This is a genomic window from Nocardia caishijiensis NBRC 108228 (assembly GCF_001612825.1).
Classification (GTDB): Bacteria; Actinomycetota; Actinomycetes; order Mycobacteriales; family Mycobacteriaceae; genus Nocardia; species Nocardia caishijiensis.
Window position 1 is genome coordinate 57,672 of record NZ_BDBE01000050.1, and the last position, 51,103, is coordinate 108,774.

45 protein-coding genes and 1 pseudogene (1 of these 46 running past the window's edge) are annotated in these 51,103 nt (G+C 68.0%); 26 read left to right on the top strand and 20 right to left on the bottom strand.

Annotated elements, in window-relative coordinates:
- Positions 1-2,931, top strand: the 3' portion of a protein-coding gene (locus tag NC7_RS30455) for a protein kinase domain-containing protein (RefSeq protein WP_373861278.1). Its footprint begins 609 nt before the window's first position; the window shows 2,931 of its 3,540 coding nt (coding positions 610-3,540); its start codon lies off the left edge, out of view; it ends in the stop codon at positions 2,929-2,931.
- Between the two features lie 2 nt (positions 2,932-2,933).
- Here NC7_RS30455 and NC7_RS26260 read toward each other — a convergent pair whose 3' ends face one another.
- The 3 genes from NC7_RS26260 to NC7_RS26270 are packed head-to-tail and all read right to left on the bottom strand — an operon-like array spanning position 2,934 to position 6,502.
- Positions 2,934-5,423, bottom strand: a complete 2,490-nt coding sequence (locus NC7_RS26260) for an FtsX-like permease family protein (protein ID WP_067987991.1) — start codon at positions 5,421-5,423, stop codon at positions 2,934-2,936.
- Complete coding sequence (locus NC7_RS26265; protein WP_236573732.1) at positions 5,420-6,142, bottom strand: ABC transporter ATP-binding protein; 723 nt, start codon at positions 6,140-6,142, stop codon at positions 5,420-5,422. The genes NC7_RS26260 and NC7_RS26265 overlap by 4 nt, the downstream gene beginning before the upstream one ends.
- 36 nt (positions 6,143-6,178) lie before the next feature.
- A complete protein-coding gene (locus NC7_RS26270) occupies positions 6,179-6,502 on the bottom strand; it encodes a hypothetical protein (RefSeq protein ID WP_067988112.1) in 324 nt (107 codons plus the stop codon).
- Positions 6,503-6,658: 156 nt separating this feature from the next.
- Between NC7_RS26270 and NC7_RS26275 the strand changes: the two genes are divergently transcribed.
- The 9 genes and pseudogenes from NC7_RS26275 to gatB all read left to right on the top strand — a co-directional run bounded on the left by NC7_RS26275 (position 6,659) and on the right by gatB (position 18,159).
- On the top strand, positions 6,659-7,957 hold the full coding sequence (locus NC7_RS26275; protein ID WP_084458798.1) for a sensor histidine kinase: 1,299 nt from the start codon (positions 6,659-6,661) through the stop codon (positions 7,955-7,957).
- Positions 7,954-8,643: a response regulator gene (locus NC7_RS26280; RefSeq protein WP_067987994.1), complete on the top strand. Its 690-nt coding sequence runs from the start codon at positions 7,954-7,956 to the stop codon at positions 8,641-8,643. The genes NC7_RS26275 and NC7_RS26280 overlap by 4 nt, the downstream gene beginning before the upstream one ends.
- Positions 8,644-8,743: 100 nt before the next feature.
- A pseudogene (locus tag NC7_RS30655) lies at positions 8,744-9,580 on the top strand (serine/threonine-protein kinase); the annotation flags it as partial.
- Between the two features lie 2,467 nt (positions 9,581-12,047).
- Positions 12,048-12,218 (top strand): hypothetical protein, encoded by a 171-nt coding sequence (locus NC7_RS29665; protein ID WP_166655716.1) that lies wholly within the window; start codon positions 12,048-12,050, stop codon positions 12,216-12,218.
- 66 nt (positions 12,219-12,284) lie between these two features.
- The gene (gene fdhD, locus NC7_RS26290; protein ID WP_067988001.1) at positions 12,285-13,094 is read left to right on the top strand and encodes a formate dehydrogenase accessory sulfurtransferase FdhD; all 810 of its coding nucleotides are present in this window, start codon (positions 12,285-12,287) and stop codon (positions 13,092-13,094) included.
- A gap of 109 nt (positions 13,095-13,203) precedes the next feature.
- The gene (locus NC7_RS26295; RefSeq protein ID WP_067988005.1) at positions 13,204-14,091 is read left to right on the top strand and encodes a serine hydrolase; all 888 of its coding nucleotides are present in this window, start codon (positions 13,204-13,206) and stop codon (positions 14,089-14,091) included.
- Positions 14,092-14,119: 28 nt separating this feature from the next.
- Entirely contained in the window at positions 14,120-15,154 is a 1,035-nt protein-coding gene (locus tag NC7_RS26300) for an ATP-dependent 6-phosphofructokinase (RefSeq protein WP_067988118.1), read from the top strand.
- Positions 15,155-15,211: 57 nt separating this feature from the next.
- Entirely contained in the window at positions 15,212-16,591 is a 1,380-nt protein-coding gene (locus NC7_RS26305) for an alpha/beta hydrolase family protein (RefSeq protein ID WP_067988008.1), read from the top strand.
- 44 nt (positions 16,592-16,635) lie between these two features.
- Entirely contained in the window at positions 16,636-18,159 is a 1,524-nt protein-coding gene (gatB, locus tag NC7_RS26310; protein WP_067988011.1) for an Asp-tRNA(Asn)/Glu-tRNA(Gln) amidotransferase subunit GatB, read from the top strand.
- A 77-nt stretch (positions 18,160-18,236) separates the two neighbouring features.
- Here the strand turns inward: gatB and NC7_RS26315 are convergent, their stop codons facing one another.
- Positions 18,237-19,358 (bottom strand): PQQ-dependent sugar dehydrogenase, encoded by a 1,122-nt coding sequence (locus NC7_RS26315; protein ID WP_067988013.1) that lies wholly within the window; start codon positions 19,356-19,358, stop codon positions 18,237-18,239.
- 90 nt (positions 19,359-19,448) lie between these two features.
- On the opposite strand from NC7_RS26315, the gene NC7_RS26320 reads away from it, so the two are divergent.
- Entirely contained in the window at positions 19,449-20,291 is an 843-nt protein-coding gene (locus NC7_RS26320) for a DoxX family protein (RefSeq protein ID WP_067988016.1), read from the top strand.
- A 77-nt stretch (positions 20,292-20,368) separates the two neighbouring features.
- On the opposite strand, the gene NC7_RS26325 is transcribed toward NC7_RS26320, so the two are convergent.
- Positions 20,369-20,902: a MarR family winged helix-turn-helix transcriptional regulator gene (locus NC7_RS26325; RefSeq protein ID WP_236573733.1), complete on the bottom strand. Its 534-nt coding sequence runs from the start codon at positions 20,900-20,902 to the stop codon at positions 20,369-20,371.
- Between the two features lie 71 nt (positions 20,903-20,973).
- On the opposite strand from NC7_RS26325, the gene NC7_RS26330 reads away from it, so the two are divergent.
- The gene (locus NC7_RS26330; protein ID WP_067988022.1) at positions 20,974-22,590 is read left to right on the top strand and encodes a DHA2 family efflux MFS transporter permease subunit; all 1,617 of its coding nucleotides are present in this window, start codon (positions 20,974-20,976) and stop codon (positions 22,588-22,590) included.
- Positions 22,591-22,765: 175 nt separating this feature from the next.
- Here NC7_RS26330 and ilvD read toward each other — a convergent pair whose 3' ends face one another.
- Together ilvD and NC7_RS26340 are read right to left on the bottom strand one after the other, a co-directional pair.
- Positions 22,766-24,607: a dihydroxy-acid dehydratase gene (ilvD, locus tag NC7_RS26335; protein WP_067988025.1), complete on the bottom strand. Its 1,842-nt coding sequence runs from the start codon at positions 24,605-24,607 to the stop codon at positions 22,766-22,768.
- Positions 24,608-25,037: 430 nt separating this feature from the next.
- Positions 25,038-25,838 carry a PH domain-containing protein gene (locus NC7_RS26340; RefSeq protein ID WP_236573734.1) on the bottom strand — a complete coding sequence of 267 codons (801 nt, stop codon included), beginning with the start codon at positions 25,836-25,838 and terminating at the stop codon, positions 25,038-25,040.
- Positions 25,839-26,142: 304 nt separating this feature from the next.
- Here NC7_RS26340 and NC7_RS26345 point away from each other — a divergent pair, with 304 nt between their 5' ends.
- From NC7_RS26345 to NC7_RS26360, 5 genes are all read left to right on the top strand, one after another.
- Positions 26,143-28,071: an acetolactate synthase large subunit gene (locus tag NC7_RS26345; RefSeq protein ID WP_067988028.1), complete on the top strand. Its 1,929-nt coding sequence runs from the start codon at positions 26,143-26,145 to the stop codon at positions 28,069-28,071.
- On the top strand, positions 28,068-28,571 hold the full coding sequence (ilvN, locus tag NC7_RS26350) for an acetolactate synthase small subunit (protein ID WP_067493262.1): 504 nt from the start codon (positions 28,068-28,070) through the stop codon (positions 28,569-28,571). The genes NC7_RS26345 and ilvN overlap by 4 nt, the downstream gene beginning before the upstream one ends.
- Positions 28,572-28,694: 123 nt before the next feature.
- Positions 28,695-29,708, top strand: a complete 1,014-nt coding sequence (ilvC, locus tag NC7_RS26355; RefSeq protein WP_067636871.1) for a ketol-acid reductoisomerase — start codon at positions 28,695-28,697, stop codon at positions 29,706-29,708.
- A gap of 71 nt (positions 29,709-29,779) precedes the next feature.
- Positions 29,780-29,980, top strand: a complete 201-nt coding sequence (locus tag NC7_RS30600; protein WP_373861280.1) for a hypothetical protein — start codon at positions 29,780-29,782, stop codon at positions 29,978-29,980.
- 236 nt (positions 29,981-30,216) lie between these two features.
- Entirely contained in the window at positions 30,217-31,575 is a 1,359-nt protein-coding gene (locus NC7_RS26360) for a DUF2252 domain-containing protein (protein ID WP_067988033.1), read from the top strand.
- On the opposite strand, the gene NC7_RS26365 is transcribed toward NC7_RS26360, so the two are convergent.
- On the bottom strand, positions 31,522-32,214 hold the full coding sequence (locus NC7_RS26365; RefSeq protein ID WP_174550271.1) for a hypothetical protein: 693 nt from the start codon (positions 32,212-32,214) through the stop codon (positions 31,522-31,524). The two genes, NC7_RS26360 and NC7_RS26365, sit on opposite strands and share 54 nt — an antisense overlap.
- Positions 32,215-32,325: 111 nt before the next feature.
- Between NC7_RS26365 and NC7_RS26370 the strand changes: the two genes are divergently transcribed.
- From NC7_RS26370 to NC7_RS26380, 3 genes are read left to right on the top strand one after another with little or no spacing between them, the layout of a single operon-like run.
- Positions 32,326-33,042, top strand: coding sequence for a TetR/AcrR family transcriptional regulator C-terminal domain-containing protein (locus tag NC7_RS26370; protein ID WP_067988035.1), 717 nt, complete (start codon positions 32,326-32,328; stop codon positions 33,040-33,042).
- A gap of 38 nt (positions 33,043-33,080) precedes the next feature.
- Positions 33,081-33,959, top strand: a complete 879-nt coding sequence (locus tag NC7_RS26375) for an AAA family ATPase (RefSeq protein WP_067988038.1) — start codon at positions 33,081-33,083, stop codon at positions 33,957-33,959.
- Positions 33,956-35,314 carry a vWA domain-containing protein gene (locus tag NC7_RS26380; protein ID WP_067988041.1) on the top strand — a complete coding sequence of 453 codons (1,359 nt, stop codon included), beginning with the start codon at positions 33,956-33,958 and terminating at the stop codon, positions 35,312-35,314. Before NC7_RS26375 ends, NC7_RS26380 begins: the two co-directional genes overlap by 4 nt.
- A 1-nt stretch (position 35,315) precedes the next feature.
- On the opposite strand, the gene NC7_RS26385 is transcribed toward NC7_RS26380, so the two are convergent.
- Together NC7_RS26385 and NC7_RS26390 are read right to left on the bottom strand one after the other, a co-directional pair.
- Positions 35,316-35,756: a nitroreductase family deazaflavin-dependent oxidoreductase gene (locus tag NC7_RS26385; RefSeq protein ID WP_067988043.1), complete on the bottom strand. Its 441-nt coding sequence runs from the start codon at positions 35,754-35,756 to the stop codon at positions 35,316-35,318.
- 33 nt (positions 35,757-35,789) lie between these two features.
- Positions 35,790-36,245 (bottom strand): carboxymuconolactone decarboxylase family protein, encoded by a 456-nt coding sequence (locus NC7_RS26390; protein ID WP_067988046.1) that lies wholly within the window; start codon positions 36,243-36,245, stop codon positions 35,790-35,792.
- 181 nt (positions 36,246-36,426) lie between these two features.
- Here NC7_RS26390 and NC7_RS26395 point away from each other — a divergent pair, with 181 nt between their 5' ends.
- Positions 36,427-38,916, top strand: a complete 2,490-nt coding sequence (locus tag NC7_RS26395; protein WP_236573735.1) for a helix-turn-helix domain-containing protein — start codon at positions 36,427-36,429, stop codon at positions 38,914-38,916.
- Here NC7_RS26395 and NC7_RS26400 read toward each other — a convergent pair.
- A complete protein-coding gene (locus NC7_RS26400) occupies positions 38,876-39,400 on the bottom strand; it encodes a DinB family protein (RefSeq protein WP_067988049.1) in 525 nt (174 codons plus the stop codon). The genes NC7_RS26395 and NC7_RS26400 overlap by 41 nt on opposite strands.
- A gap of 60 nt (positions 39,401-39,460) precedes the next feature.
- On the opposite strand from NC7_RS26400, the gene NC7_RS26405 reads away from it, so the two are divergent.
- The gene (locus NC7_RS26405; protein WP_067988051.1) at positions 39,461-40,438 is read left to right on the top strand and encodes a helix-turn-helix transcriptional regulator; all 978 of its coding nucleotides are present in this window, start codon (positions 39,461-39,463) and stop codon (positions 40,436-40,438) included.
- Positions 40,439-40,490: 52 nt separating this feature from the next.
- Here the strand turns inward: NC7_RS26405 and NC7_RS26410 are convergent, their stop codons facing one another.
- From NC7_RS26410 to NC7_RS26425, 4 genes are all read right to left on the bottom strand, one after another.
- Positions 40,491-40,727: a hypothetical protein gene (locus tag NC7_RS26410; RefSeq protein ID WP_067988053.1), complete on the bottom strand. Its 237-nt coding sequence runs from the start codon at positions 40,725-40,727 to the stop codon at positions 40,491-40,493.
- A gap of 70 nt (positions 40,728-40,797) precedes the next feature.
- The gene (locus tag NC7_RS26415; RefSeq protein WP_157102184.1) at positions 40,798-41,475 is read right to left on the bottom strand and encodes a hypothetical protein; all 678 of its coding nucleotides are present in this window, start codon (positions 41,473-41,475) and stop codon (positions 40,798-40,800) included.
- A gap of 71 nt (positions 41,476-41,546) precedes the next feature.
- Positions 41,547-42,818, bottom strand: coding sequence for a hypothetical protein (locus NC7_RS26420; RefSeq protein ID WP_067988059.1), 1,272 nt, complete (start codon positions 42,816-42,818; stop codon positions 41,547-41,549).
- The gene (locus NC7_RS26425) at positions 42,815-43,030 is read right to left on the bottom strand and encodes a hypothetical protein (protein WP_067988062.1); all 216 of its coding nucleotides are present in this window, start codon (positions 43,028-43,030) and stop codon (positions 42,815-42,817) included. Before NC7_RS26425 ends, NC7_RS26420 begins: the two co-directional genes overlap by 4 nt.
- Before the next feature lie 417 nt (positions 43,031-43,447).
- Here NC7_RS26425 and NC7_RS26430 point away from each other — a divergent pair, with 417 nt between their 5' ends.
- Entirely contained in the window at positions 43,448-44,254 is an 807-nt protein-coding gene (locus tag NC7_RS26430) for a hypothetical protein (protein ID WP_067988065.1), read from the top strand.
- A 38-nt stretch (positions 44,255-44,292) separates the two neighbouring features.
- Here NC7_RS26430 and NC7_RS26435 read toward each other — a convergent pair whose 3' ends face one another.
- A complete protein-coding gene (locus NC7_RS26435) occupies positions 44,293-44,502 on the bottom strand; it encodes a hypothetical protein (protein ID WP_067988068.1) in 210 nt (69 codons plus the stop codon).
- Between the two features lie 183 nt (positions 44,503-44,685).
- On the opposite strand from NC7_RS26435, the gene NC7_RS26440 reads away from it, so the two are divergent.
- Complete coding sequence (locus tag NC7_RS26440; protein ID WP_067988070.1) at positions 44,686-45,840, top strand: DNA cytosine methyltransferase; 1,155 nt, start codon at positions 44,686-44,688, stop codon at positions 45,838-45,840.
- Here the strand turns inward: NC7_RS26440 and NC7_RS28740 are convergent.
- Entirely contained in the window at positions 45,834-46,781 is a 948-nt protein-coding gene (locus tag NC7_RS28740) for a NaeI family type II restriction endonuclease (RefSeq protein ID WP_159372907.1), read from the bottom strand. The two genes, NC7_RS26440 and NC7_RS28740, sit on opposite strands and share 7 nt — an antisense overlap.
- 306 nt (positions 46,782-47,087) lie before the next feature.
- Here NC7_RS28740 and NC7_RS28745 point away from each other — a divergent pair, with 306 nt between their 5' ends.
- Positions 47,088-47,849 (top strand): NgoMIV family type II restriction endonuclease, encoded by a 762-nt coding sequence (locus NC7_RS28745; protein WP_236573736.1) that lies wholly within the window; start codon positions 47,088-47,090, stop codon positions 47,847-47,849.
- Between the two features lie 193 nt (positions 47,850-48,042).
- Here NC7_RS28745 and NC7_RS26445 read toward each other — a convergent pair whose 3' ends face one another.
- Genes NC7_RS26445 through NC7_RS26455 form a run of 3 tightly spaced genes read right to left on the bottom strand, consistent with a single transcriptional unit; the run spans position 48,043 to position 50,711 of the window.
- Positions 48,043-48,702, bottom strand: a complete 660-nt coding sequence (locus NC7_RS26445) for a GNAT family N-acetyltransferase (protein WP_067988072.1) — start codon at positions 48,700-48,702, stop codon at positions 48,043-48,045.
- A 22-nt stretch (positions 48,703-48,724) separates the two neighbouring features.
- Positions 48,725-49,363 carry a hypothetical protein gene (locus NC7_RS26450; RefSeq protein ID WP_067988076.1) on the bottom strand — a complete coding sequence of 213 codons (639 nt, stop codon included), beginning with the start codon at positions 49,361-49,363 and terminating at the stop codon, positions 48,725-48,727.
- Positions 49,364-49,403: 40 nt separating this feature from the next.
- Positions 49,404-50,711, bottom strand: a complete 1,308-nt coding sequence (locus NC7_RS26455; RefSeq protein ID WP_067988079.1) for a hypothetical protein — start codon at positions 50,709-50,711, stop codon at positions 49,404-49,406.
- A 189-nt stretch (positions 50,712-50,900) separates the two neighbouring features.
- Between NC7_RS26455 and NC7_RS26460 the strand changes: the two genes are divergently transcribed.
- Positions 50,901-51,103, top strand: a 203-nt coding sequence (locus NC7_RS26460) for a cold-shock protein (protein ID WP_067988083.1), incomplete at its 3' end; no start/stop codon positions are given.

The window sequence follows — 51,103 nt, forward strand, 5'->3', positions numbered from 1 at the left end:
GCCTCGCCCGAGCAGATGACCGGCGCCGAGCTCGACCACCGTTCCGACCAGTACTCGCTGGCGTGCACGCTGTACTGGCTGTTCACCGGTGTGGCGCCCTTCGACTCGCCCGATCCCAACGAGATCATCCGCGGCACCCTGTACGCACCCCCGCCCCCACTCGCCCTGCGCCGCACCGGTCTGCCACCCGCCATGGACGCGGTCCTCGCCGCCGCCATGGCCAAGCACCCCTCGGCCCGCTACGAGTCCTGCACGGCGTTCGCCAAGGCGGCCCGCCGAGCCCTCACCTCGTCCGAACCGCCGATCCTGCCCGCGTCCTACGCCGCGCCGGGGCAGCCCCCTGTGTTGCCCACCCCCGGTTATGCCCCACCGGTACCTGGTGCTCCGCAACTCAATTGGCCGCCAGCGGCACCGATCAGACCGCCGGTCGGTCAGCCCTACGCCGCCCACCCGCCTGCCGCCCAGCAGCCCGCGCCTCAGCAGCCAGCGGCTCAGCCCCCTTCGGCTCAACCGCTGGGACCGCCACCGGCGCCTCAGCAGCTGCCTGGTCAACCTCTCGGGCAGCAGCCTGTGGCCCAGCAGTCGCCGAAGGTGGTACAGCAACCTCCGGGGCAGTCGTCAGCGCAGCCGGGGGCCCAGGAGTCCCGGGCGCAGGGGGCTCAGGCACAGCGGGCTGGGGCTCAGCCGCTCGCGGAGCCACCGCAGTCCCAGCGGAAGGCCGTCACTTCGCCGACTGATTTCGGCGGTGGTACGAAAGCTGTATCCGGAGAAGGGCTTCTGGTAGGGCTCGAGACGGGAGAGGTGTCGAGTACTGCTGCGACCGATGTTCTCGGCGTGCCGGACACCGGTCGCCTGGATCTCGAAAACGCTTCGGCACGAACACAAGTCACCGCTGTTCCCCCCGCGGTGGCCAGCGGGCAGGCCGGGGCAGCAGGCGGTGCGGGTGCGGCAGACGTGATGCCCGACGGCGCAGTGTCGTCGGTCCCTCGTGCTGCCAGGGGAGGTGCTGCGAGTGCTGCTACGGGAGGGGGGAAGTCGTCGGCTCTTGGTGCTGGTGGTGCTGGTGGTGCTGGTGGTGCTGGTGGTGCTGGTGGTGCTGGTGGTGCTGCGGATGTGGAGGCCAGTGGTGTGCGCCCGTCGCTTGCCGATGCTGCCTATGCTGCCGGTGCGGCTGCGGGGGAGGGCGAGTCGTCGGTCGTACGTGGCGGTGGTGCGGAGCTGACGGCCGACGGTGTCGGATCGCCAGCCCCTGACGCTGCCAGCGCAGGTGCTGTCAGTGCTGCTGCGGGAGAGGGGAAGTCGTCGGGTCTTCGTACTGGTGGCGCGGCGGATACGGAGGCCAGTAGCGTGGGCTCATCGATCCACGGTGCTGCCAGCGGCGGGGGTACTGATGCTGTTCGGGGTGAGGCCGCCTCGTCGGCCGTTCGTGCTGGTGGTGCCGCGGATGTGGAGGCCAGTGGGGTGGGTTCGTCGATCCACGGTGCCAGTGGCGGGGGTGCTGGTGCTGTTCGGGGTGAGGGCGCCTCGTCGGCCGTTCGTGCTGGTGGTGCGGTGGAGGTGGAGGCCGGTGGGGCGGGCTCGTCGTATGTTGGTGGCGGCGAGGGTGCCAGTAGTGCTGCGGGGGAGGGGGAGTCGGCTCTTCGTGCCGGTGGTGTGGATGCGGTTGGGGTGAGCGGGGCACCGAATTCGCCCGGAAGGGAATCCGCGGGTGCCTACGCGGCGGAGGCTGGGCCTGAGCGTGCGTACGTGGGCCCTCGGCGTGAGGTGTCGGCAGAGGGCGGGGACGCGGGGGGAGCGGGGACAGTGCACCCCGGTCTTTCCGGGGGGACAGCCGCCTCGGGTATTGCGGGAGGTCACTCCGGCGGCACGGGAGCAGCGGGAGGTCACCCCGGTGACACTGGAGCAGCGGGCGATGTGGCCGATCGAGGTGTCGCACTGACATCGAACAATGCGGCGGGTCAGGGTGATTCGCAGACGGGCCGTCTCGTGGCGGGTGGCGAGGGGGACGACAAGCCGTTCGCACTCGATGACGTGGGGCGCTCGCCGAACGCCGAGCAGCACCCGGCGTCCCCTGCCGCCGTGGTGGACGGTCGCGAAGCCTCGGTGCGTGCAGCCGCGCCCGTTGCGGCTCCGGTCGGGGCGCCGGGGTCGCCCGCGCAGGGACCGGTGGGCAACCGGGGCGTCGGCCCTGGGCGGTCTCCGCAGGGGCGGCATCCGTGGCCGGTGCCGCACCGTCCGCCGTGGTCGGTGCCCCGGCGGGTGTCGGGGTTGCAGCGGTTGGGGTGGGTGGTGCTCGCCGCGTTGGTCGTGGTGCTGCTGACGGTGGTCGGGGCGCTGTTGGTGGTCTTGCTGCCCGATGGTGACGACGACGGGGCCATCGGCGGGGTGGAAGCCGGTCCGTCGAGCGCGGTGGCGGAGGCGACCGATCCGTTCCTGGCGAGCCGACGGGTGTTCCCCACCCTGGTTCCGGCGGGCGGGGGTGCCGAAGGCGAGGGATATCGCGGGGCGCGGTGTACCGGTGTGCGTCAGGTCAGCGAGTTGGCGTGGAAAGAACCCGGGCTGCAATGGAATCCGATCAGCACGGGATGGCAGTGCGACCGGGTGGACAACAGTCTCGGCGCGGTGAGTTACCTCGTGCTCGAGTACGCCGACCGCGCGCAGGCCCGATCCGCGCTCGACGCCTTCCCCGCCGCGGTCCGTTTCGAGGCGGACAAGGACGGTGTGCCGGTGACGGTCCGGCGCTGGGTGGTTCCCGATCCGGCGACCAGCCGGGTGCAGACCGCCCACCAGGTGATCGGTTTCCCCGGCGACGCGGACCGCGCGAACTATCTCGTCGTGGTGAGCCGACGCGGCAGCAGCGGCACCGGCGGCGCACCGCGGCCCTCCGCCCAGGACGAGGTGATCGCCTGGTGGGCGGAGGTTCCGCTGTGACCTCAGTCGACGGCCAGCGCCGCGACGATCGGCATGCGCGAGGCACGCACGGCGGGCGGGATGGAACCGAGTAGCGCCAGCCCCAACGCGACGACGCCGTAGACGACGAGCAGCGGGCTTGGCGCGTAGACGATGTCGATGGTCATGGCATGGCCGATCGCCACGGTGCCGAGGTACTGCACCGCCGCCCCGGTCACCAGGCCGATCGCCGCACCGACGATCCCGATTCCGGCCGCCTCCGCGAGGACCGAGCGGAGCAGGAACTTGCGGTTGGTGCCCATGGCGCGCAACACCCCGAGCTCGCGGCGTCGCTCGAGCACCGACAGCATCAGCGTGTTCAGCAACGCCACCGTGGCCACCAGTACCACGATCCACAGGATCATGGTGCTCATCGCCGCACCCTGTTCCACACTGGACGAGACCGCCGCGACCTGGGCGGCACCGGTGTCGACATGGATCTGCTCGGGCACCACCGCTCGAACCGCCGCCCGCACCGCCGCCGGGTCCGCACCCGGTTCGAAGCGCACCGCCAGCACCGTCTCGCCGGGCCGCTGATACCACTCCCGCATCTGATCCAGACTCATCATCACCACACCCGAGACGGCCGTGAAGTACGGAATCACCTGCAGCACAGTGGCTGTGTGTTCCCCCGACGGAGTGGGCATGGTGATCCGATCGCCGACCTCGAGGTCGAGCGAACGGGCCACGTCACGGGTGACCACCACGCCTTCCCCTCGGGCCATCCGGTCGATCACTGCCGGGTCGACAGCGCCGAGCCTGCTGTCCTCGACCCTGGGCGGGTAGCCCTGCAACATCACCCGCCCACTGCCGATGGTCGCGAACGCCATCTGCCCCGGGCTCACGTACTCGACCCCCGGCACGGCGCTGACCTTGTCCGACAGGTCCGAGGGGAGGACGGGTCCGGTGGGGAACTCCTCGACCGGACTCGGACTCACGTACAGGTCGGCCTCACCGAGACTCTGGAACGAGGCGGTCGCCGAATCGACCATGTTGCGTGACGCGCCACCCAGCGCGACCACCGCCGCCACGCCGATCGTCACCGTCATCGCCGTGGCCCAGACGCGGCGCGGCGCGCGTTCCAACGTGGTCGCCCCGAGCGCGCCGGGCGCCCCGAACCAGCGGGCGATCGACCCGGCCGCGCGTACGATCGGCCCGGTCGCGGCGAAGCACAACACCACCGTCGCGGTGAACGACACGGTGATGGCCGCCAGCGAGAGTCGGCCGAGATCGATGTAGGCCAGCGCGATGGCCGCACCGACGAGGGCGAGACCGCCGATCAGCGAGACCAACCGCAGCCCGCGCCCCGCGGCGGCGACATCGCCAGCCTCGACGGGGGCGAGCGCCTCGACCGGTGCGACCCGGTACACCTGCCGCGCCGCGATGGCCGCCGCCAGCACAGTGGCCACCACGCAGGCGGTGATCGCGACGGGCACCGCGTAATTCGGGACCATGAACTCGGTCCGCGCCTCCACCGATTGCACCATCGCGGCGGGAAGTTGCCCGATCGAGAACCGCCCCATCACCGCGCCGATCGCGGACCCGATCGCGCCACCGATGAGCCCGAGCAGCGCCGCCTCCACCAGCAGGTCGCGCACCATCGGCCCACGCTGACCACCGATCGCGCGCAGCAGCGACAGCATCGGCCTGCGTTGTGCCACAGCCATACTCATCGCGTTGTAGATCAGGAACGCCGCCACGATCAGCGCCGCCGCCGAGGACATCAACGTCGAGTACCGCATGATCTGGATGGCACCACCGGCCTGCGCGGTCCGCAGGCTGGGTTCGGCGACCACCGCCCGCCCGTCGACCGCCGCGGTGAGCGCCGCGCGCAGGTCGTCGACATCGGTACCCGGCCTGGCCATGATCTGCACCGAGTCGAGCCTGCCGACCCGATCGGTGAGGAATTGGGCCAGTGGCAGTGGCGCGGCGACGATGTGGCCCCCGTTGAGGCGGTCGGTGGCCGCTTCGTCCAGCACGGCCGCGACCGTCGCCGTGCCGCCACCGATCGGGATCGAGTCACCTTCGCGGTAGCCCGTCGCGGCGCCGACCAACACCCCACGCGGCGTGCTGACCAGCTTGGCCGTGTACTGCGACATGGGTCCGGTCAGATCGCTGCCGAGCGCACCGATGGTTTGATCGGCACCGATCAGCAGGGTCCGGTCGGGTCCCGCGCCGAGCGTGCCGCGCAGCATCGGCGCCGCGGTCGCCACCCCTGGTGTGGCCGAAATGACCGGCAGCAGAGACTGTTCGAAGCCCGCGTCGGTGATGCCGGTGATCTCGAGCACCGCGTCGCCCGCGAGCCCCTTGGTGAGCCGATCGACCGACCCCGTCACCGAACCGGAGATGCTCAGCACCGCGACCAGCAGCGCCGCCGACACCGCCATCACGGCGGTCGACATGACGGTGCGACCGGGGTGCCGGACGAGGTCACCGAGGTTGAACAGCCGCAACCGATCCAGCACCGCGATCATGCGCGCACCCGCGTCGGCACCTGGTCGTCGGCACCGATCTGCCCGTCGCGCAACGTGATCACGCGATCGCAGTACGCCACCGCGCCCATGTCGTGGGTCACCATCACGACCGAATTGCCCTGTGCGGTGATGTCGCCGAGCAGGCCGAGGATCGACTCACCGGTCTTGGAATCCAGATTGCCGGTCGGTTCGTCGGCCAGGATCAGCGGCGGGTCCATGATGAGGGCGCGCGCCACCGCCACCCGCTGCATCTGGCCGCCGGAGAGCTCGGCGGGCCGGTGCTTGGCCCGGTCACCGAGACCGACGAGGTCGAGCAGTTCCAGTGCTCGCGGCTTGGCCTTGCGTAATCCGGTGCCGTCGAGCAGTTTCGGCACCGCGACGTTCTCCCAGGCCGACAGCGTCGGCAGCAGATTGAAGAACTGGAAGACGAAACCGACCTGCTCGAGCCGAAACGCGGCCTGCCGGTCTTCGTCCAGATCGCCGATCTCGGTGCCGCGGAAGCGAATCGAACCCTCGTCGGGACGGTCGAGCGCCCCGAGCAGATGCAGGAGGGTGGACTTACCCGAACCCGACGGCCCGATGATCGAGGTGAACTGCCCGGTCTCGATGCGCATGCTCACGTCGTCGAGCGCGCGTACCTGCTGGTCACCCACGCGGTACCGCTTGACGACGCCGGTCAATTCCAGCATCGGTGGTTGCGGTGTGGCGTTGTCGGTCATGTGTGTTGTCCCCCAAGAGTATTCGGGTGGCTGGTCTCAGTGCGCCAGGGCGCGGTCGCGGGTAGTCTGCCCGATCGCGGTGTGCGCGTCGAGAAGGGCACGCAGTGCGGGTTGCTCGGCCGCGAGTACCAGGTAGGCCTCGACCGGGGTGGTGCCGTCGATCTCGCCCAGCTCCACTTTGACGCGCAGATGGTTGTCCCAGCGGTTCGCCAGCGCCTGGAGCAGGCCCTCGACGCCACCGAAGAGGCGATCCAGTCCCGGCAGATCGGCGAAGAGGTGCGGATCGTTCGGGTCGATCTGCGCCCTGGCGAGAACGGTGTGCACGATGTCGGTGCGTTGATGCAGCTCGGTCCAGGTCATGAACTTCACCTTCCGTGAGCGGGTGTGGCCAACGCTACGGAGCGCGACGCGGGGATTCGTCGTGCCGGGGACGCGACTTCTTCTCCTACCCAGGTAGGACGTGCGGACCGCTCGCGGGACGATGTCGCGCGCCGCCACGGCGGCTAGCCTGACAGGATGGAGGTGATCGACACCGCCGCGGCACGGCGGCCGAGGCTGACGGCCCGGCTGCGCGCGGTGGCGCACCGGTTCACCGAATCCGTGCGAACGCGGCTCGCGTCGTTGCCCTACGACTACCCGCCCGCCCTCATCGTGACGGCGGACGTGGCGCTGTTCGTGGCTACCGCCGCCGCGTTCGTTCAGCGTCACGAGTACTTCCCGACTGTGCTGCCGCTGCTCGCCCTGTTCGCGGCCTTCCTGCCGATTCCGCTGTACGCGCTGTTCGATCTGGACCCCTATCCGGTGCTGCTCAAGTCCAGCGGACTGCTGGCCTGCGCGCTGTTCCTGTTGCAACCCGTCCCCAACGACTTCGCCCCGTTCGTGCTGGTCGTGGTCGCGGGCAAGGTGGCCGCGGTGACCACCCGAGGTATGACGCTCGGCTTCACCCTGCTCGCGATCGCGGAACTGATCGCCTTCGATCTGGCCGGACACCTGGAGTGGGGTGGGGAACGGCTCGAGGGCCTGCCGATGTACGTGCTCGGCATCGTGCTCGGCACCTTCGTCGGGATGATGCTGCAGTACCAGCGGCGGTTTCTGTACCAGGAACGGGAGAACCAGGCCATCCGCGCCGGACAGGCCGCCGACGAGGAACGGCGCCGGATCGCGCGCGAAGTCCACGACGTGATCGCGCATTCGCTCTCGATCACCCTGCTGCACCTCACCGCGGCCCGGCGCGCGCTGCAGACCGACGAGGACGTCACCGAGGCGGTGGAGGCCCTCGTCGACGCGGAACGGCTCGGTCGCCAGGCCATGGCCGACATCCGCCGCACCGTCGGCATGCTCGATGCCGACCCCTCCCGGCCGAAGCCGGAACCCGGTGCCGCCGATCTCGATGAACTCGTCGGCGATTTCCGGCGCGCGGGCCTCACCGTCGACTTCCGGCGCACGGGCGAGTTGTCGGTGGTCACCGGCGCCGTCGGACACGCGCTGTACCGCATCGGGCAGGAATCGCTGGCCAACGTGGCCAAGCACGCTCCCGGTGCCGAGGCGACCGTCCGCCTGGACGTTACGGCGGAACTGGCCGCCCTCGAGGTGCGCAACGCCCTGCCCGTCGGCCCACCACCGCACCTCGGCGCCGGGATGGGCCTGCGCGGCATGCGCAAGCGCACCGAACTGCTCGGCGGAACCATCCGGGCCGGGCTCGACGACGACAACTGGACCGTGCACGCCCAGTTTCCGCTGAAATCAGGTGCCTGCGGACCGCTCACCGCCATGCTGCCCGGGTTGCTCCGGCCGAGAAACCAGGAGGACCAGTGACGGCCGCCGCGCCGATCGAGAATCCCGTCTCCGTCCTCGTCGTCGACGACCAGGAACTGGTGCGCGGTGGACTGCGCCGCATCCTGCGCCGCCGCGACGGGTTCGTCGTCAGCGAATGCGGCGACGGCGACGAGGTCGCCGCCGCCGTCGCCGCCGATCGGCCCGACGTGGTGCTGATGGATCTGCGGATGAAGCGGGTCGGCGGCATCGATGCGACCCGTTTGCTGCGCGCGCGATCCGACGCGCCGCCGGTCCTCGTCCTCACTACCTTCGACGACGACCAGCTGCTCTCCGGTGCCCTGCGCGCGGGCGCGGCGGGCTTCCTGCTCAAGGACTCACCCGCCGAAGACCTCATCCGGGCGGTCCGTACCGTCGCGGCAGGCGGCGCGTGGCTCGACCCGTCGGTCACCGGCCGGGTGCTCACCGCCTACCGAACCGTGAAACCCGTCGGCACCCGCGCCGATCGCCGCCTCGGCGACCTCACCGCCCGCGAGTACGAGGTGCTCGAACTGATCGGACGCGGCCGGGTCAACAGCGAGATCGCCACCGAACTCGGCATCTCCGAAGTCACTGTGAAAAGCCATGTCGGACACATATTCGGCAAACTCGACCTGCGCGATCGCGCCGCCGCCATCGTGTTCGCGTTTGACCACGGCGTAGTGACACCGGGAGAATCGGCGTTCTGAGACGCGGGTCCCACGGCCCGCAAGACGTGGGAGGCGGACGCCGGTGCAGGCACCTGGGTCACGGACGGGGAGCAGATTCGGCCCGTACGAGTTGCGGTCGATGCTGGGCAAAGGCGGCATGGGCGAGGTCTACGAGGCCTACGACACCGGCAAGGACCGCGTGGTCGCCCTGAAGTTGCTGGCCGCCGAACTCGCCCAGGACCCCGCCTACCAGGTCCGTTTCCGGCGTGAATCCCAGGCCGCGGCGAAACTGGCCGAACCGCACGTCATCCCGATCCACGACTGGGGTGTCATCGACGGGGTGCTGTTCATCGACATGCGGCTGGTGCCCGGCACCGATCTGCGGACCGTGCTGCGCGCCGGGGGGCCGCTGCACCCGGAACGCGCCGTCGCCGTCGTCGAGCAGATCGCCGCCGCACTCGACGCCGCGCACGCGGGCGGACTCGTGCACCGCGACGTGAAGCCCGCCAATATCCTCGTCACCCCGGCCGACTTCGCCTACCTCGCCGACTTCGGCATCGCCCACACCGAGGGCGACAGCGCGCTCACCCAGGCCGGGATGGCCATGGGTTCCTACATCTACATGGCGCCCGAACGGTTCGACGCCGCCGCCGTCTCGCACCGCGCCGACATCTACTCACTGGCCTGCGTGCTGCACGAATGCCTCACCGGCGCATCCCCTTTCCCGGCGGCGAGCATGAGCGTGCTCATCCGCTCCCACCTGACCGAGGAACCGCCGCGACCGAGCACGACGATCGCCGGGTTGCCCACGGCGTTCGACGAGGTCATCGCCGTCGGCATGGCCAAGGACCCGGCCGAGCGCTACCCGAGTGCCGGTGCGTTGGCACTGGCCGCCAGGCAGGCGCTGGCGAGCGCACCTGGCGCCGCTCCGGTCGTCGGCCGAGGACCGGTGGATGCGCCCGGTCACGGCGTGCCCGCCGCGGCGGGCTTCGGCAATGCCGCGGGGGGAATCATCGGTGGCGCCGCCTCGGCTGGTGTGGTCGGCGCACGACCGGGCCCTGGCCGCGGTCCGAGCGGACGCGAGAACGAGGCCGAGGAACCGTCCAAGCCCACTCCAACCGGCGAGTTCCGGGTGATCGGTGCGGTGACCGCCACCGGCGGCATCGAGACCTCGCGCAGCCAGACCTCCGCGACCGGCGCCCAGCCGACACTCATCATCCGCCCGCCCGAGGCGCGCGCCGAAACCGCGGGCTTCCACCGGGTGCCTGTCGAAGGCAGCGGCGAGGTGTCGATTCCCGCCGTCATCCAACCCACCGGCCCCACCGAGATCCACCCCGCCGACACCTATTTCGCCCCGCTGCCCGCCGACGACGCGACCCCCGATCCGGTCGCGCCCGCGCCGCCCCCGGCCTACACTCCGGACCAGGGCCTCCCACGCACGCGCCCGTTCCCCGACGCCCACCTCTACGGCGACAACCAGCCGGGCGAAACCTCCTCGCCCGTACCGCAACCCGGTCCCGGAATGGGCTCGCATCCCAGTCGACCGGGCGAGACGTCGTCGCCTGTTCCGCAGCCTGGTGCCGCGATAGGTTCGCGTCCCGGTGGTCCCGCGTACGGCGGTCGGCCCGGCGAGACCTCCTCGCCTGTCCCGCGACCCGGTGCCGCGACGGGTTCGCATCCTGGCGGGCCCGCGTTCGATGCGAGACGTCCCGGCGAAACGTCCTCGCCTGTCCCGCGATTCGGCACCGGCAACGGCAGCTCCGAGCGTGGCCCGCTGGTTCCGCCGCGCAGTGCGCCGACTCAGCGCTACTCGGGTGAGTTCCCGATGCCGGGTGGTCAGCCGCCCGCCGATCCCACCGTGCGCCGGAACCCGGATGACCGCCCGGCTCCGCCCGCACGATTGGTTTCCCCGCCGGTCCCGGGCGGTACCGGCCCGAACCCGCTCCCGGGCAGCGACCTTCCCCGACGCGATCCCGGTTTCGGCCCTCCCCCAGGGGCTTTCGGTGCCGACGACGGCCAGGAGTCTCGGACGGGACAGCCTTTCGGGCCCGGTGAGGCCGGAGGCGACAACAGTCCCGCAGCTGCTACCCGGAAGTTCGACGCGGATCGATTCGGCCCTGCCACCGGGCAATTCGACGACGACCCGCGATTCCCGGCCGGACCCCGCACCCCGCCGCAGCCGGGGGCGAGCAACCCCTTCGGTCCGTATGCGGCGGAGGCGAGTTCGGCGCACGGTGCCGACCAGTTCTCGGCCGACGACTCGGCTTCCGGTTCGTCGCGTCCGGATGCCTTCGGTCCGCCGACCGAGCAGTACGACCAACGATCCGCCGCCGCTTTCGCCGACGATCAGCGCGACGATCGATCCGCCGACCGCCGAAACCCGGTCGGCGGCAACCCGTATGCCCCGCCCACCGAAGTGTTCGGCCCGGAGCAGCGACGTTCGGCGCCCACCGAGCACTACGCGCGCAACGATCAGTTCAGCCCGCCCACCGAACAATTCGATCCGGCCGACATCGGTGATCAGCGGTCCGCGCCGACCCGCCACTACCCGGACCCCCAGCGCTCCGCACCCACCGAGCACCACTCCGGCGGCCCGGATCCGCAGCGTGCGCGACCGACCGAGCACTACGGCTTCGACGACCCGGATCCGCAGCGTGCGCGACCGACCGAGCACTATGGCTTCGACGACCCGGACCCGCAGCGTTCCCAGCCGACTCACCACTACCGTGGTGGCGCGGCGCCCTTCGGTGCCCACAACGCTGTCGACCAGCCGTACCCCGAGCAGGCCGCCTACTCCCAGTACGACGACCAGCACGCCTACGGCGACCACGCCTACCGCGACGACGAGGGCCCCTACGGTCCCGAACCGGCCTACGCCCCGGAACCGGCCTGGTCCCACCAGGACTCGAACCGCCGATCCATGTTGCTGCCGATCCTCGTGGGCGTGCTCGCCGTGATCGTCGTCGCCATCGGCGGCGCGATCGGCTGGCGGCTGATGTCGGCCACCGACTCCAGCGACACCGCCGGTGCGCCCTCGACGTCGCTGGTGCCCGCCGGGGCGACCGGTACCACCGCGCCACGGGCGACCACCGCCGCACCGACCACCTCGGCCGGTCCGGTCACCCTGCCCGCAGGCGCCGAGCCGTGTGAATCCGGTTCGGGCAGCGGCAATTTCAGTAAGGCGGCAATCGGCAACAGCGTGACCAGCTGCCCGTTCGCGCAGGCCGTGCGGCAGGCTTACGCGGGAGGTGGCAGCGCGAGTGGACCGCGCGAGGTGGTGGCGACGAGTCCGGTGACCGGGCGCACCTACACGATGACGTGCACGCCCGCGGGCAAACTCGTCACCTGCACCGGCGGCGACAACGCGGTCGTCTACGTCTACTGACGCACCGCACCATCGTTACCTGCACACGCAGGTATGCGAATCGTTGCATACTGTCGGTATGGCTGATGACGACCAGTGGTACTACTGCCTCAAGCATCACAAGGCCGAGCAGGGCAAGTCCTGCTGGTACGGCGACCGGATGGGTCCGTACCCGGACCAGGCGACGGCCGAGCGGGCGCTCGAGATCGCGCGTGCGCGCAACAAGGCCGCCGACGACGAAGACGACTAGACCAGGCCGGTTCACCACCCGTTCCGGCGACGACGAGCGCACTCGTCACCGACTGATCGGCACCTGATGAGCAGAGTCACCGCACGACGCAAGACCGTCCGGCTGTCACCGGCGGGACGGGTCGAGCGCCCCGACACCCTCGTGGTCGAGGAGCCGCTCGAGATCAGGGTCGACGGCCAGTCGCTGTCGGTCACGATGCGGACGCCGGGCAACGACATCGACCTGGTGCACGGCTTCCTGCTCGGCGAGAACATCATCGGCGCCGCCGACGACATCGTCAGCGCCCGCTACTGCGCGGGCACCGACAGTGAGGGGCGCAACACCTACAACGTGCTCGACGTGCGCCTGCGCGCCCCCGTCCCGCTGCATCCGCGCAATCTCGTCACGACCGGCGGCTGCGGTCTGTGCGGCAAGAGCGCCCTCGACGACGTGCGCACCCACACCCGCTTCCCACTGACACCCGGTGTGCCCACCGTCGCCACCGAGGCGCTCACGCGCATGCCCGCGCGCCTACGCGAGGGGCAGAAGCTGTTCGACGCCACCGGTGGCCTGCACGCGGCGGGCCTGTTCACCGCCGACGGTGCCCTGCTAGCCCTGCGCGAGGACATCGGCAGGCACAACGCCGTCGACAAGGTGGTCGGCTGGGCGGTGCGCGAGAACCGGATCCCCGCGCACGACCTGGTGCTGGTGGTGAGCAGCAGGGCCTCGTTCGAGCTGGTTCAGAAGGCTGTGATGGCGGGCATCCCGGTGCTGGCCGCGGTGTCGGCCCCCAGCGCGCTCGCCGTCGACCTGGCCACGGAGTCCGCGGCGACCTTGCTCGGCTTCGTCCGTGGCGAATCGATGAACGTCTACTCCGGTGAAAACCGTGTGACCTGACGGTTTACCGACGAAGTGGGCGTTGAGCCATACTGCCCAGTACGGTGTCGGGCACGGCTACCCAGCACCGAAAGCCCGGGGGAGTTCACAAACGAAGATGCTTCACATTATGACGAACAACCGACGCCGTCCGGTTCGGGCGGCGCTGTCCGCACTGCTGGGCGTTGCCGTTCTGGTCACCGCGGGGTGTGGTTCCGACAGCAGTCCCGCCGCACCACAGGTCACCACCCGCGGCCCGGCCACCTTGCCGGGCGGTCCGGTGACAGCCGAGGTCTCGGTCGCGGTACCAGGCAGCCTCGCCGCCGACTTCGCCGACCTGCAACGCGGTCTGCGTGGCAGCGTGGGGATGGCGATCATGCCGGTGGCCGGGACGAAGATGGTCACCTTCGGTGACTGGACGACCGGTCCGGCCTGGTCGACGATCAAAGTGCCGCTCGCCATCGCTGTCTCGCGCCGCAGCAGCGCCTACAACTCGTCGGTGAACGCCGCGATCACCGCCTCCGACAACGCCGCCGCCGACGCACTGTGGTCGACCTTCGGCGACAACGCCGACGCCGCCGCGGCCGTGGAGGGAGTCCTGCGCGAGGGCGGCGACGCCACGACGACCGTGCCGACCGTGCGAACCCGCTCGGACGCCTCCATCTACGGACAGGCCGAGTGGGCGCTGGCCGACCAGGTGCGATTCGCCGCCCAACTGCCGTGCCTGCCGCAGAGCGAGCGGGTGGTCGGGTTGATGCAGCAGATCGTCGTCAGTCACCGCTGGGGGCTCGGGGCGTTCACCAGTGCCGAGTTCAAGGGTGGGTGGGGGCCCGACACCGCCGGGAAATACCTGGTCCGCCAGTTCGGGATGATCGATTCGCCCTCGGGCCGGATCGCGGTGGCCTTTGCCGCCAAACCGGATTCGGGCGCCTTCGCCGACGGTATGACCATGCTCGACAAGATGGCGACCCTGCTTTCGGGACACCTCGACGAGCTCGCCGGAGGTCACTGCCCCTGATCCGTTCCGGTGCGGCAAGATGAACGCCATGCGCATCGGAGTCTTGACCGGAGGCGGAGACTGTCCAGGGCTGAACGCGGTGATCCGGGCGGTGGTCCGGACCGCGAACGGCCGCTACGGCGACGCGATCGTCGGGTTCCAGGACGGTTGGCGCGGCCTACTCGAGGACCGCAGGATCCGCATCCACAACGACGACCGCACCGACCGGCTGCTCACCAAGGGCGGCACCATGCTCGGTACCGCCCGCACCAATCCCGACGTGCTGCGCGCCGGGTTGCCCCGCATCAAGCAGACCCTCGACGACAACGGCATCGAGGCCCTGATCCCGATCGGCGGCGAAGGCACCCTCACCGCGGCCAGCTGGCTGGCCGAGGAGGGTGTACCGGTCGTCGGCGTGCCCAAGACCATCGACAACGACATCGACTGCACCGACGTCACCTTCGGTCACGACACGGCGCTGTCGATCGCCACCGAGGCGATCGACCGCCTGCACACCACGGCCGAATCGCATCAGCGGGTGATGCTCGTCGAGGTGATGGGGCGGCACGCGGGCTGGATCGCGTTGAACTCCGGCATCGCCGCGGGCGCGCACCTGACCCTGGTGCCCGAGGAGCCCTTCGACGTGGCGCAGGTGTGCGCGATGATCAAATCCCGCTTCCAGCGCGGGGAGAAGAGTTTCATCTGTGTCGTCGCCGAAGGTGCCCACCCCGCACCGGATTCGGGATTCACGCTGCGCGAAGGCGGGATCGACGAATTCGGGCACGAACGGTTCACCGGCGTGGCCCAGCAGTTGGGGTCCGAGATCGAGCGCCGCATCGGCAAAGAGGTCCGCACGACGGTGCTCGGCCACGTCCAGCGCGGCGGCAGTCCGACACCCTACGACCGGATCCTGGCGACCCGGTTCGGTGTGCACGCGGCCGAGGCGGTACACGCCGGACATTTCGGGATGATGGTCGCCCTGCACGGGACAACCATCGGTCTCGTCCCGCTGTCGGAGGCGACCAAGCAGCTCAAACGGGTTCCGGCCGAACGGCTCAGCGAGGCGCAGGCCTTCTTCGGCTGAGCCGGGCCCGGCGAGGCGTTGCGTCGGCTTGTCGGTGGGCGTCGGTACCGTGGTGCCATGCGCACCGGTCGAGTCGTCGTTTCGGTTCTTGCGGTCCTCGCCTTCCTGCTCGGGGGATGTTCCGCGTCCACCGAGGATTCGGGCGAGTCCACCGTGCGGGGCAGCTGGAACGGTGCCATCGAGATTCCCGGTCAACCGATCCCGATCGGGGTGAGCTTCGCCGACAACGGCTCGGCCACCCTCGACATTCCCATCCAGGGAGTACGCGAGGCGCCGCTGAAAGACGTTGTGACCGAGCCGGATCGGATCGAGTTCGCGCTGCCGGACGCACCGGGTGATCCCCGGTTCCACGGCAAGCTCGACGGGGACCGGATCACCGGCGAATGGTCGCAGTCGGGACAGTCGGCGCCACTCACGCTGCGGCGCGGCAAGATCGAGAACGTCGCCCGTCCGCAGGACCCGAAACCACCGTTCCCGTACCGAAGCGAGGACGTCACCTATCGCAGCGGCGACATCACGATCGCGGGCACGCTGACCGAACCCGAAGGGACCGGGCCGTTCCCGGCGGTGCTGATGATCACCGGCAGCGGCCCACAGGATCGCAACGAGGAACTGCTCGGACACCGCCCCTTCCTGCTGCTGGCCGACACCCTCACCCGCGCGGGCTACGCCGTGCTGCGCACCGACGACCGAGGTGTCGGCGGTACCGGCGGCAAGCTCGACGACGCCACCTACGACACCCTCGCCGCCGATGCCGCCACGGGTATCGCCTTCCTGCGCGAACGGCCCGAGATCGACGACGCGAAGGTCGGCCTGTTCGGCCACAGCGAGGGCGGTTACCTCGCGCCGCTGGTCGCGGCCCGGCCCGGCAGCGATATCGCGTTCGCGATCCTGATGGCCGGTCCGTCGGTGCCAGGGGCCGACGTGCTCATCGAACAGAACAAGATCATCATGGCCGCCTCCGGCGCACCACAGGACAAGATCGACCAGCAGGTCGACTACCTCACGAAATGGACCGCGATGCTGCGCGCCGGTGACATCGAGGGCGCCAAGATGTACTCCCAGCAGCACAACGAGTCCCTACCCCAGGGCGAGCGCGCGCCGAAGGAAGCGGTCGACTCGTTCAACACCCCGTACATGACCTCGTTCATGACCTTCGACCCGCAACCGTCGCTGCGCGCCTTGCGTGTGCCGGTGCTCGCCTTCTTCGGTGGTAAGGACCTGCAGGTTCCACCGGCCCAGAGCGGGGGGCCCATGCGCGACGCGCTCGCAGGCGCGCCGGACCCGACCGTGCACACCTTCCCCGGCCTCAACCACCTGATGCAGCCCACCGAAACCGGCAACCCCAGCGAATACTCGAGCATCGAGACCACCATCGATCCGCCCGTTCTCACCTACGTCACCGACTGGCTCACCCGTCGAGTCCCGCCGCGCTAGGACCACCGGCCGCCGCCGTGAGCGGCTTACCTAGACTGCTAGGCATGAGCGCACCCACGGTCGAGTTGATGGATTACGCCGATGTCATCTCCCGGTACGAGCCGGTGCTCGGCATGGAGGTCCACGTCGAGTTGTCCACGGCGACCAAGATGTTCTGCGGTTGCCCCACCGAGTTCGGCGCCGAACCCAACACCCAGGTGTGCCCGGTGTGCCTCGGGCTCCCCGGCTCGCTGCCGGTCGTGAACGAGAAGGCCGTCGAGTCGGCCATCCGCATCGGCCTGGCGCTGAACTGTTCGATCACCCCGTGGGGCCGGTTCGCGCGCAAGAACTACTTCTACCCGGATCAGCCGAAGAACTACCAGATCAGCCAGTACGACGAGCCGATCGCCACCGATGGCTTCCTCGACGTGGTGCTCGACGACGGCAGCACCTTCCGCGTCGACATCGAGCGCGCCCACATGGAGGAGGACACCGGCAAATCGCTGCACGTGGGCGGCGCCACCGGCCGCATCCACGGCGCCAGCCACTCGCTGCTCGACTTCAACCGGGCCGGTGTCCCGCTGATCGAGATCGTCACCAAGCCGATCACCGGTGCCGGGGAACGCGCGCCCGAGGTGGCCCGCGCCTACGTCACCGCGCTGCGCGAGGTGCTGCGTTCGCTCGACGTCTCCGACGTGAAGATGGAGCAGGGTTCGCTGCGCTGTGACGCCAATGTGTCGCTGATGCCGGTCGGCGCACAAGAATTCGGTACCCGCACCGAGACCAAGAACGTGAACTCGCTCAAGAGCGTCGAGGTCGCGGTGCGTTACGAGATGCGTCGTCAGGCCGCCGTGCTCACGGCGGGCGGGGAGATCGTGCAGGAGACCCGTCACTTCAACGAGGCCGACGGCTCCACGTCGGCGGGCCGCCGCAAGGAGACCGCCGAGGACTACCGCTACTTCCCTGAGCCCGACCTCGAGCCTGTCGCCCCGGCCGCCGAGTGGATCGAGGAACTGCGCACCACGATTCCCGAGTACCCGTGGCTGGTGCGCGCCCGCATCCAGGCCGACTGGGGCCTGTCCGACGAGGTGATGCGCGACCTGGTGAACGCGGGTGCCCTCGACCTCATCATCGCTACCGTCGAGGCCGGTGCCCCCGCCAACGAGGCCCGCTCCTGGTGGGTCGCCTATCTCACCGAGAAGGCCAAGGAACGCGAGGTCGCCCTGGCGGACCTGCCGATCACCCCCGCCCAGGTGGCGGCGGTCATCGCGCTGGTCGAGGCGAAGACGGTGAACAACAAGGTCGCCAAGCAGGTCGTCGACTTCGTCCTGGCGGGCGAGGGCGAGCCCGCCGAGATCGTGGAGGCCAAGGGCCTCGGCATGGTCAGCGACGACACCGCCTTGCAGGCCGAGGTCGACAAGGCCCTTGCCGCCAACCCCGACATCGCCGACAAGATCCGCGCGGGCAAGGTCCAGGCGGCGGGCAAGATCGTCGGCGACGTCATGAAGGCCACCCGCGGCCAGGCCGACGCCGCCAAGGTCCGCGAACTGGTCCTGGCAGCCTGCGAACCCGCCTCGCCGAGCGAGTAGTCGGACTCGGGCGCTCACTTCACTCCGGTAGGCGACCAGCGGATGTGAAGTGAGCCGTCGAGCCGGTATCCGGGCGGCTAGTCCGGGCCGCCCGCGCCGCCCTGCGGCGGTGGGATGCGCACGACGCGGTCGTCGAATTCGCCGGGGGCGCCGTCGGTCTTGTTGGCGGTGCTCACCCAGACGCTGCCGTCGGAACCGGCCGTGGCGCCGAGCAGTTTGCCGTACTTGTCCTGGGCGATGAGCGTGGGCGCCGTGGTGACCGCGAAGGTGGCCGGGTCGGCGGTGACGGCCGCGAGGGCCTTGCCCTCGGTGAGGGCGACGGCCACACCGTCGCCGGTCGCCACACACCCGCCGACACCGGGACGGTCCGGCCAGGTCCAGGCCACGGTGAGCGTGCCGTCGGGGCCAAGGTGCTGTAGGCGGTCCTCGGCGGCGGTGCGGTCGGTGACCCACATGCCGTCCTTGCCGTCGCGGCACAGGTCACCGGCGGTGCCGACGCCCGAGGCGACCACCTGCGGGGTGTTCGCCCCCGACGACGGCGAGTCCAGGCGCAGCAGTTTGCCGCCGAGCGAACCGGGATCGGCCGCGGCGGCGGGGTTTCCGGCATCGCCGGTGAGCACGAGCAGCTGATTCGGCGTGACCCATTCCAGCGCGCCGCGATTCCCGGTGGCGCCCTTGGGAATTCCGGTGAGGATCTCCTTCGGCGCGCCGTTGCGTGACAGGCGGACCACCCGGTTGTCGCTGCCGGTGGTGATGTAGGCGTACATCAGCCCGTCCTCGGCGAAGGTGGGCGACAGGGTGATGTCGGAGATGCCGCCGTCGCTCGACCCGTCGACGGGCAGCACGGCTACCTCCTCCGGCGGCGGCTGCGGGGTGCTCGCGTCGACCGCCGTCACCGACAGGACGCGACCGGTGCGCCGCTCGGCGACCAGTGCGCCGTCGCCGATCGCGACCAGCCCGGCGGCCGAGTCGAGGCAGGTGGCGATGACATTGGGATCGGGGTCGATACACGGTCCCGTCGGGCGCGGCGCCTGCGAGGGCGAGTCCTGCGGCGGTTTCGGTTCCGCGTTGGCACCACCGATCGACGGCTCGTCGGTGAACGGGCTCGACGCCGACTCGTCGAAACGGGCACACCCGGCAACCAGAATCGTGCCGAGCGCCAATCCGACTGCCACGCGGCCCGCGAATACCGAACTCATGCCGCAGACGTTACCGGCAGTCGAGCGGGCCTGACACGCCTGATGCGGCGAAGGGCGGCGCACCGCGATCCCACGTCCTAAGGTGAGACCGTGACCGACAAGTCGAACGACACTTCCCCCGAAGACGGGACGGCGCGGGCCGGAGAGGCCGCATCGGCGGCGGGTCGGCCGGTGACCAGCCCCTTCGATTCGCCGACCACGCAGATGCGCAAGCCCGACCCCAAGGACGTGCCGCGCACCGACGAGGATCTCGGCCTGGATCCCGGCGACGAGGTCCCCACCGCGAGCAGTGCCGAGGCGGGCGCCGACCGCGACGACTACGGCTACGCCACGATCCCGCCCGCGACGGCCGCGTCGGCGGAATCGGTCCGCCTGCAGCGCCGCAACCGTGAGGCCCGCCGCGGCACCCTCGACCTCGGCTTGTTCGTGCTGCGCCTGGTGGTCGGCTACACCTTCATCTACCACGGTCTGCAGAAGCTGACCGGCTGGTTCCACGGCCCCGGCATCGACGGAACCAAGGCCATGATGGAGAACGGCGGCTGGGACCACCCGTCGCTGTCGACGGCCCTGGTGATCGCCGGTGAACTCGGCGGCGGTGTGCTGCTCGTTCTCGGCCTGGCCACCCCGCTCGCGGCGGGCGCCGTCCTCGCGACCATCGCGAACGCCTGGATGTGGAAGCAGGGGATGATCCCGGGCTTCCAGTACAACGCGGCGACCAAGTCCGGCGTCGAAATCGACACCATCCTCGCCGGTGCCGCCCTCGCGATCATCCTGACCGGGCCGGGTCGCTGGTCGCTCGACCGCACCCGAGGCTGGGCCACGCGCCCCGCCTACGGTTCGTTCGTGGTCGTCCTGCTCGCGATCGCCGCCGCCATCGCCACCTACTGGTTCCTCCACGGCGGCAATCCCCTGAAGGGCATCGGCCCCTTCTGATCCGCTGACCCGTCTCTCCGCGAATTCCAGCCAGACTCAGTGCTGGGTACGCGGTCGGCGGGTGTGGCGTGGGCGAGTCAGCCGGTCCCTGATGAGTTTCCCCTGTGCGCGTTTGGGGACGGTGGCGGCGGTTCGGCCAAGTGGGCGGTCATCGTGGCGTGGATATCGGCCAGGAAGGCCTCGAACCGGCGCAGTTCCTCGGGGGAGTATTTCCCCATCACCGATTCCTCGACCTTCGTTCCCAGCGGGCCGAAGAATTGGTCGGCGAGGTCGTAGACGCGGGGTGTGCTGCGCAGGGTGATGACGCGGCGGTCGTCGTGTTCACGGCTGCGGACGATGTGTCCGGCTTGTTCGAGCCGGTTCAGCAGTGCGGTGGTCGCGCTGTTGGACAACGAGATCCGCTCGCTGAGCCGCGCCGGTGACAGGGTGGCGCCGCGTTCCTCGGCACTGAGGATCTCGATCAGAGCCTCGGCGTCGGTCGAGTGCAGGCCGAGCCAGGCGGCGAAGCGGCGGGTGAATTCACGATAGTTCGCGCCGTAGGCCCGCATGCCCTCGTGGATCCGTTCGTACCGGCCGTGCGTCTCCGACGGGGTCATGGGTTCCTTTCGCATCGGTTGACATCCTATTGCCCGCAATCTACTTTGACCATGGAAATATTCCACCATGGAAATAGGAGGTTGCGATGAGTCGAGAGTCGTCCATCCGCCGATGGGTCGGCTTGATCGCCATCGCCCTCGGCGTGGCGCTGATCGTGGTCGACACCACGATCGTGAACGTGATCATCCCGTCGATCATCGAAGATCTGCGGACGGGTTCCACCGAGGCGCAATGGATTCAGGAGTCCTACGCGATCGTCTTCGCGGCTCTGCTGCTGGTGGTCGGGCGGGTCGCCGACATCGTCGGAGCGCGCCGGGTGTTCGTCGTCGGGGTGGTGGTGTTCGGCGCGACGAGCATCCTCGCCGGGCTCGCCCCCGGCGGCGGACTGCTCGTCGTCGCCCGCTTTCTGCAGGGTGCGGGCGCGGCGATGATCCTGCCCACCTCGTTGGCGCTGCTCAATGCCACCTTCACCGGGAAGGCGCGTGGCCAGGCCTTCGCGGTCTGGGGTTCGACGATCGGTGCGGCCGCCGCGCTCGGCCCGCTGCTCGGGGGTTGGCTGGCCGAGCACGCCTCGTGGCGCTGGGCGTTCGGCATCAACGTGCCGCTGGCCGTGCTGATCGTGATCGGGGTGCTGGCGTGCATCGCGCCGTCGCCGCGGGTGACGGGCCGCCTCGATGTGCTCGGCTCGATCCTGTCGGTGCTCGGTCTCGGACTGCTCGCGTTCGGGCTCGTCGAGGGCCGCACCTACGGGTGGATCGCCACCGTGCACCCGCTGAGCATCGGCGGATTCACCTGGGGCAGTGGGCCTTCGCCCGCGCTGGTCGCCCTCGTGCTGAGCGTGCTGGCGCTCGGCGCGTTCGTCGTCCGGCAGGTGCTGTTGCGCCGCGACGGCGCCGCGGACAAGGCACTGATGGATCTGAGTCTGTTCTCGCTCGCCTCGTTCCGCAACGGCAACATCGCCACGCTCATCATCGGTCTCGGCGAGTTCGGCATCGTCGCCGTGCTGCCGCTGTGGTTGCAGTTCACCCTCGGCTACAGCGCGCTGCAAGCCGGTCTCGCCCTGGTGCCGATCGCCATCGGTAGCTTCATCGCCAGCGGTGCCAGCTTCGGCCTGGCCGGGTCGGCGTCGCCGCTGAACCTGGTGCGGCTCGGTCTCGGGCTAGAGGTGGTCGGGCTGGCCGCGCTCGGTTTCTGCGCCGCCACCGACAGTTCGTGGTGGTCGATCGCGCTGGTGCTGTGCCTTTACGGCGTCGGTGTCGGCTTCGCGACGGCCCAGGTGACCAATGTGGTGCTGGCCGACATCCCCGAAGCCGACAACGGCCAGGCCTCCGGCATCCAGAGCGCCTTCCGTCAGCTGGGTTCCGCCCTCGGCATCGCCCTACTGACCACGGTCTTCTTCACCACCCTGACTGCACAGGTCGACGACGACCTCACCACCGCCGGTATGCCCGCCGCCCAGGCCGAGCAGTACGCCCACGCCGTCACCGGCAGTGCGGGCGCGGCGATCGAAGGCTTCGCCGCCCAACCGGATACACACCAGGTTGCCGACGCGGGCCGTGCCGCGATGACCTCGGGGGTGCATATCGGCGGCTACCTCGCGGCAGGCTTCGTTCTGCTCGGTCTGATCGCGACTGCCTTCATCCCGGCACGCGCCGGTCGCCACGACGAATCGACGCCGAGAGTGCTACCCGCCCACGTGTGATCCCAGCGAATCCCGCCGCCGTACTATCCGGCGGCGGGATTCGCTGTTTCCGCAGAACAGCACCGCTGATTTCACGAGAAGACGCACCGGGGCACCGGCTGAGCCGACAGACGAGCTCGCCGCCGGTCGCATCGATGACCGATAGTGAATCCGGCCGGAATTCTCGGGTAGGCGGCTAGGGCAGCTGGCGGACGGCGCCTTTGTCGGCGGAGGTGGCCAACGCGGCGTACGCGCGCAGTGCGGTGGTGACCGGGCGGTCACGGTTCACCGGCTGCCACGGGCGCTCGGACGCCTCCATCTTCGCGCGGCGTTCGGCGAGCACCTCGTCGGAGACCAGCACCTCGAGGGCGCGGGTGTGCACGTCGATGCGGATGCGGTCACCGTTCTCGATCAGGCCGATGACACCGCCCGAGGCGGCTTCGGGGGAGACGTGACCGATCGACAGGCCCGAGGTGCCGCCGGAGAAACGACCATCGGTGATCAGCGCGCACACCTTGCCCAGGCCCAGGCCCTTGAGGAACGAGGTGGGGTGCAGCATCTCCTGCATACCCGGACCGCCCGCGGGGCCCTCGTAACGGACGACGACCACGTCGCCGGGCTGGATCTTCTTGCCGAGGATCATCGACACCGCCTCCTCCTGCGACTCGACCACCACGGCCGGGCCCTCGAAGGTGAACAGTTCCTCGTCGATGCCCGCGGTCTTGAGTATCGCGCCGTCGGGGGCGATGTTGCCGCGCAGCACACACAGCCCGCCTTCGACGGTGTAGGCGTGCTCGATGTCGCGGATGCAGCCACCGGCGGCGTCGGTGTCGAGCGAGGACCAGCGGTTGCTCGTGGAGAACGGCTCCACCGTGCGCACTCCGCCCGGGGCGGCATGGAACAGTTCGACGGCTTCCTCGGAGGCCTTGCCGGAGCGGATGTCCCAGGTGTCGAGGAACTCTTCGTAGCTCGCGGTGTGGACGGTGGTCACGTCCATCTCGAGCAGCCCGCCACGCCGCAGCTCACCGAGGATGGCCGGGATGCCACCGGCGCGGTGCACGTCTTCCATGTGGTAATCGGAATTCGGTGACACCTTCGACAGGCACGGCACGCGGCGGCTGATCTCGTCGATGGTCTGCAGATCGAAGTCGATCTCGCCCTCCTGGGCGGCGGCCAGGGTGTGCAGCACGGTGTTGGTCGACCCGCCCATGGCCACGTCCAGGGCCATCGCGTTGCGGAAGGCCTTGGCGTTGGCGACGTTTCGAGGCAGCACCGAGGCGTCCTCGTCCTGGTACCAGCGCTTGGCGATGTCGACGATGACGGTGCCGGCGCGCTCGAACAGCGCGCGCCGGGCGGCGTGGGTGGCGAGGGTGGAACCGTTGCCGGGCAGCGCGAGTCCGAGCGCTTCGGTGAGGCAGTTCATCGAGTTCGCGGTGAACATGCCCGAACAGGAACCGCAGGTCGGGCAGGCGGAGCGCTCGACCTCGTCGAGTCCTTCGTCGGACACCGCCTGGCTCGCGCTCGCCGAGATCGCGCTCACCAGGTCGAGCGGCGCGTGCGCCACACCGTCGACGACCACGGCCTTACCGGCCTCCATCGGCCCACCGGAGACGAACACGGCGGGGATGTTGAGGCGCATCGCGGCATTGAGCATGCCGGGAGTGATCTTGTCGCAGTTGGAGATACACACCAGCGCGTCGGCGGTGTGCGCGTTGGCCATGTACTCGACCGAGTCGGCGATGATCTCGCGCGAGGGCAGCGAGTAGAGCATGCCGCCGTGACCCATGGCGATACCGTCGTCGACGGCGATGGTGTGGAATTCGCGCGGCACACCACCGGCGGCGCGGACCGCCTCGGCGACGATGTCGCCCATGTTCTTCAGGTGTACGTGGCCGGGCACGAACTGGGTGTAGGAGTTCGCGATCGCGATGATCGGCTTGCCGAAATCGGAGTCGGTCATGCCGGTGGCGCGCCAGAGCGAACGGGCGCCCGCGGCACTGCGGCCGATGGTGGTTGTGCGTGAACGAAGCGGTGGCATGGGAGTCCTCGTCAAATGTCGCTGGGTGCGCTCGCGGCGGCCGCGCAGGGGGCTGACCTGCGCGGCACAGAGCGCGGGCGCGGTGCGTCCGGCAACCCTGCACGTTACTCCGGCGGGCGGTGGTCGCGTCGCGCCGGTCGTCGGTGCAGGGATGGTGGACCGGGCTCGAGGCGGGAGTGTCGCTCCGGAGGGTGTCGCCGCGGTGGTGCCGTCGACGCGAGGGTGCCCGGTGTCGTCAGCTTAGGCGGTGCAACGTCGCACGGCATCGTGTGGATTCCCACAGTGCGTCGACATCCTGCGGTGCAATGCTCGCCTCGCGCCCCGATTGCCGATGTCGCGCCGGTGTTCAGCCCTCGACGCGCCTCGGCCATGGCTTCGTGCCGGGCTACTTCGGCGCCGGTCCTCGTGCCCGGCTGCCTCGGCGCCGGGGTCACCGCGTGGTGCCAGGCTCCTCGGCCTCGTCCGTCCGATTCTCGGCATCGGCATCGGCATCGGCATCGGCATCGGTGTCGTTGTCGTTGTCGTTGTCGGCCGAGGCTTCGGCTTGTGCCCGCTCGGCCGCTTGACGCTCGGCCTCGGCCGCTTCGGCGGCGGCGAACACATCGGGCAGCCGACCGTCGGACGCCTCGATCAGCTCACGCAACCGGTCGTAGCCCACCGCGGGCAGCGCGACCTCGGAGTCGTCGGCGAGGCGGGCCCGGATGTAGCCACGCTTGGGAATGCTGATGCCCTTGACCTGTGCCCAGTCGAGGTGCTTCGCCGAGACCATCGTCGAAAGGTCGAGCCCCGTGTCGGAAACCGTTGTGTGCGTGCGTGTCACCCACCACACGGCGATCACCGGCGCCAGCAGCAGCCACCACAGCGCGATCGGCCACCCGACGAACGCGAAGAACACGCAGAAGGCCAGGACAAGCACACCGATGTAGGCCAGCCGGGGTACGCCGATCACGTGCACACCGGGTGTCGGGGCGCTCGCCTTGCGCGGGATCAGCAACCAGACGACCACGGCGGTCGGCACGACCAGCCCGATCCGCAGCCCGAGCGACCAGTCCTGCACGGTGCCGACGACGACGAAGATCAGGTACGCCAGTATCACCGCGGCGATGGCCGCGAGCCTGCCGGGACCGGCGGCGCGCAGGCCACCGGGCCGCGCGGGCCGACCCGTCGCGGTCGTCTCGTCGGCGGTGTGGGACGATTTAGCCGGTGGCACGGACTGATGCGGTGATGACACCCCACCATCCTCGCATCTCGGTATACGGACCCACGCAACCACTCGCGTCCCACATAATGGGACACGAAAGGTAGCCTGTTTGACTCATCGGTTCGCACACGCATAACGTCGTAGCCGTGAATCGAAGCGAGCTCGTACTCGGCCGGCGCGTCCAGCGTTGAGCCTGACTGCCTGAGTCGAATACGTCAGCTCGCGTTGCGACGCGCCACCCTCGAACAGCCATGCGCTGATCGGGGGCTTTTTTGTGTTCCGGCGAATTCCGCGCCAGTCCGGAGTCAGAACAACACAGTTAGGAACGAAGACGGTGAGTGCACCTACCGCACGACCCGGGCCATCGGCCCGCAGGTCAGCGCCTTCAACGGGAGCCGGTGACCCGGCGACCACGCCCGCCCGCCGCCAGGTCGCGCCCGAGCGCGTCACCGGCGCGCAGTCGGTCGTCCGGTCCCTCGAGGAGCTCGAGGTCGACACCGTATTCGGCATTCCCGGCGGCGCGGTCCTTCCCGTCTACGATCCGCTGTTCGACTCCGAGAAGGTCCGCCACGTGCTGGTGCGCCACGAGCAGGGCGCCGGTCACGCGGCGACCGGTTACGCGCAGGCCTCCGGCAAGGTCGGTGTGTGTATGGCCACATCCGGCCCCGGCGCGACCAACCTGGTGACCCCGCTGGCCGACGCCCAGATGGACTCGGTCCCGATCGTGGCGATCACCGGTCAGGTGCCGTCGAGCCTGGTCGGCACCGACGCCTTCCAGGAAGCCGACATCTCCGGCATCACCATGCCGATCACCAAGCACAACTTCCTGGTGAAGGACCCGATCGACATCCCGCGCATCCTGGCCGAGGCGTTCTACCTCGCCGCCTCGGGCCGTCCGGGCGCGGTCCTGGTCGACATCACCAAGGACGCCCTGCAGGCCCAGACCACGTTCTCGTGGCCGCCGGAGATGCGTCTGCCCGGCTACCGTCCGGTCACCAAGCCGCACGGCAAGCAGGTGCGCGAAGCGGCCAGGATGATCCTGGAAGCCAAGCAGCCCGTGCTCTACGTGGGCGGCGGTGTCATCAAGTCCGACGCCTCGGCCGAACTGCTCGAGCTGGCCGAACTCACCGGTATCCCGGTGGTCACCACCCTGATGGCGCGTGGCGCGTTCCCCGACAGCCACACCCTCAACATGGGCATGCCCGGCATGCACGGCACCGTCGGTGCCGTGGCCGCGCTGCAGAAGTCGGACCTGCTGATCACCCTCGGCGCCCGCTTCGACGACCGCGTCACCGGTCAACTGGACTCCTTCGCGCCCGACGCGAAGGTCATCCACGCCGACATCGACCCCGCCGAGATCGGCAAGAACCGCCACGCCGACGTCCCGATCGTCGGCGACGCGCGCGAGGTCATCGTCGAGCTCATCGAGACCCTCAAGGCCGACCCGCAGACCGGTGCGGCGCCGCTGCTGAACCTCACCGAATGGTGGGCCTACCTCAGCGAGATCCGCGACAACTACCCGCTGGGCTGGAAGACCCCGAGCGACGGTTCGCTCTCGCCGGAGTTCGTCATCGAGACCCTCGGTCGCCTGGCCGGGCCCGACGCGGTGTACTGCGCCGGTGTCGGCCAGCACCAGATGTGGGCCGCGCAGTTCGTCAAGTACGAGAAGCCGCGCACCTGGCTCAACTCCGGTGGCCTGGGCACCATGGGTTACGCGGTGCCCGCCGCCATGGGCGCCAAGATGGGTGCTCCGGAGAAGGAAGTCTGGGCGGTCGACGGTGACGGCTGCTTCCAGATGACCAACCAGGAACTGGCAACCTGCGCGGTGGAGGGTGTGCCGATCAAGGTCGCGCTCATCAACAACGGCAACCTCGGCATGGTCCGCCAGTGGCAGACGCTGTTCTACGAACAGCGCTACTCCAACACCGATCTCGGCACCCACACCCTGCGCATTCCCGACTTCGTCAAGCTGGCCGAGGCGCTGGGTTGCGTCGGCATCCGCGTGGAGAAGGAAGACGAGGTCGAGGACGCCATCCGCCAGGCCCAGGCCATCACCGACCGTCCGGTCGTGATCGACTTCATCGTCGGCAAGGACGCCCAGGTGTGGCCGATGGTCGCCGCGGGCACCAGCAACGACGAGATCATGTTCGCCCGAGGCATCCGCCCGCTCTTCGACGACGACGACCAGGTCTCCGAACCCGCCGTCATCCACGAGGCGATGGAACGCGAGCAGGGCGCATTCGAGAAGGGCAACCAGGCATGAGTACCACCCACACGCTGAGCGTTCTCGTCGAGGACAAGCCGGGCGTGCTGGCGCGTGTCGCGAGCCTGTTCTCGCGCCGCGGCTTCAACATCGAGTCTCTTGCCGTCGGTGGCACCGAGATTCCCGAGATCTCGCGCATGACGATCGTCGTCACCGTCGACGATCTGCCGCTCGAGCAGGTCACCAAGCAGCTCAACAAGCTGGTCAACGTCATCAAGATCGTGGAGCAGGACGCCGACGCCTCGGTGGCCCGCGAACTGATCCTGGTGAAGGTGCGCGCCGACGCCTCGGTGCGCACGCAGGTGATCGAGGCCGTGCAGTTGTTCCGCGCCAAGGTGATCGACGTGTCGCCCGACGCGCTCACCATCGAGGCCACCGGCACCCGTTCCAAGCTCGACGCGCTGCTGCGCATGGTCGAGCCGTACGGGATCCGCGAGATCGTGCAGTCCGGTGTCGTGGCGGTGGGCCGCGGACCTAAGTCCATCACCGCGACACGCTGATATACACCAGGGTGGTTCCCCGCGAGCGGGGACGATCCGTCGATCACCGCCACCCGCTGACCAGCGGGCAGCGACCTCCCCGATAACTTCTTCTCAACGAATTCTCCAGAAGGGACCAATCAAGTGGCAGTCGAGATGTTCTACGACGACGACGCTGACCTGTCGATCATCCAGGGCCGCAAGGTCGCCGTGATCGGCTACGGCAGCCAGGGTCACGCGCACTCGCTGAGCCTGCGCGACTCCGGTGTCGACGTGCGCGTCGGCCTGGCCGAGGGTTCGAAGTCGCGCCCGAAGGCCGAAGAGGCCGGGCTCACCGTCGGCACCCCCGCCGAGGTTTCCGCGTGGGCCGACGTGATCATGGTCCTGGCGCCCGACACCGCGCAGGCGTCGATCTTCACCAACGACATCGAGCCCAACCTGAAGGACGGCGACGCGCTGTTCTTCGGCCACGGCCTCAACATCCACTTCGGTCTGATCAAGCCCCCGGCCGACGTCACCGTCGCCATGGTCGCCCCGAAGGGCCCCGGCCACCTGGTGCGTCGTCAGTTCGCCGACGGCAAGGGTGTTCCGGCCCTGATCGCCGTCGACCAGGACCCGAAGGGTGAGGGCCAGGCCCTGGCGCTGTCCTACGCCAAGGGCATCGGCGGCACCCGCGCGGGCGTCATCAAGACCACCTTCAAGGAAGAGACCGAGACCGACCTGTTCGGTGAGCAGGCCGTGCTCTGCGGTGGCACCGAGGAACTGGTCAAGACCGGTTTCGAGGTCATGGTCGAGGCGGGCTACGCCCCCGAGATGGCCTACTTCGAGGTCCTGCACGAGCTCAAGCTGATCGTCGACCTCATGTACGAGGGTGGCATCGCGCGCATGAACTACTCGGTCTCCGACACCGCCGAGTTCGGTGGCTACCTGTCGGGCCCGCGCGTCATCGACGCCGGTACCAAGGAGCGCATGAAGGCGATCCTGTCCGACATCCAGGACGGCACCTTCGTCAAGCGCCTGGTCGCCAACGTCGAGAACGGCAACACCGAGCTCGAGGGCCTGCGCAAGGCCAACGCCGAGCACCCCATCGAGGTCACCGGCGCCAAGCTGCGCGGCCTGATGAGCTGGGTCGACCGCCCCATCACCGAAACCGCGTAAGTTCCGCGCCGAAGAGCCCGTCCGCCTCACACGCGGACGGGCTCTTCCGCGTTTCTGACGTAATCTGGGGGGTGACAGAAGAAACGCCAGCTCAGCGGCTCAGACTTGACTTGGAGATGTCTGAATTCGGCGTGCAGATGTACCGCACCCGAATGCGTCGCATGTATCCGAAGGCGTCTGCGGCCGATATCGACGCCAAGGTCGCTTCCTGGCTCTTATCCCGATCTGGAACCGCTGACGCGGTCGGCCAGCCGACCGCGCGATTCGCGTGAACGCACTCGAATCAGCGCTGCGGCGCGCGAGAGCCGATATAGACAAGCTGGGGCTGCATCCTGATGAGCTGGGTCGACCGCCCCATCACCGAAACCGCGAATTTCGTTTTCGCGAGGGGCCCGTCCGTGAATCATGGACGGGCCCTTTCGGTTTGCATGGAGTTTGCGGTGGGGTGATCGGCCGCGTCGATGGTCTGGTTCTTGCTGTTCGTTCGGAGTAGCGGGAGACTTGCCCGATGACAACCGTCGAGGATTTCGATCGTGATGCGGTGGACTTGGGGCGTGCTGCGCGGAAGATGGTGGCGCGGTCGGAGTTGGGGCAGTGGCGAGCGGTGGCGGGGCGGGAGGATCCGGTGACGATTCTCGAGCGGCAGGGTCAGACGCGGGTGCCGGAGTTGCTGCCGATCCGGTACGCGCGAATGGCCATCTCGCCGTTCACCTTTCTGCGCGGGGCGCCCGCGATCATGGCGGCGGATCTGGCGAGTGGGCCCGACACCGGGCTGACCGTGCAGCTCTGCGGTGACGCGCATCTGTCGAATTTCGGGCTGTACGCCTCACCGGAACGCAACCTCGTCTTCGACGTCAACGACTTCGACGAAACCCTGCCCGGCCCGTTCGAGTGGGACGTGAAACGGCTGGCCGCCAGCGTTGCCGTCGCCGCCCGTGACAACGGTTGTTCCGACACGCAGGCGGGGCGGGCCGCCGAAGCCGCCGCGCGGGGGTACCGGGAGGCGATGGCCGCGATGGCCGACCTGGATTCGCTGGCCATCTGGTACGAGCGGGTCGACGCCGACGGGGTGACGGCGACCATCCCGAAGGAGAAGCGGCGCAAGCTCGCGGAGAAGACGATCAAATCGGCCCGCACCCGGACCAGCCTCGACGCGCTGGAGAAACTCACCGAACCCGACGCCGACGGTGTTCCCCGGATCAAGAATCAGCCCCCGCTGCTGGTCCCGATCGAGTCCCTGATGGAGAAGGACATCACCGCGGTGCTGCACGACTACCGCCGTAGCTTGCCCGACGAACTGCGCGTCCTGCTCGACCGCTACACCGTGGTCGACATGGCGATGAAGGTGGTTGGCGTCGGCAGCGTCGGCACCCGCTGCTTCATCGTGCTGTTCATGGACTCCGAATCGGGTGCTCCACTGTTTCTGCAGGTCAAGCAGGCGGAAGCATCCGTTCTCGCGGCGCACACCAAGCCGAGCAAGTATCACCATCAGGGCCACCGCGTGGTGGCGGGACAGCGCCTGATGCAGGCGGCCAGCGATATCTTCCTCGGCTGGGCGACGGGACCGGCGGGCAACGACTTCTACTGGCGGCAGCTCAAGGACATGAAGGGCTCGGTCGACATCGGCGCCCTGAGTCACCACGAGCTCGCCGGATACGCGGGCCTGTGCGGTGGCGTCCTCGCCCGCGCCCATGCCCGCTCCGGCGACCGGCTGGCGATCAACTCCTATCTGGGCGGCGGCGACAAGTTCGACCGGGCGATGACCGAGTTCGCCCTCGCCTACGCCGACCAGACCGTCGCCGACCGTGACGTGCTACTCGCCGCGATCGATTCCGGCCGGGTGCCCGCCGCCGCCCACCCGTACTGACGATCCCTCCCGATCGGCATCCGTCGACCGGATCAGCGCGATGCCGATCGCGAAGAACCACAGCGTGGTGAGCCCACCGACGGTCGCGGTGGTGCCCCACCCGTTGGCCGCGTAGAACTCGGCCGGTGTGTTGCCGAAGTACAGCGACGGCACGAACGCGAAGTTCACCGCCGCGTGTATCCCGCTGACGGCGACGCACCAGCGGGGGAACAGTCGCGTGGCGGCGACCGCGAAGGCCACCAGGAACAATCCCTCGAGCAGTCGCGAGACGGTCCCGTAGAGCACATAGGTTCCGCTGACGGTGATCGTCGGGTCGATCGGCTCGGGTGCCGCGATCACCGCGCCCACTTCGAGCCCGGTCGAGACGAGAGCGACGGTGAGCCAGGCTGTCCCGGCGGTAGCGGCCAACGACCCGAACCAAGCGCGTTCCGGATCGCGCTGGCGCACGATGTGGGCGAACCCGCTCATGAACACCACGAACAAGGTGGCGCCGATCAGTCCGAGCAGGCACCGGGTGAGCACATTGGCGTCCGGTGGCGGCCCCGGGTGGACGAAATACAGCGGAAGCACGATCAGCGTGCACCCGGCGCCCGCACAGGCCGCGGCGCCGGTGATGCGCTGAATTGTCTTGATACCCATGTCTGTCGGACCTCACCGCCGAGCTGAACAAACCCGGCTCAGTATTAGTATAAGGATTAAACTATAAGGCCTATGTTAAGTTGACGGAACCCCGAAGCGAGCGAGGAGACGTTGACCGGCAAGTCAGGACCGCGCGTCGGCCGCCCGGCCGAACTGGACGCACACCGCATCGTCGCGACGGCCCTCGCGCTCGCCGACCGCGACGGTCTGCGCGGTGCCTCGCTGACGAAGGTCGCTGCCGCGCTTCATGTCACGCCGATGTCGCTGTACCGGCACATCGGGTCGAGAGACGGCCTCACCGATCTCATGGCCGATACGGCGTTCGGCCCGCCACCGGCCATCGGCCCCGACTGGCGTCCGGCCCTGCGTGCCTGGGCGAACGGTCAGCGCACGGCCTTCACCCGCCACCCCTGGATCACCCAGATCCCCGTGACCGGCCCGCCCCGCGGCGGTAACGCGTTGGCGTGGATGAATGCCGGACTGGCCGCGCTGCGGGACACCGGCCTGGACTGGCGCGCCAAGATCGGTGCGATCACCGTCGTCGGTGGGTATGTGCGGCAGGCGTTCGTCACCGACCGGCACATGGCCGAGCGACGCGGTGCCGAGCAGCGTAGTGAGGCGCAGGACCTCGAGGCATACCAGCACGACGTGTCGGCCTTCGATCTGACGGATCTGCCCGAGGTCGCCGCTCTTTTCGCCGATCGGGCTTTCGCCGACGTCCCGCCGGACGAGGAATCCTCGGACCACGATTTCACCTTCGGGTTGGAGCTGATCCTGGACGGCATCGCCGCCGCCATCGCCGGATCCGGGCAGCTTCCGGGCTCGTAGCGTGGCCACCGGAAACGCGCTCGATATACTCATTACCGATGAGTAACTTCTTTCCCTCGGTGGACCAGGTGACCGACCGGCTGGCGGCCGCCGGTTACCTGCCGTCCCTCGACATCGCGACGGCGGTCTTCCTCGCCGACCACCTCGGCAAGCCCCTGCTGATCGAGGGCCCCGCCGGTGTCGGCAAGACCGAGCTGGCCAAGGCCGTCGCCGCCGCGGCGGGCGCCGACCTGTTGCGCCTGCAGTGTTATGAGGGCATCGACGAGGCCCGCGCGCTCTACGAGTGGAACCACGCCAAGCAGTTGCTTCGCATCACCGCCACCTCGGGCGAGGGATGGGACAGCACCCGCGATCACGTGTTCTCCGAGGAGTTCCTGCTGGCGAGGCCCCTCCTGGCCGCCATCCGTAATCCGGACCCCACTGTCCTGCTCATCGATGAACTCGACAAGGCCGATGTGGAGCTGGAGGGTTTGCTGCTCGAGGTGCTCGGCGACTTCCAGATCTCGATTCCCGAACTGGGCACGGTCAAAGCCGCGCGCCGCCCGTTCGTCGTGCTGACCTCCAACGCCAACCGCGACCTGTCCGAAGCCTTGAAGCGGCGCTGTCTGTACCTGCACATCGACTACCCGACCGCCGAGTTGGAGCGTTCGATCGTCCGCTTGAAGGTGCCGGAGCTGGACGAGACCCTGGCCGAACCCGTGGTTCGCACGGTGGCCGCCCTGCGTCAGTTGCCGTTGCGCAAAGCGCCGTCGATCGCCGAAACAGTCGATTGGGCGAAGACATTGGTGGCCCTGCGCACACGTGAGATCACCGCCTCGGTGGTGCGATCGACCCTCGGGGTATTGCTGAAATACCAGTCCGACCACCGCGTCGCCGTCGAACGACTGGTCCTCGACGGGGAGAGTCCACGGCCATGACCGCTCCCACCGATCGCCTGGTGGACTTCGTCGGTCTCCTGCGGGAGCACGGCATTCTGGCCGGACCGAGTGAAACCATCGACGCGGCCTCGGCGATCGTCGCCCTCGGTCCGGACGACACCGACCGCCTGCGCTCCGGTCTTGCCGCCTGCCTGCTGCGCCGCAACGGTCAGCGCTCGGTCTTCGACCAGCTCTTCGATCTGTACTTCCTCGGTACGCAACTGCCGGTACCGCGACCGAGTGCCGACCCGGAGTCCCTGCGCGACCGGCTGATCGCGACCCTCGTGCAGGGTGCCGACACGGCGGAACTGGCCAGGGAGGCCCTCGACACCTTCGGCGCCTACGGCGGGGCGGGGGAGAGCGCGGGGCGGGTCACCCAGGCTTCGGGTGCGGGCTGGTCGTCGTATCTGACGATGAAATCGCTTCGCCCCGAAGAGATCTCCGAACAGGTCGCCCGAACCATGGGCGGCACGGGGCAATTCGATGCCGCCGTGCACACCATCGAAGCGCGACGGCGCGTCGACCAGTTCCGGACGGCGGTGCAGAACGAGGCCCGTCTGCGCTCGGCCGAACTGCGCGGCACCGATTACATCGCCCGCCGTGGTGTCGAGAACTCGGCGGACCGAACAGATTTCCTCGGCGCCCGCGAACAGGACCTGGCCGAGATGCGTCGGCTGGTGCACCCCCTGGCTCGCAAACTCGCGACCCGTTTGGCGGTGCGCCGCAAGAAGGCGGTGCGTGGGCAGATCGATCTGCGCCGTACCCTGCGTCGTTCGATGGCGACCGGTGGCGTGCCCGTCGACCCGGTGTTGCGGGCCCGCAGGCACGGCCGTCCCGATCTGGTTGTGCTGGCCGATGTTTCGGGCTCGGTGACCGGTTTCTCCGAGTTCACCCTGCAATTGGTGCAGGCGCTGCAGGACCAGTTCAGCAAGGTCCGCAGTTTCGGCTTCGTCGACACCTGCGCCGAGATCACGAGCTTCTTCACCCCCGGTGAACCGCCACCGCCCGGCTTCGCGCGGAGCATCGTGCGCGAGGGCGGCGTCGCCCGTTTCGGGTCGAGCAACTACGGCGAGGCCTTCCAGGGTTTCGTCGACCGCTATCTGGACGCCCTCGGCCCGCGCACCTGCGTGCTCATCCTCGGTGACGCCCGCACCAACCGCACCGACCCGAATCTGGCTGCGCTGGAAGCGATGTCGGAGCGGGCCAAAGCGGTGTACTGGCTCAACCCGGAACCGTCGAGTTCGTGGTCGACCGGCGATTCCGCCGCCGACACCTACACCGACATCGTCACCATGCACGAATGCCGCAATGTCCGCCAGCTCACCGAGGTGATCGGCCGACTCTTACCCGCCTGAGTCAGGCGGTCAGCCGGACGACCGCGTACTCGCGGCCCGCTTTGTCCTGGTACTTGCCGTAGCGCGGCTGGGCGGTGGTGATCGCCGCCCACGCGCTCGCCCGCTCGGCACCGCACAGCACGTGCGGTGTGGCCGGGACCGGCTGCTCGCCGGGCAGCTCGATGGTGGCCTGTTCGGGGTGGGTCATCAGGTTGCGGAACCAGTCGGGGTCGCCGTTCTTGCCACCGGAGGCCACGAGCAGCCAGCCACCCTCGCCGTCGGCGAACCAGGAGATCGGGGTCTGCCGCGGTTCGCCGCTGCGGCGACCGACGGTGTGCAGGATGAGCACGTCCATGCCCATGAAGGTGCCGTTGCCGCCGCGGATCTTGCGGTTCATCCTGGCATTCATCTTGTGCTGCATCCAGCGCGAGAAACCGCTGTGGGTCTGCTGCTTCGTGCTCATCGCTAGGGTCCTTTCGGGTGGTGCGGAGAGGGCTCAGCCCCAGGCTCCGGCGATCTGACGGGTGGTGGCGTTGAGCCGGTTGAACATGTTGGTGATGCCGATCATCAGCACGATGGCGGCGAGCTGGCGTTCGTCGAAGTAGCTGGCCGCGTGGTCCCAGACCTCGTCGGTGACGGCGTCGGCGCGGTCGGCCATCCGGGTGGCGGCTTCGGCCAGTTCCAGCGCGGCGCGTTCCTCGTCGCTGAAGTAGGGCGTTTCGCGCCAGGCGACGACGGTGGCGAGGCGCTCCTCGCTGACACCGGCCTTGCGTGCGCTCTTGGTGCCCGCGTCGACACAGGAGCTGCATCCGTTGACCTGGCTGACCCGCAGGTGCACCAACTCCAGGATCTCGCCCTCCACCCCGCCGCTGTTGATGGCGCCGAAGATCTCCTGGATGGGGCCCATCGCGCCGGTCAGGATCATCGCGGGGTTCTGCATACGGGACTGCATGATGTTCTCCTCGGTTTCGCTGTTCTCCGCTGCTCGCGGTGTGTCTCCATAACAGCCCGGCGCGTGCTCCGAAACGAGGTCTGTGGGACACTCTGGGACAGCGGAAAACGGCTCTGACCTTCGGATTGTCGGCGGGAAAATAGTCGTTTCGGACCGGGACACGGAGTGCGGAACAGTGGTGGTGCGACAGCGGGCATACCCGCAGGACGAGCTGGCGGCGCGGTTGCGCATGATCCAGGAGCTGTCCGGACGTGGGGTGCGGGCGCTGGCGCGTGACACGGGGCTGAGTTCGTCGTCGCTGTCGCGCTACCTCAACGGCCAGACCGTGCCGCCGTGGCCCGCCGTGCTGGAACTGTGCCGCCTCGTGAAACGTGATCCGCGCCCGCTGCGTCCGCTGTGGGAGCGGGCCAACAACCCGTTGCCCGCCCCGCCCAAGACGAGCCGTCAGGTTGCGCCACCGAACCTGCCCGCCGAAGCCGTCCCCCCACGCAACGACCTACCCCGCGACGTGCCCGACTTCACCGGCCGCGAAGCGGCGCTGGCCGAGGTGCTCGCCGCCGTGCGCACGAGCCGGGTGGTCGCCGTCGACGGCATGGCCGGTGTCGGCAAGTCGTCGCTGGCCGTGCACGCCGCGCACCAGCTCGCCGCCGAATACCCCGACGCCCAGCTGTATCTGGACCTGCACGGCTTCACCGACGGCCGCCGACCCCTCGACCCCGACGCCGCCGTCCGTGCCCTGCTCTCGGCGCTGCGCGTGCCGTCGGAGAAGGTGCCCCAGGACGGTGGAGTCGAACTGCGCGCGGCGTGCTGGCGTGCCGAGCTGGCCGGTCTACGGGCGGTGATCGTGCTCGACAATGCCGCCGACGCCGCCCAGGTGAGCCACTTGCTGCCCGGTGCGGGCGAATCCGTCGCCATCATCACCAGCCGCAATCGCCTGCTCGAGCTCGACGAGGTGCCGCCGGTGACCCTCGACGTGCTCACCGCCGAGGAGAGCGCCGAGCTGCTCGCGCGGGCCAGCGGCGATTCGCGGGGCCCGGACGGCAGGCTGGCCAGGGAACCCGAACAGGCCGAGGAAGTGTTGCGGCTGTGCGGCAATCTGCCGCTGGCCCTGCGGCTCGCGGCGGCCAGGTTGCGGCATCGGCCCGGCTGGTCGATCGGCATCCTGGTCGAGCGAATGGCCGAGGGCGCAACGGAATTCGACACCGCCTTCGGCATGTCGGTCCGTCAGCTCAACCGTGAACAGCGCCGCCTGTTCCGGTTGCTCGGCCTGGTCCCCGGCTCCACCTTCACCGATTACGTCGCCGCGGCGGTGGCCGATGTGCCGGTGCGAGCCGCCCGCGACATGCTCGAGGACCTGCTCGACGCCCACCTCGTGGAGCAACCCGCCGAGGGGCGCTACCGGCTGCACGATCTGGTGCGCAGGCACGCGCGTCAGGCCAGCGCCGACCACGACACCGAGGCCGACCGCGAACGGGCACTGCGCCGCATCCTCGACTACTACGTGCACACCGCGGCCGCCGCCGACGCCGCGATGCCGTTCCTCTCGCCGACTCGTCCCGTCTCGGCCGGACCCGAACCGAAAGCGGTGCCGCACTTCCCGAATCGCGATGTCGCGTTCTTCTGGTTCGTCAGCGAGTACACCAACCTGATGGCGGTGTTCTACGCGGCCGTGGAGATCGGCGCCAACGAGCACGTCTGCGAACTGCCACGCTTTCTGCGTACCTTCTTCGCCCGCCGTTGTGGCACCACCCACCTGAACGCGCTGTTCGAGCAATCCCTCAGCGCCGCACAGCGACTCGGTGATCCCCGCCAGCTCGCCGAGGCGCACAGCGATCTGGGTTTCGCCCGCTACAACGCCGGTCGGATGGCCGAGGCGGCCGCCGCCTATGCCGCCGCGGCCCCGTTGGTCGCCGCGGCGAGGGACCCGCTGCCCCGCGCCGAACTCACCATGCGCTGCGCCCAATTGCGGTGGGACGAAGGTGATGTGACCGAACCGCTCGAACTGTTCCGGCAGGCCCACGACCTGTACACCCGCAGCGGCTGCCCGACGAGCGCCGCCGACGCGCTCGCAGGCGAGGCGTGGGCGATGCTGCAACTCGGCAAGCGTGCCGACGCCGAGGACTTGGCCAGGCGCGCTCTCGCCATTCCCGCCGACGACCCGGATCGGCCGCCGTCACTGCAGGCCCAGATCGCCCTTGGTGTCGCGATCGCTCCCGACGAACCCGCCGCGGCCCTGGGGCATCTCGACAGCGCGCTGGCCTCGGCCCGTGCCGACGGGCACAAGCACAACGAGGCATGGTGCCTGAACTGTCGCGGTGTCGCCCTGCGGGAGGCGGGTCGCTACGACGAGGCCCTCGACAGTCACCGCGAGGCCTTCGCCCTGCTCGACGACCTGTTCGAACCGCACTGGAAGATCCACTTCCTCAACGGCTACGCCGAAACATGTCGCCTGGCAGGGCTTTCCGACGAGGCACTGCGCCTGTACAACGAAACGCTCGACCTGGCACCGCGACTCGGGTACCGGTTCGAGCAGGCCAGGGCGAACCAGGGCATCGCCGATGTCCTCGACGACTCCGATCCTGCTGCCGCGCAACAGCATCGCGCGGCGGCCGAGGAGTTGCTGAGCGAACTCAGCCCATCGATTTGGCCCCGTCCAGAGCCTCCCGAATGATGTCGGCGTGGCCGGAGTGCTGCGCGGTCTCGGTCATGATGTGCATGAACGTGCGTCGCGCGCTCCACCGGCCACCGGGCTCGAACCAGGGCGCCGTCGGCAGCGGCTGGGTGGCGTTCAGATCGGGCAGCGTGCGCACCAGTTCGTCGGTGCGAGCGGCGACCTGATCGTATTCGGCGAGCAGTCCCGCGAGCGTTTCACCAGGCAGCATGCGGAACGCATTGCCCCATTCCGCGATCTGCTCCTCGGTCATCGACTCGAAATCCGGCCCGGCCTCGGGTCCGTCGACGATGAACTTCGCCCAGTTCGCCTCCACCGCCGCCACGTGTTTGATGAGCCCGCCCAGGCACAGTTCGCTGACGGTGGTGCGCAGCGCGGCCTGTTCGTCGGTGAGGTCGCGGGTGGTGTTGCGCAGGAAGTAGCGGTGCTTGGCCAACATCTCGAGGAGGTCGGCGCGTTCGGTGTCGAGCACTGTTTCTGTCATGAACCCAAGGTAGAAGACATTGCGGTCAGTTTCTGTCCGCAATGCGCGGATACTGAGAATATGGCTGATACCAGTGCACGCACCCTGCGTCTGTTGTCGCTGTTGCAGACCCACCGCTACTGGCCGGGCACCGAACTCGCGGCGCGGCTGAAGATCTCCCCGCGCACCCTGCGCCGCGACATCGACCGCCTACGCGACCTCGGCTACCCCGTGGACGCCCGGCCCGGCATCGAGGGCGGTTATCAGCTCGCCGCGGGCGCGGCCATGCCGCCGCTGGTGCTCGACGACGACGAGGCCGTCGCCATCACCGTGTGCCTGCAGGCCGGTTCCGAAGGTGCCGGTGACGGCCTGGCCGAACCGTCCGTGCGCGCCCTCGGCAAACTCGGCACCGTCCTGCCCGCCCGGCTGCGCCGCCGTGTCGACGCCCTACGCGCGATGACCGTGTCCGCGGGTTGGCACGCCGTTCCACTCTCGGATGTGGACCCCGCGGTGCTCACCGACCTGGCGCTCACCTGCCGCCGCGAGGAACGCCTCACGTTCACCTACACCGCCGCCGACGGTCGCACGAGCGCCCGCGAGGTCGAACCCCACCGGCTGGTCTCCCTCGGCCGCCGCTGGTATCTCGTCGCCTACGACCTCACCCGCCATGATTGGCGCTCGTTCCGCGTGGACCGTCTCACCGACTCCCACGCCACCGGCACCCACTTCCGCCCCCGTGAACTACCCGCCCCCGACGCCGCCACTTTCGTCCGCGACGGAATAGGCGGCGCCCGAACGGGGTACCGAGTGGTCGTCGAGGTCGCGGCGTCCCCCGAGTACGTCCGCGCGCGGGTGGGCCGGTGGTGCGCCATCACACCGCTGCCCGGCGACCGCACTCTGGTCGAGCAGACGGTTGACACCCTCGACTGGCCCGCCTATCTCCTCGGCCGCGTCGAAGCGGACTTCACCATCCTCGAACCACCGGAACTCGCTGCGGTGGTGAGTGATTGGGGATCGCGTTTCGCCCGCGCGACGACGTCGGATCAGGTCGAGCGATAGGTCGGGCGGTGTCCCCCACGCCGGGATTCGGCCGCGACGGCCGGTCCGGGGGTCAGTCCACGCTGCCGAAGGCGCCGTGTGGCAGCAGGTGGTGCAGCAGCTTCCGCAGCGGGTGGTGGCCGAGGTGCAGGCCGTTGTCGTGGTGACCGTCCCGATCGACGAATTCGACCGAGTGCGTGGGTATCTCGGCGGCCGAAGCCTGGGTGGCCACGCCGCCGAGGGGAGTGGCGACGAGGGCGCCGATCACGGCGACCCGGATCACGGTGCGGTGCGGAGAATGGGTGGACATGGGCAGATCCTCTCGGGGTGGAGCCTTCGGACCCAGTCTTGCCCATGTCGGCGCCGTTGTCGCGCGATCGCTACCGGTATCCGTCCTGCGGACGCGGCGCTCGGGGATGGTGGCCGCCCGGAGCCCACTGTGCCTGTGGTGCTGCGTATCCGGGTGCTTGCGGCAAGCCGGGGTGCTGGTAGGGCATGCCTGGCGCGGCCGGTGCCCAAGCTGGCCGATTACCTCGTCCACACCACCGTCGAGTCGAAGGCAGGAGTGCGAGCAGCAAGGTCACCGCCGGGAACACGAGCAGCAGGATCGACAGGAACCACGGTAGGTCGATGTACGGTCCGAGCAGCGAGTTCACGGCCGACTGATCGAACACCACTTCACGGTAGCTGCTGCTGCCGATATCGAAACGCCCGAACTGTGCGACGGTGATGATCACCCCGGCAACGTAGGCGCCGATGACTCCCGCGCAGCCCGATGCCACCATCATCGGCCCGGAACTCTTGCGCCGGAACAGCACGATCGCACCGATCAACAGCAGCACCGCCGCCACGATGTCGACCACCAACAACACCGCCGAGGCGATGGAGGCCCAGGCAGGCGCGTACCCCCATCCGAAGGGCGGATAGTCCGACGTCACCATCCGTCCGACAGCGGCGATCATTCCGACGACACCGACGAGCCCGCCGACCAGCGCCGATATTCCGGTGAGGATCGCCGTCCCCCCGCTGGGCGGTCGTTGGACTGGCGCGGGATACATCAGGGTCCTCCTCGAGTCGGCTGCAACCACTCTGACTCATACCCGTCGCACTGTCGCGCCACGCGTCGAGCTCACCCCCGATGACGTTGCGTCCGCCGCCGTTCGAAGAACAACTGATCCACTTCCACCGGCTCCACCATCGCCGTGATCTCGGCGAGTCTGCTGTCGTACCGATGCTCGGTGATGCACCGGTGCAACCGGGCGCGCCGCTCCGGCCCCAACCCGCTCCACACCTTCCCGAACCGATTCTGTGCCTCCGGACCCGACGCGGCGACGAGATCGAGTAGCGCAGGCCAGCCCCCGGCTTCGGTGGCCCGCGCGGGGAGCTCCGCGACTGCCGTGTCCGACAGCGCGGCCAGCGTGTTGCCGACCTCGTTCCTGGCCCGCTCGTCCATGCGTGCGGCGAGGGCGAACATCCCCCGCCAGCTCTCGGCATCGTCGCAGTGCTCCAATGTCGACACCACCCGCGCACCGACACCCGGCTCGTCGAACACCCGATTGCCGACCAGCGACCACAGTCCGAGCGGCGTGAGATGACCTACCAGCGTGAGGAATTCGGGCACGGCTCCCACCGTCAACGCGTTCCTGACCAGCCTGGTGACATCGGCGGGCTGCGCGTTGCCGAACAGCACGTCACCGACCCGGCGCACCACATCGTCCGCGCACCGTGAGAACACCGACAGTGCGGCGTGCTGCAGCCCCGGCGGCCCGTTGAGCACCGTCTGCAACATGCGCGGGATCCGGTGATGCGGTCCGTCGAGGAGCTGGCGGACGACGGCACTCAACACCTCGGCATCGAACGAATACGCCGCCGAGTAGATCAAACCGGCGTCGTCACCCACCCCCGCCTCGACCGCGGCGATCAGTTCCGTTGTCGCGCAGGACAAGAACGGACCAGCGGTCACATAGTCGCGCCGCCGCAACAACTCGTTGACGATCCGCACCACCGGCCGCGTCGGCGCCTGATCGGCCAGCCGCGCGATGGCCCGGGGATCCAGGTACGGCGCGCAGTCCGCCGCATAACCCGTATCCAACATCGACAACGTCTCCACAGCCTTCTGTGGATGCTCCACCCCCACCGCCCCCGCGGCCCGCCCGGTCATCATCGGCGGAACCAGCTTCTGCACCAACGGAATCGAGATCGACAGCGGAATGTAGGGCACCAGCGAACTGATCCGCCGAAACGTCATCGCGTGCTGATCGAACAACACCGCCGACACCTGCGCCTGCAACTCGTGCAACCGCGCCGCCCCCAGATACCGCAGGTGATGCACCCGCTGCGGATGTACATGCAGGGTCCGCGCCAACAGGATCAACTGCGCCCGCGTGGTCAGATCCGTCATCGCCCACCGAACATGATCTTCTTCGCCACCCGCCGCAACGGCCGAGGCAAAGCCCCGACCAACGAGTCGATCGACCTGTCCATCGTCGCCGCCTCGAACGTACCCGCCGCCCTGACCAGCTCGAACAGATCCCTGGCCTCCCGCACGGGCAGCCGCTGCACAGCAGGCAACCCCACCGCCCCACCCCCGTCATCCCCAGTACGGATGGTCATACGAGCTCCCCAATACACAGTCCTACCACTCCGAGGATGCGCCTCAACCTCGGTGTTGGACAGCGTTTACGCGAATAGCTGTGTGCAGCACTGAAAATGCGTGCCCAAATACATGTAACCCACGCTTACGGACGAACTCCGCTGGGAGCGAAGGCGTCGGATGGAGCGAAGGCGTACCCCGTACCGCGGGATACGGATGCACCTAAGACGCGAGTTCCGCCGCTCAATGCACAGCGGGCTACGACACCAACGCCCCTTGGTGCTCGGTGGACGGATGCCGACGGTCAGCGATGGTGTCCGACGGAAGTCGGTGTCAGTGCACTCGGTTCCTGCACGCAGTTCTTGTCGGCCCCTGTCCATAGCATGACGTCCGGTCGAGGATCGGTCCGATGTTGGGGCCCGAGAAGGTGGTTTCGAGTGCAGGTGAGCGGCGATCAGGTGGTGCGACACTTCGGTTCGACAGGCGCGGCCCGAAGGCGCCTTGAAAAGTGGAAGGTTCTACCTAACCGGGAGTACGTGGCTGAGAAGGTGCGCGCACATGTCAGCTCTGCCATCTACGAGGTCGACCCCGCCGAGATTCGGGACCTCGAGACGGAGCATCCGCTGGGCGTTCTGTGGGAGAATTTCGACAGCACCGTTCAGCTCGTGAGGGATTGGCGTCCTGACTTCGCCTTTTCGCATCTCTTCCATTTCTGCCTAGAAGATCTCGGTCGGATCTTCAGCTGGGAAGAGTTTCGCGACGATTGGAGTGCATCGCCTGCCAGGCGCAGCTGGCTGTGGGATCCGGCCTGGGTTGTGCATCAGAAGGCGGTCGACAAGCTGGTAACCCAGCGTGGATGCACAGAGGCTCAGGCAAGGGCTGCTGTGCGGAACGCGCTGCGATGGCGTATCGGCACCTTCTACTACTCGTTTCTGCGTGAGATCTACGTCGTGGGCCGGCTTCGCAATCTCGGCCTACCTGCACTGAGCCACCCGCTCGCTGATGCCCTCTTCCGTGCTGACCTGTGGTGCGGAGATGCCGTCGTCGGAATCTATATCGACAATCCCAACTATCGAAGCACTCGGGGAGGTCGAAAGCATCCAGCGCAGTACTACCTGGGCGACCAGCCAAGATTCCGCTTCATCGATCTGGAGATGTCGGCGCCGGAAGGGTTTGGGACGGTGGCTTTGCCGACCGACGACGACCTGAACCGGTGTGTCCGCGCCATTCGTCAGTCTCAATAGCGGGAAGGGCAAGCAACTTTCGGCAACTAGCCTCGGTCTCATCGGTCCGTTGAGGCGCTGGGGGAGGAGCGAACCGGGTCGGCGGGTCGGGAAGGGAGTTCGTCGGTGTCGTGCACGAGCCATCGGAAGAACTCCACGATGTGGTTGTTGACATTGGAGCCAACCTGTTCGGTCGCGTGCCGTGCGCGTTGCCGCAACTCGGGGTCGGCGCGGTAGATCGAGGCAGGGTAGCGGTGCTGGCTGGGCATAACCCCACTCTGCCACAGAGTGGATATCCACCGAAAAGTGCGCTATCCTCGGTGGATATCCACCCGCTACCTCTAGGAGATCTGCATGCTTGTGCCACATTTCGCCGGATCGACCTCGAAGATGCGAAAGATGGTCGGAGGGGTCGACTAGTGTCTACCGATGTGGGCTCACAGACGTGGAAGATGATCGATCTGTTCGCAGGTTGCGGCGGTATGACCTCGGGCTTTGTGGCTGCGGGGCCCTACAAGCCGGTCATGGCGGTTGAGTTCAACTTCGAAGCCGCGGCCACCTATGCGGCCAACTTCGGAGAGTCCCACACTCGGTATGCCGACATCTCGGATATCCCCGACGAAGACATCCCAGAAGCTGATGTGATCATCGGCGGCCCACCGTGTCAGGGTTTCTCCAACCTGGGGTCGAAAAACGTCCATGACCCGCGCAACAAGCTATGGAAGGAGTACATCCGCTTCGTTCGGCATGCTCATCCCCGGGTTTTCGTCATCGAGAACGTTGACCGCTTCTTCTCCTCCAGCGAATTCGCCCTGCTCAAGTCCGAGGCTCGCCCTGGGGGACTGTTGCAGGAATACCACCTGGAGGCCGGGTTCCTACTGGCCGCGGACTTCGGAGTACCACAGCGCCGCAAGCGGACCATTGTGATCGGATCTCGGATAGGCAAAATACCACTGCCGTCGCCGACACATGCGCCCATCGGCGCGATGGGCGATCTGCCGACATGGCACGGCACTCGTGCGGTTCTGGAGGGGCTTCCCGAGGTGCCGGCTACCAAAGAGTTCCCTGACTCCTGGGTCTCGGTCTTCGGTGAACGCGTACGTGGGCTGTTCAAGACTCCTGATCTGCATATCGGGCGAAATCCCACGCAGCTGTCGCTGGACCGGTACCGGCACATCCCGCCCGGAGGTGGCCGATTCGATCTGCCGGATCATCTGCTGTCGCGCTGCTGGCGCGAGAAGAAGACGGGCACCACTGACGTGATGGGTCGAATGCGGTGGGACGCACCGTCGTTGACGATCCGAACCGAATTCTACAAACCCGAAAAAGGTCAGTACCTGCACCCGCAGTGGGATCGCGAAGACCCGGCTTGCAGTGTCGATCGCCCGATCACTCACTACGAGGCTGCCCGGCTGCAGAGTTTTCCGGATTCCTTCGTGTGGTGTGGTAGCAAGATCGAGGTCGCTCGGCAGATAGGGAACGCCGTGCCGCCGATGCTGGCCGAAGCTATCGCGCACCATCTGAAGCCCTTCCTCGAAGGCAGTGCCGCCGAGCGTGACGCCACGAGTGCACCGCTACCGTGCCGGCTGTGCAGCGGTCGTCAATAGCTGATCGTCGGAAGTGGTGCCGTAGGGGTATCGCTATCGATGGCTGCGAAGAGTTCGCCTCCGATTTCGGCGACGTTTCCTGCGGTGCCCTCAGGGACACGCACCAACCGCACCGACATCAATTCTCCCTTGGCTGGGATCGGTAATCCTAATGCCGCTGCTATCCGCGGGCCCTCATTTTGATGACCCAGTATCGCAATCCCCTCCTTACTGAGTGTTATCCGTGCATCGCGAACTCGCTTCATTGGATCGAGCTGTTGAGCCACGGTTTGGGTGGCGTTTCGGCTGATAGTGACACCACGCACGAGCCGGAACATATCTGTGACGCGCCGTTGTCCCGTCTTACCTGCCAGTATTTTCTCTCTCGCCGCTGGTGGCAGCGAAAGAATGAAATTTTGTGGCAACGCGCCGTGTTTGCATATCCACACGATTTTCCCCCGCCCTTGCGCGTTGATCGTCTTTTTTCCATCGTTGTTCGTGCCATTATTCAGCCAATCTGGCTGGATCCGAAGTACTCCCACATCGAAAGTCCCCGTGTGGTCGTTCGCGCGCATGAGTAAGCAAATGTGCCCAACGGCTTCCCGTGGGATTGTCCAATTGCTGCCGATCGTCCACTTGGCGTCCACTTCGTGACCTGCGATCTTATAGTCCATATGATCGCCTCTCGGTAGTTCGAATTTGGCACGTATAACTATCTCTACCTTTGTCCCGAGGTAGGTCTTTTCAGTCTTGTCGAGTTGGTCTTTGTGATGGGGGTCGAATCTGCCTGTACGTTGCCCATCAAGTACTTCGTCAATGGACTGGCGCAAGCCATCCCCGAATCGTTGCTCCACGTCCTTGTATTGACGAAACCACTCCAGAACCTCGGCGACCCCCACATCGGACTGTGCGTGGACAACCGGACTGGACACATTGAAGAGGACATGATCAGACTCGCTCACCGCACGAATGTAGCTCGAGCTGCGTCATGTGGTCTCTTCCCGAGTGAACCCGACACTTCGTTCTTCAGCGCTGGCGCCGCTCACGTCTGGCTCGGTGCGCGCAAGTCCGGGGAACTACAGCTGCCGACATCATCGGAAACCAGTCGGTCGGTACTTCATGTCGTGGCCCTCGCTAGCGGGATGGAGAGAGGTGGTGGCACAGTTGCCTATGTGACAGCACCATTTGCAAGGGACTTGTGTGGGTATCGATCCAACGGCAATCCTTCGACGTCGGACAGCAACGACGCTGGGTCGATCGAGTGGGGGATGGCATTGTTCGATGCCTTGGGAGTCCCCGCCGAAAAGCCTGAGATTCCCCAGGTGGGGCGGCGGATGGAAGAGCTTGCAGCGAAGCATCTTGAAGGACTTCGTTCCGATTTGCTATTTCGCGGTTCGCGACCAGCGATGGAGTTTCGTCAATATTATCATCTGGCGGTGTTCAAAGATTTTACACGGAAGTACGCAGATCCAGGTTCTGAACTGGCCGACATAATTGTTGAGCTCACACAGAATTCGTCGCCAGCGATTCATGATGCATTGATTTCTCGGCTCAAAACTGTGAGCGTTGCTATTGGGGAAAATCATCAGCTCGTCTCGGACCTTGTCAATTCTATGCCCGAGGAGTCTCTTCTCAAGCTGGATGTTGCCATCGCCGCACCACAGCCGGAAAATCGACTCCTCATCGGCCTGTCATCGAAATGGTCGTTGCGGACAGACCGCGCTCAGGACTGTATCTCCCAAGGATCCAAGCTGGTGAGTTTGCGACGTGGGCACATGCCTCATTACGCGGTGCTCACAATGGAACCCAGACCCGCAATGCTACGTCTGATCGCCTACGGGTCAGGCGCTGTCGACTGCGTCTACCACCTTGCTCTGCAAGAACTGCGAGATGCGGCGAGAACGCTCGAAGGACGTCGACGCCGTGCACCGTGGGCTCCCCGGGCTCTACTCGAACGCATGGTTGCTCAGGGGCGTGTTCGTGACTACGGTGAACTCGTAGCAGAGGTGCGACGCCTCCCGACTTGGTGAGCTGATCAATGCTGACCGGTGCGCGTCTTCGGATTGCTCGGTTCATTTCGGGTGAGCCGGCGAATGAGGTGGGCGTAGTCGCTACGTTCATATGCGAGTCGTGTAGCTCCTTTCCACTACCGGATCGTAGGTAAATTTGGGTCGAGGGTGCTCTGCGCGTTGGTCACGACCTCGCGAACGTCGTTCTAGTCCCTCAATCTTCAATTTGAAGCGATGAGGTGGCGCGGATCATGGTGAGCTGGTGAACCTTTGAAGCTTTGTAGCGCAGTCCGGGAACCGCTGCGGGTGCTCCGTGGGCGGTGAATCCGTGGCGTTCGAAGAAGCGGACTGCGCGGGAGTTTTCGACGAGGGTTTGTAGGTAGCAGCCGGGGGAGTTGTTCGCCGCGAGGTGGTCGAGGAAGTGGTGCATCAGGGTGTCGGCGGCGCCGGTGCCTCGGGCCGAGGGAGTGAGGTTGATGTGGAGGTGGGAGGGCCAGCGGGGGTCGGTGAGTTCGGCGGCGAGCGGGAGGCGGCGGACCCTGGCTACGAGGGTGTCGGCGAGGGCGCGGGCGAAGAAGGTGGCGGGTTTGCGGCGGGAGATCAAGCGGTAGTGGCGGATCGCGGATTCGAGGCGGGCTTCCTCGGTGGGGAAGGAGGTGCTGTCGACGCAGCCGGTGAGGTAGCCGACCAGGCGGCCGTCGTCGACCGCGAGGAACAGCGACTCGGGTTCGAGGTCCATATAGGGATCGAGGTAGACGGCCTTTTCGGATTCCGGGTGGCCCCAGAGGGTGGCAGTCGGGGAGCCCTCGCCGACATGGGAGGCCAGGGCCGTCAGTTCGGGACGGTCGGCCTCGGTGTATCCACGGATCTCCACCAACCCAATGTACGGACGGAGGTCAGTTGGCGGGGCAGATTTTGATGGCGTCTCGGGAGATGCAGACGTCGTATTCGCCCGGGGCGGCGATGACGGCGTTTCCGTAGGCCGAGCGGATGAATGGTGATGTGTACCAGCGGTTTTCGCGCATGTCTTCGAAGAAGTCGCGGTCGGAGCCGTTGAGGAAGATGTGGGATCGGGTGGTGGGTCGGCCGTCTAGGCGTTGGCCGTAGAGGCGGGTGAGGGTGTAGCCGGAGTGGAAGCCGAGGGCGTTGACCCAGGGCTCCAGTTCGACGATGGCCGCTTGCATCACCCACAGGTCGCCTTCGACGCGGTGGGTGGTGCGGTCGGTGACGGCGCCGTCGGTGTCGAAAGTGGTGACGTCGAGTTCGAGGGCGCGGTCCCCGACGGTTTTCGCGACCACGTGGGCGGCTTTGATTTCGCCGGTCAGGCCCAGGTAGGTCTGGAGGAGGGTGGCGATCCAGAGGAGCAGGGTCGCCGCGAGCAGCAGGGCGGTTCCGGGGATCGCCCGGCCCAGAACGGATTTGAGGCCGCGGCGGCGAGTCCGGGGGAGGGCAGCGGCGACAAGGAGGGCGAGGCCGATCGCGAGCAGGACGAGCAGGCCGATCTGGGGGAGCCCGAAGGACACCGGGAAACTCATGAACTGGGTATACCCCGAAAGTCGGTGCGGCAGGCGGTGACTAGAGGGACTGGGAGTCGGAATCCGGCAAGGAGGGCTGACGGCGGCGCAGGATCGTGGCGACGAGGACCGCGCAGACCAAAGCCATGACCACCGCGAGGGTGGCGGGCACCGGCCCACGGTCCACGTCGGTGGTGCGATACCAGGCCGAGGAATAGGCGAGGTGGCCGAATTCGGTGTCGCTCAACGCGACACCGAGCGAGGGTACGAACAAAACGCACAGGCCGACGACCGCTGAGGAGGAGTTGATCGGGACCGCGCTGCCGATGCCGTAACCGCAGACGGCCCCGAGCGCGAGACAGCCGACCGCGGCGGTGAGGCTCGCCGGTGGCGCGGTCATGTCCGCGGCGAGGGTGAGGCAGGCCAGTGCCACGATCCAGAGGGCGGCGGCGAGCGGGCGGGGGCGGCGCAGGCCGAGGCCGAGACCGAGGGCGATGGCGACGAGGGTGCCCAGATCGACCCAGCTGTCGCGCGGCAGGGTGATGACGAGGCTGCCCGCCACCGAGAACGACGACATCAACACTGTGAGCACCCCGTCCCGCTCGGGCAGCACGAAAGCGGCGGCCGCGGTGGCGACGAGCACGATGATCGAGGCGATGACGACATGGCGCAGGCTCGTCTTGTGGTGCGACACGTGCAGCGAGGTGAAGATGATCGCCGAATAGACGAGCACCGCGGCGAACACGGGTGCGAGGGGGATCGCGGAATCGGTGTGTGACGGGGCGGGTGCGGCGCTGGTGAGCGCGAAATACGCGAGCGCGAGCACACTGCCCCCGATGAACCACAGCGGCAGGGTGCCCGCGAGCGCGCCGTCGAAGCCGCCGGTGGTGTCGTCGGTCGGGGTCTGGGTGAGATCGCCGAGCACGGTCGCGCCGATCGCGGCGAACAGGTAGGCGATGCGCAGCCTCGTGTCGTTCCACACGGCCACCGCGGTCGCGCCGAGTGCCATCCCGGCCAGCACGGCGTCGACGAAGTTCAGCGTCGGCAGGGACACGCCGCCGTCGAGTCTGCCGTCGCTGCTGTCGCCCGCCGCGAGCAGGTGGCTCAGCAAGATCCCGGCCAGCGCGAGCAGCGCGGTCCAGCGGGCGGTGCGCACACTGCCGACCGCCACGGTGACGGCGGCGGTGATGACCGCGACGAACGCGCCGCCGGTCATCGCGCGGGGAATGTTGAACACGAGCAGATCGTCGTGGGTCGACTCGCCCAGATCGGCGAAGCTGATCGGCATCATGATCGCGAGGACGGCCACGGAGGTGGCGACGACGACCGTGAGTGCTTCGGCGGCGGGCCTGGCCGCGACGCGGATCATGGGCGGCCGTGCCGGAGCGGGGGTCGCGCAGGCTGATGAGGCACCGGATCTCCGTTCTCGCGGACGAACCTGGCTGGAGTTTATCCAGCGTGGGCGCGTCGACCGGTCCGTGCGCTGTCGTGTCGTGCCCGGCGACATGCGACCATGGACGAATCGGCATGTCAGACAAATGATCAGGAAGGTCGGTGGATGACCGGCGGCGTGGTGAGCTGGTTCGACGGCGGCAAGGGGTTCGGCTTCATCACCCCGGACGCGGGCGGACCGGAGGTGTTCGTGGAGTACACCGAACTCGTCGGCGCGGGGTTCCGCACACTGCGGGCCGGTCAGCGCGTGGAATTCACGGTGCACGAGACGCGGCGCGGACCCGAAGCGCAGCGGGTGCGGGTTCTCGA

Excerpts from the sequence above, each read along its gene's own strand:
- NC7_RS26260 (WP_067987991.1), bottom strand. The coding sequence starts at position 5,423 with ATGATCGCGGTGCTGGATCGGTTGCGGCTGTTCAACCTCGGTGACCTC.
- NC7_RS26265 (WP_236573732.1), bottom strand. The coding sequence starts at position 6,142 with ATGACCGACAACGCCACACCGCAACCACCGATGCTGGAATTGACCGGC.
- NC7_RS26270 (WP_067988112.1), bottom strand. The coding sequence starts at position 6,502 with ATGACCTGGACCGAGCTGCATCAACGCACCGACATCGTGCACACCGTT.
- NC7_RS26275 (WP_084458798.1), top strand. The coding sequence starts at position 6,659 with ATGGAGGTGATCGACACCGCCGCGGCACGGCGGCCGAGGCTGACGGCC.
- NC7_RS29665 (WP_166655716.1), top strand. The coding sequence starts at position 12,048 with ATGGCTGATGACGACCAGTGGTACTACTGCCTCAAGCATCACAAGGCC.
- fdhD (WP_067988001.1), top strand. The coding sequence starts at position 12,285 with ATGAGCAGAGTCACCGCACGACGCAAGACCGTCCGGCTGTCACCGGCG.
- NC7_RS26295 (WP_067988005.1), top strand. The coding sequence starts at position 13,204 with ATGACGAACAACCGACGCCGTCCGGTTCGGGCGGCGCTGTCCGCACTG.
- NC7_RS26300 (WP_067988118.1), top strand. The coding sequence starts at position 14,120 with ATGCGCATCGGAGTCTTGACCGGAGGCGGAGACTGTCCAGGGCTGAAC.
- NC7_RS26305 (WP_067988008.1), top strand. The coding sequence starts at position 15,212 with ATGCGCACCGGTCGAGTCGTCGTTTCGGTTCTTGCGGTCCTCGCCTTC.
- gatB (WP_067988011.1), top strand. The coding sequence starts at position 16,636 with ATGAGCGCACCCACGGTCGAGTTGATGGATTACGCCGATGTCATCTCC.
- NC7_RS26315 (WP_067988013.1), bottom strand. The coding sequence starts at position 19,358 with ATGAGTTCGGTATTCGCGGGCCGCGTGGCAGTCGGATTGGCGCTCGGC.
- NC7_RS26325 (WP_236573733.1), bottom strand. The coding sequence starts at position 20,902 with ATGCGAAAGGAACCCATGACCCCGTCGGAGACGCACGGCCGGTACGAA.
- NC7_RS26330 (WP_067988022.1), top strand. The coding sequence starts at position 20,974 with ATGAGTCGAGAGTCGTCCATCCGCCGATGGGTCGGCTTGATCGCCATC.
- ilvD (WP_067988025.1), bottom strand. The coding sequence starts at position 24,607 with ATGCCACCGCTTCGTTCACGCACAACCACCATCGGCCGCAGTGCCGCG.
- ilvN (WP_067493262.1), top strand. The coding sequence starts at position 28,068 with ATGAGTACCACCCACACGCTGAGCGTTCTCGTCGAGGACAAGCCGGGC.
- NC7_RS26360 (WP_067988033.1), top strand. The coding sequence starts at position 30,217 with ATGACAACCGTCGAGGATTTCGATCGTGATGCGGTGGACTTGGGGCGT.
- NC7_RS26365 (WP_174550271.1), bottom strand. The coding sequence starts at position 32,214 with ATGGGTATCAAGACAATTCAGCGCATCACCGGCGCCGCGGCCTGTGCG.
- NC7_RS26375 (WP_067988038.1), top strand. The coding sequence starts at position 33,081 with ATGAGTAACTTCTTTCCCTCGGTGGACCAGGTGACCGACCGGCTGGCG.
- NC7_RS26380 (WP_067988041.1), top strand. The coding sequence starts at position 33,956 with ATGACCGCTCCCACCGATCGCCTGGTGGACTTCGTCGGTCTCCTGCGG.
- NC7_RS26385 (WP_067988043.1), bottom strand. The coding sequence starts at position 35,756 with ATGAGCACGAAGCAGCAGACCCACAGCGGTTTCTCGCGCTGGATGCAG.
- NC7_RS26390 (WP_067988046.1), bottom strand. The coding sequence starts at position 36,245 with ATGCAGTCCCGTATGCAGAACCCCGCGATGATCCTGACCGGCGCGATG.
- NC7_RS26400 (WP_067988049.1), bottom strand. The coding sequence starts at position 39,400 with ATGACAGAAACAGTGCTCGACACCGAACGCGCCGACCTCCTCGAGATG.
- NC7_RS26405 (WP_067988051.1), top strand. The coding sequence starts at position 39,461 with ATGGCTGATACCAGTGCACGCACCCTGCGTCTGTTGTCGCTGTTGCAG.
- NC7_RS26410 (WP_067988053.1), bottom strand. The coding sequence starts at position 40,727 with ATGTCCACCCATTCTCCGCACCGCACCGTGATCCGGGTCGCCGTGATC.
- NC7_RS26415 (WP_157102184.1), bottom strand. The coding sequence starts at position 41,475 with ATGTATCCCGCGCCAGTCCAACGACCGCCCAGCGGGGGGACGGCGATC.
- NC7_RS26420 (WP_067988059.1), bottom strand. The coding sequence starts at position 42,818 with ATGACGGATCTGACCACGCGGGCGCAGTTGATCCTGTTGGCGCGGACC.
- NC7_RS26425 (WP_067988062.1), bottom strand. The coding sequence starts at position 43,030 with ATGACCATCCGTACTGGGGATGACGGGGGTGGGGCGGTGGGGTTGCCT.
- NC7_RS26435 (WP_067988068.1), bottom strand. The coding sequence starts at position 44,502 with ATGCCCAGCCAGCACCGCTACCCTGCCTCGATCTACCGCGCCGACCCC.
- NC7_RS26440 (WP_067988070.1), top strand. The coding sequence starts at position 44,686 with ATGATCGATCTGTTCGCAGGTTGCGGCGGTATGACCTCGGGCTTTGTG.
- NC7_RS28745 (WP_236573736.1), top strand. The coding sequence starts at position 47,088 with ATGGCATTGTTCGATGCCTTGGGAGTCCCCGCCGAAAAGCCTGAGATT.
- NC7_RS26450 (WP_067988076.1), bottom strand. The coding sequence starts at position 49,363 with ATGAGTTTCCCGGTGTCCTTCGGGCTCCCCCAGATCGGCCTGCTCGTC.
- NC7_RS26455 (WP_067988079.1), bottom strand. The coding sequence starts at position 50,711 with ATGATCCGCGTCGCGGCCAGGCCCGCCGCCGAAGCACTCACGGTCGTC.